The organism is Nocardia sp. NPDC004582 (assembly GCF_053602115.1).
This window is the reverse complement of sequence record NZ_JBSGCY010000006.1, coordinates 53,947-110,110: the sequence shown is the minus strand read 5'-3', so window position 1 is coordinate 110,110 and position 56,164 is coordinate 53,947. Positions and strand designations below refer to the sequence as shown.

The following is a 56,164-nucleotide window of genomic DNA, read 5'->3' as shown; positions in this document are numbered from 1 at the left end:
CGCGTTGGCCACGGTCACCGCGGTCCTGTTCGTAACCTTCCTCGACACGACCGTCGTCAGCGTCGCGCTGGCCGACATCCGCTCAGACCTGAGCACCGATGTCCAGCTGCTGCAATGGGTCGTCAACGCCTACACGCTGGTGTTCGCGAGCCTGATGCTGGCCGCCGGATCGCTCGGCGACCGCTGGGGCCGCAAACGGGTGATGGTGATCGGACTGGTGATCTTCGGTGCCGGATCGGTGATTTCGGCACTGGCCACGAGCGTGCCCGTGCTGATCTTCGGGCGCGCCGTCATGGGGCTGGGGGCGGCCGCGTCCGAGCCGGGCACCTTGTCGGTACTGCGGCAGGTGTTCCCCGAGGCCCGGACCCGCGCCAAGGCGCTGGGGGTGTGGGCGGCGGTGTCCGGGCTGGCGCTGGCCGCGGGGCCGGTGCTGGGCGGGGCGCTGGTGGGGGCGTGGGGATGGCGGTCGATCTTCTGGTTCAACCTGATCATCGGCGTCGTGGTGCTGGCGGCGGCGCTGCGCTACGTACCCGAGAGCGCGGATCCACAACCGGGGCAGCCGGATTGGCTCGGCTCGCTGCTCGGCGCGATCTTCCTGAGCGCGGTGATCTTCGCGGCGATCACGGGCGAGGACCGGGGGTATGACGCGCCGTCGGTGATCGCGTTGTTCGCGGTGGGGGCGATCGCGTTCGTGGCGTTCCTGATCGTCGAGACGCGAGTCCGCAACCCGGTCTTCGATTTCCGGTATCTGCGGCTGCCGCCGGTGCGGAGCGCGCTGGTGGTCGCGTTCGCGGTCTACTTCGGGGTCTTCTCGATCTTCTTCTTCACCGCGCTGTATCTGCAGGTGATGATCCACTATTCGGCCGGGCGCACGGCGGCGGTGTTCGCGCCGATGGCGGTCGCCATCGTGGGCGGATCGCTGGCGGCGGGGTTCTGGGTGGCGCGCAGCGGGGCGCGGATGCCGATGATCGCAGGGTGCGTCGTGGGGGCGGGCGGCATTCTGCTGACCCGGCATTCGCTGGACGGCACGGTCGAATTCACGCCGCTGGCGATCACGCTGGCGGTCGCCGGGCTCGGGTTCGGAATCGCGGTGGTGCCCTTGACCTCAGCTGTCCTGACCGGAGTGCCCGCCGAGCATTCGGGCATGGCCGCGGCGGCCACCAACACCATGCGGCAGGTCGGGGCGGCGGTCGGGGTCGCGGTGCTCGGGTCCCTGGTCAACGGGTTCCTCACCGCCGATCTGCGCACTCGTATGACCGAGTTGGGTCTGCCGGACAACCTGCAACCGATCGCCATCGACGCCGTCGAGCGCGGGCGTATCCCAGCCGGTGTCGACCTGGCCACGGCGCTGAAATACGCCCCGCATGTGAACGAGGTGCTACAGACGGCGACCGTCGCCTTCCATCACGGACTCGATGTGGCGCTGCTGGTTTCGGCCGTCATGATCCTGGCCGCGGCGGGTTTCGTCGCCGTCAGCCGGTTCGGCCCGGTGCGAAAATAACTGGCGCGAGACAGCTTCCGCCGGGCAGCATGTCTCGCATGTTCCCGCAGTCCATCGCCGCATACCCCGCAGTCGCGGGCGCGACGGCTGCGCTCCACCTCCCTGCGCTTGTCCTGGTGGCATCCGCATTCGACGGCGCACGACGCTGACCTTCTCCGGGACGTCCCGGGACCTCGGACGGGGAAGGTCGGCTCGCTGCTGAGGTCCCCCTCGAACATCCCGGATGGAGAATTCATCATGGCCAAGCAGGCCTATGTCCGAACCAAGCCGCACCTGAACATCGGCACCATGGGTCACGTCGACCACGGCAAGACCACGCTGACCGCCGCCATCACCAAGGTGCTGGCCGAGCGCGGCGGTACCGCTTTCGTCCCGTTCGATCGGATCGACCGGGCGCCGGAGGAGATCGAGCGCGGCATCACCATCAATATCGCCCACGTCGAATACGAGACGGCGACACGGCATTACGCGCACGTGGACATGCCGGGGCACGCCGACTTCGTGAAGAACATGATCACCGGCGCGGCCCAGCTCGACGGGGCCATCCTGGTGGTGTCGGCGGACGACGGCGTGATGCCGCAGACCGCCGAGCACGTGCTGCTGGCGCGGCAGGTGGGCGTCGAGCACATCGTGGTCGCGCTCAACAAGTCCGATGTCGCCGACGGCGAGCTGCTCGAGCTCATCGAGCTGGAGGTGCGAGAGCTGTTGTCCGCCAACGGCTACGACGGCGACGGCGTCCCCGTGGTGCCGGTGTCCGGGCTGCGGGCGCTCGAGGGCGACGAGCACTGGTCGAACCAGCTGGTCCGGCTGCTCGACGCCGTCGACGAGTTCGTGCCCATGCCGGAGCGCTACCTCGACGCGCCGTTCCTCATGCCGGTGGAGAACGTGCTCACCATCACCGGCCGCGGCACCGTGGTGACGGGGGCGGTGGAGCGCGGCGTGGTCCGGATGGGCGACAAGGTCGCGGTGCTCGGCTACGGCGGCGCGATCGAGGCCGTGGTCACCGGCGTCGAGACCTTCGGCCGCACCATGGAATCGGCCGAGGCCGGCGACAATGTCGCGCTGCTGCTGCGCGGTGTGCAACGCGGTCAGGTGGCGCGCGGTCAGGTGGTCGCGGCGGTGGGCAGCATCGCCGTGCACACCGGTTTCACCGCGCGCGTCCGGCTGCTGACCGCCGCGCAGGGTGGTCGGCGCACGCCCATCGCCAGCGGCTACCGCCCGCAGTTCTTCGTCCGTACGGGCGATGTCTCCGGGCAGGTGACGCTGCCGGAAGGGCGTGCCATGCCGGGTGACACCGTCGAACTGGCGGTGACCCTCGACCGCGCGGTTCCGCTGGAACCGGGTCTGGGATTCGCCGTGCGCGAAGGCAACCTGACGGTCGCCGCGGGCACGGTACTCACGGTCGACGGGTAGGCGTCGGATGCGAGTGGTCGAGGACGGATCGAATCCGTCCTCGACCACCCCGATTGGCCGGGATTCTCTGGTCCCGCGCGGCGATCGTCCACAACCATGGGTCCATGGAACGAGGGCACTACGGTGACGATCATCTGGCATTCGCCGAGCTGGCGAGGGGATTCGTGCGCAAGGAGGTCGCGCCGCACTACCTGGGATGGGAAGCGGCCGGGATCGTGCCGCGGTCGGTGTTCGCGCGGGCCGGCGACCTGGGACTGCTCGGATTCGCGGTGCCGCAGAGCTACGGCGGGCTGGGCGTCGCGGACTTCCGGTTCAACCAGATCCTCATCGAGGAGTTCATGGAGGCCGACTGCGCGGGAGTGGGACTGAACTTCGCCCTGCACAATGACATCTGCACGCCGTACCTGGTGGATCTGACGACCGAGGAACAGCGGGAGCGGTGGCTGCCGGGGTTCGTGGCGGGGACCCGGATCGCGGCCATCGGCATGACCGAGCCGGGAGCGGGCTCCGATGTCGCCGGAATCCGCACGGCGGCAGTCGATATGGGCGACCACTTCGTGGTGAACGGCGCGAAGACGTTCATCACCAACGGTATCAACGCGGATCTGGTGATCACCGCCGTGCGGACCTCCGCCGAACGGCACGCCGGGGTGACCGTGATGGTGCTCGAGCGCGGCATGGAGGGCTTCGAACGCGGCCGCAACCTCGACAAACTCGGGCTGCATTCGCAGGACACGGCCGAACTCGGCTTCACCGACGTGCGGGTGCCCAAGGAGAACGTGCTCGGGGAGGTGGGCCGGGGATTCACCTATCTGATGCGGAACCTGCCCCAGGAACGGATGCAGATCGCCGTCGCCTGCCTGGCCCGGGCCCGGGTCGCCCTACGGACGACCATCGAATACGTCGGGGAGCGTGAGGCTTTCGGGCAGCCGATCGGGGCGTTCCAGAACACCAAGTTCACCCTCGCCGACGTGGCCACCGAGGTGTCGGTCGCGGAAGCGTTCATCGACAAGTGTGTTGTGGAGTTGAACGCGGGGCGGTTGACGCCCGCCGATGCCGCGAAGGCCAAGCTGTGGGCTTCGGAGATGGAGTTTCGGTGCATCGACCGGTGTCAGCAGTTGTTCGGTGGTTACGGGTATATGCGTGAATACCCGATCGCGCGGATGGCTGCGGACGCGCGGATCACTCGGGTGTACGGGGGGACTTCCGAGATCATGCGGGAGATTATCGGCCGGGATTTGCGGCTGACCGAACGGTCGTAATTGTATGGTGAGAATCTGAAAAGCGCTGCTATATATGGTAATTCGTGTCACGGGTGAAGGTGGGAATTGATAGAATAGGGGCATGAAATTGGGCGGGCCGATTCTCAGCGAGGACATCACGGTGGGCGATGCCACCGGTGTGGTGTTCGATGCTGTGGACGTTCTGCTCAATGACTCCCTGGATCCGATGGCGGATGAGGATCTCGTGGAATTGATGCGGGATTGGGAGACCACGCGCCGCCGGATGGCCGCCTTCGAGCACAAGCTGATTCGGGAGATCGAGATTCGGAACCTGCCGGAAAAGGCCGGGGCGAAAACGGTTTCGAAGTACCTCGAACAAACCCTGCGCCTCGGCCACGGCGACGCTTGTGCGCGGGTGCGGGCCGCGGAACAGCTCGGGGTGCGCCAGTCCGGCGGTGAGGTGTTGGAGCCTCGGCTGCCCTGGACCGCCGCCTACCAGCAGATGGGCATGGTGTCGGCGGACTCCGCGCGGCGGATCGCGCAGATCATGGACCGCATCCCCGCCGAAACCGCCGTCGAGGACCGCGAACTCGCCGAATTCCAGTTGGCGGGCTTCGCCGCACAGTCCACGCCGGACGACCTGCCGAAGATCGGCGACCGGATCCTCGGCTACCTCGACCCGGATGGCCGGTTCACCCGCGAGGTCGACCGGCAGCGTCGCCGTGGCGTGACGCTCGGGAAGCAGGGCGTCGACGGGATGTCGGTGATCACCGCGCAGGTGACGCCCGCGCTGCGCGCCGTGCTGGACCCGATCTTCGCCAGCTTGGCGCGGCCGGGCATGTGCCATGCCGATGATGCCGAAAGCCCCTGGACCACCGAAGGACTCGACGACGAAGCCCTCGCGGGGTTGGAGCGCGCAGCACGCCGCGATCCCCGCACGGCCGCGCAGCGCAACCACGACGCGTTGCTGGCGTTCCTGCGCCCCGAAATGGGCCCGGAGAACACCGGTCAGCACCGCGGGCTGCCCGTGTCCACGATCATCACCATGTCGCTCGCGGAGGTCGAAGCCGCCGCCGGTGTCGCCACCACCGCTTCTGGTGGGACCGTGCCGCTGGAAGAAGCGTTGCAGCTGGCGCAGAAGTCCAAGCCGTTCCTGACGATCTTCGACCACGCCGGACGCCCCCTGCACCTGGGCCGGTCCAAGCGCCTCGCCAACTCCGCACAGCGGATGGCCTTGATCGCCACCGAGCGCGGCTGCACCCGCCCCGGCTGTTCTGCTCCGGCCACTCTGACCCAGGTGCACCACGTCACCGAATGGAACAAGGGCGGCAAGACGGACATCGAAAACCTGACTTTGGCCTGCGACGCGTGCCACGCGCTCATCCATGACGGGCCGGGCGGCTGGAAAACCATTGCCATGCCAGAAGATTCCGAGTACGCGGGCCGTACCGGGTGGATAGCGCCAGCGCATATCGACCCGAGCCGAACTCCGCAGGTCAACGACCGCCACCACGCGGGTGAACTGATGGCCGCGTCGCTGGCGCGACTGCGCGATCGCACCCGCCCACCGGTCAAATGGTGGTCACGCCCCTAAAACGAGTCCGAGCCTCACCGAAGGTGGGGTACTTCGGGCTGCCTGCGTCACGAATGCTCGTGCCACAAGCGCGTTCGCAAACCTACAGAGAGTGTGGCCGCCTCGCCTGCCCTACCGGACTGGGGCTGACGCCAAGCCACGAGCCGTCACCCGCCGATCCCAGCCCACGGACTGCACGCATCACCCTCTACAGAAAACGCCTATCCCGTCGTCTTCCCCGGGACGACGCGCGGCCGAGCCTGAGTGGGGCTGGTAGGTGAGCGGGCCTCGCAAGCTCGGCCACCCTCTCTCTTCTCCAGGCGTCTTTTGTCCTTTGGTCTCTTATCTTTGGGTCTTTGGCTTCTTTGGGTCTTTGATTTCTCTATCGTTTGAGCCCTTGAGCCGCCGCAATCACACGCTCCATGACACCCCGCGGCAGCACCCGGCGAATCGCGAACATCAATGGCGCGTTACTACCCACCGCATAGAGGGGCTTAGGCCGGTCCGAGCTGGCCGCCGCCACAATGGTTTCCGCCACCTGAGTCGGCGAAATGCCCTTGCTCATCTGCGCATCGAGACGAGCCATGAACTTGGTGAAGTCCGCAGTGTGCGGCGACCCTTCGTCGATGTACTTGGTCCGGCGCTCACTCAGCCCGGTATCGATCTGCCCGGGCTCGACGGTAGTGATCCAGACTCCGAACGGAGACTCCTCGAACCGAGCCGCGGTAGCGAACCCCCGCAAAGCAGCCTTGGTCGCCACATAGGACGACCGATACGGCATCGGGAAGCTGCCGAGCATGGAACCCACCATGACGATCCGCCCGTAGCCACGCTCACGCATGCCCGGCAGCACCGCCTGAGTCAACGCCACGGCCCCGAAAACATTGAGCTGGAACAGTCTTTCGATCGCCTCGCGCGGCAGATCGGACAACGGCCCCGCCTGACTCTCCCCGGCATTGTTGATCAACACATCGATCGCCCCGAGCTCGGCGGTGAACCGTTCGATCGACTCCAGATCGGTGATGTCGAGCGCGCGGTACTCGACTCCGGGCGCGCGGTCGGCCTCGGCGAGGTTGTCAGGGTTGCGGCTGGTGCCGATCACCTTGTGCCCGCGGGCCGCGAAGGCCGCGGCGGTGGCTTTGCCGATGCCGGAGGACGCGCCGGTGACGACCACGGTGCGGGTCGATGAGCTGCTCATACCGTGCACGTTATCGGGTGTGCCGGCAGCGTGCCTGGCGGCGTTCGGACGCGCATTCGCCGGTAACTGATCGGATGCCGAGCCAGAGGCCGACGCCGAACGCGGGGACCGCGAGCATGGGAACTAGCAGGATCGCGGTGGAACTCATGGGGCAGACCTCGATTGCTGGTCGTCGTCCGAACCGGTTGTGGATGAATCGCACCGGCGCATCGGCTGTTACGTGACGAATCGCGTTCCGCGCGTCGCGCGCATCACCGCTGCTCGATCGAAAATGTCGGATGCGCCACACCGGGCGGTCTCTCGTTGATATGTTTCGCCAACCCGATGGGGAACAGACATTTGGGTCGGGAGTAGTCGAAGAGGACAAAGCGCACATGCTCGACTGGGATCTAGCCAGGCACACGTCCGGCGTGCACATTCTGACCCGGCTCGCCAACGAACGAGGGATGCCGATGGGGGAGTGCCTCGCCGGGGTCGATCTGGCGCCCGAAGCGGTGATGGATCACACCGCGGAAGTGACGGCGCGGCAAGAACTCGCGGTGGTGCGGAATCTGCTCGCGCGGTTCGGCCGGGAACCGGGGCTCGGCGTGGAGGCGGGGACGCGATATCCGGTATCGCTGTCGGGACCCTGGGGTCTGGCCCTGCTGGCCAGCCGGACCCTGCGGGACGCGATCGTGGTGGCGCCGGGATACGTCGAGCTGGTGTTCACGTTCGGGCAGGTGACCTTCGAGGAAGTGGACGGCGAGGGGCGTCTGCGGTTCGACGACCGCGACGTCCCGGACGACGTGCGCGCCTTCCTGGCCGAACGGGTGCTGACCGGAATCCAGATGATCGGCCGCGAGCTGTACTCGGTGAACGTCCCGGTCCGCCGCGTCAGTTTCCGGCACGCCGCACCCCTCGATACCAGCCGTTACCGGTCGGTTTTCGGGGTGGAGCCGCTCTTCGGAACCAGCGTCGACGAACTCGCCTTCGACTCCTCGTTCCTGGACGTGGTCCTACCGCAACCGACCGAACAGGCCCGCAGCACCTGCGAGCAGATGTGCCAGGAACTGCTCGCGCGCCGCTACGTCCGCTCCGGATTCGCGGCCGTGGTGCGCGGGGTGCTGATCCGCGATCCGGGCGTGATCCCCGATCAGTCGGCCGTGGCCGCCGGGCTGTTCGTCAGCCCGCGCACCCTGTCGCGGCGGCTCAACGAGGAGGGCACCTCGTTCCGTGCCCTGCTCGACGAAGTGCGCCAAACCCTTTCGGAGGAACTACTGGACCGCACCGACATGACCACCGAACAGGTGGCGGCGCGTCTGGGCTACGCCGAGGCCGCCTCCTTCATCCGCGCCTTCCGGCGCTGGCAGGGCTGCCCACCGCAGGAGTACCGCGCCCGCGGGCGCACCCCGGCACTCGTGTAGCCCTCACCCGTGCGCGGTCAGGAAGCTGCCCGCGTGCAGGGTGGTGCCGAAACCCGGTGCGAATTCACCGTATTCGTAGACGACGCGGCCACCGACCACGGTGGCCGCCACCGCCCGGTCATTGCGATTGACCATGCGCCGCAACCCCGTCGGCGAGCAGCTCACCGCGCCGCAGGGCGTCCCGGATATCGAGTGCGGCGCTGCCGGACCCGAACTCCTCGAACACCACCAGATCCACTCCGTCGGCGTACACCTCGAACGGCACGGCAGATGCTGCCACCGGAAGCGTGCTCCGCCAACGGTATTCGCGATCCACGCCGACGCCATGGCGGCCCGCGCGGTGGTGCGGTCGGCCTTGACGTCCATGCCCGCGATGAGGGTCGTCTTCAGCGGCGCGCGGAAGCGGCCCGCGCTCGGCGCGAAGTACTTGACCAGTTCGGCGCGGGTGGTCAGGTTCGGGGTGCTCTGATGCACCCGGCCGCGGCGCCGCAGCACGGCGTTGAGGGCCCGGTACTCGGTGTCATCGCAGCTCACCCCCGTCGATCGGTCCTGCTACATGGCGGATGTCGTACACGCTTATAAGCGCAGTATCCGCCCGCGGATGGTCACTGTGACGGGAACGGCGGTGGCCGGGCGCGGCTCGAGATCGAGTCCTCGCCCGGCCACCGCCGTCACTCGAACGACCAGAACTAGGCCTTGGTCACCTTCGGCGGGGTCCAGCTGCCGTCGGAGATGGCCTGCTCGGGCCAGTAGGTCCGCAGGATCATCTCGAAATCACCGGGCGGAGTGGGGAGCCAGTTGGCTTCCTTGTCCGCGCCCGGCGAGGTCTGCTGGAGGTAGAGGGTGATGCCGCCGTCCGGGTTGCGTACCAGGTTCGGCAGCATCGGCGAATTGATCAGGTAGCGGTTGATCGGATTCTCCACCAGCAGGATCTCCGGCAGCTTGTACATGGTCACCGACCAGAACGCCTTCACCGGCGGCAGTTTCCCGTCGGGGAAGGTGAGGGTGTAGTTGTTGGCGCCGTTGAGCTTCGCGCCGGTGGTGTCGTTGGTGAGCGGGAAGTACATGGCCTCGGCGCCCGGCAGACCCAGGATGCCCATGACCGCGCCGGCGAAGCGGTACAGGTAGTTCCCCTTCAGCTGTTCGGCGGACCCGAACAGCTGACCGGAGTTCACCTTGCCGGTCTCCAGCTCGTTTTTCTGGAAGGCATGCAGGTCCGACCAGGCGTCGGCCATGCCGTCCTGGAACGCCTTGCGGTCATCGGCACTGAGCTTCGCGGGATCGAAATCACCGTCCGGACCGATTCCGATCTTCGCGAATCGGTCGCGCAGTTCCCGCTCGTCGGGCTGGACCGGCGCGTACTTCAGCGTGAAGTTGAGGACCTTGAAGAAGTCGAGCGAGGTCTGCTCCTGCTCCGGCGTCAGCGGCGTGATGAAGTCGACCGCCGGCGCGGCGGCCGGGGCCGGCTTGTTCTCGAACGCCGACAGCGGCTTCACCTGGTACTCCGACTGGATCTTCTTGACGTTGTCCAGATCGGCCGGATCGAACAACTGGGTGCGGTACAGCACCATCGAGAAGTCGGTCGCCGAGGTGATCACCTTGTCGACCCCGGCGGGTTTGTCGCCCTTCCAGCCGGGACCGGCGAGCAGGTAAGTGCCGCCGCCGTTCCCGGTGGTCCGGCTCCCGAGCAGGTCATAGACGTAGGTGTAGTTGTCGATGAACTGGACCGAGTAGTAGCGCTTCTCCTCGATCGGCGGCACGGTGAGCACCAGCGGCTCGGTCCGCAGGTCCGCGACCAGGAACGAGTACGGCGTGTCCGAATTGGGCGTTTGCACGGCCGTGTCCGCCGGGGTGAAAACCCGGGCGATACTGTGCAGTTCGTTCCAGCCACCCATGTATTGGCTGCTGTTCTTGTCCACCACATACGAATTCTCGATGCGGTACATGTCGACCATCGGAAAGCCGTATGTGTAGGCTTCCTTGGCGATCTTGCGGACCTCGTCCGAACCGGTGGAGCTGTCGTTCGACTTGGTTCCGCAACCCGCGGCCACCGCGGTGACCGCCGCGACGAGACAAACGGCTGAGACCTTCCAGAACCTCATTCGCTCTCCCACATGTCATGACTCCGTTTCGCCGGAGACGATTCCGGCATTTGGAGACAGTACCGATCGGAAAGACCGGGGAGTCGAACATTTATGGGCGTGGCGAGGCGACCACTCTAGGGTGTCGGTGCGATACAGAACGGTTCACAGGATGCCGGGGCATTCGGCACGGTGCTGGTGGGCTCGTCGAAATAGGCGAGGCTCACCAACATTGCGACAATGATTCCGAAAATCAGAACCGCCGCGGAAGCGATCGCCACCCACGCCCAATTGAGTCTCGGGAATGTGATGACCGGGGTCCCGTCATCGGCCACGACGAACAGCACCGCGGCGCTCGCCGGGGACCGGCGCAGCTGCATCAAAACACTGTTACGCCACCAGTTTCCGACCATGGCAGCACACGACCTTCGCAGAATTTTCGGTGTGATATTGCCGTGAGTACAGCAACCACCAGGCTACGCCCAAAATGTCTTGATAGCCATAGGCTATTTCTCGAAATACGTGGTGGTGGCCGAGTAGTTTCGCGGTGGTCTCCGTTCGGTTACCGAACGAGGATGAAAACCGTTGTCACAACCATTGATCCGGGAGAGCCATGAACACCGACGCACGACGACCCCGAGGGCTGGGCAAACGGGCTTGGCTCACAACGCAATTCGTCCGCCGGATCCTGCGCGCCCTGGCCTGGTCGCGCTTCGTCCACGTCACGGTGCTCGGCCGCGACCGGGTGCCCGCGCATGGTCCGGTGATCATCGCGAGCAATCACATCTCCCTGCTCGACGCGGTCTTCCTGTGGGGCGCGCTGCGGCGGCGCGCGGTGGCCATCGCCATGGCCGAGCTGTGGACCTGGCCCGTTGTCGGACAGCTGGTGCGGCTGCTGGGCCACATTCCGGTGATCCGCCGCGACCCCGACTCCGGGCGCACCGCGGTGGGCCGCGCGGCGCAGGTACTGCGCTTCGGCGGCGTGCTCATCATCTACCCGGAGGGCCGCCTGGTCCCGGCCGGCGAGCGCGAACCGTACAAACCGGGCGTCGCGACGCTGGCCATGGCGACCGGTGTCCCGATCCTCCCGGTCGCCACCACGGGCACCGACGGCGTGCTACCCATGCGCCGGGGCGGCACGGGCCGCCGATTCAACCGCCACCATCCAGTTACCATCCATTTCGGAACACCCATCGACCCTGCGGAATTCGACGATCCGGAGAAACTCCTGGAGGTTCTGCGGCACGAAATCGAGGGCCTGCGCGGCTGAGAACCGGTGCGCTCAGGCCGTTTCCGGCACGATCGCGTCGGCTTCGATTTCGACCAGCAACGCGGGATCGATCAGGCTGCTCACTTCGACCATTGTCGCCGCCGGGCGGATCGTCGCGAAGACTTCGCCGTGCGCCTTGCCGACCTCTTCCCAGCGCGAGATATCGGTGACGAAGATTCGGGTGCGCACGACGTTCTCGGGTGTCGCGCCGACTTCGGCCAGCGCGGCCACAATTCGGCGCAAGGCTTCACGAGTCTGCTCGGCGATATCGTTACCGCCCACCGCGCCTCCGTCCGGGCCGACCGCCGTGGTCCCCGCCACCGATATCCAGGGGCCGACCCGGACCGCGCGCGAATAACCGACGATCGGCTCCCACCGCGCGCCGGAGGAAACATACTGTCGCTGCGTCATGCGCCCCATTGTGCATTGATGAGCGTCGGAAGTTGTTGCCGCCGTAACTTGCCCGCCGTGGTGCGCGGCAGTTCCGGGACGAAGACGATATCGCGCGGCACCTTGTACCCGGCCAGCGTCGTCTTGATGTGCCGTTGCAGGGTGCGGGCGTTCACCCGGGCGCCGGGCTCGAGTACGACGGCCGCGACCAGCCGCTGCCCGAAGTCGTCGTCGGGCACCCCGACCGCGCCCGCGTCCGCCACCGCCGGATGGGCCAGCAGCGCCTCCTCGACCTCCTGCGGGAAGACGTTCTCACCGCCGGACACGACCATGTCGTCGGAGCGGCCGTCCACGAACAAGCGGCCCTCGGCATCGAAATGCCCGAGATCGCCGGAGTCCATGTGCTTTCCGACCATCTCCTTGGTCCGGCCGTCGCTGTAGCCGTGGAACATGCCCGGGTTCTTGTTGACGATCCGGCCGGTGACGCCGGCGGGCAGCTCGCGGCCGTCGCGGTCGACGATGCGAATATCCACGATCCCGGTCGGCGGGCGGCCGACGGTACCGGGCGCGGCCCGCAGATCGGCGGGCGTGGCGAAGGTTCCGGCGCCGGTCTCGGTGGAGGCGTAGCCGTTGAACAGCACCTCGCCGAACTCGTCCAGGCACGCGGTGGCCAGCCACGGCGGCAGCGGAGCGGCCCCGCACACCAGCATGCGCAGGCTCGACAGATCGTGGCCGCGGCGCACCTCGGGAGGCAACGCCATCACCCGGCCGAGCATGGTCGGGACCACGCAGACGATCTGCGCGCGGTGGCGCTCGATATCGGCGAGCAGGGTCGCGGCATCGAATCGCGCGTGCACCACCACGGTCGAACCGAGCAGGAACGCGCCCGCGGTGGCCAGGAACCCGTAGGTGTGATGCAGCGGCGGCGCGACCACCATCGGCTGGCCGAGCCGCGGGATCGGCGCGACCCGCGCGAGATCGCCCACGGCCAGCAGCATGCGCGGGCTCAGCGAACCCGCCGCCCCCGCGCCGACCGTACGCGGCGCGCCCTTGGGCACCCCGGTCGTCCCGCCCGTGAGCAGGATCAGCGCGCCTCCGGACGCGGGCTCGCGCACCGGCGGTCCACCCGCCGCCACCAATTCCGCCACCGTCGGCAGGCCAGCGGCCGCGCCCCGGACCACCACGCGCCGCCCGGCGTATCCGGACTTCTCGATCTCGTCGTGGAATTCGCCGTCGTAGAGCAGCAATTCGACGCGTTCGCGATCGAGCACCTCACCGATCTGCGGACCGGCGAAGCCATAATTCAAGGGCACCAGATCCGCCGAGAGCCGCGCGGCCGCGTACGCCGCCAGCACGAATCCGCGATGGTTGCGGCACAACACCCCGACCCGCTGCCCGCGCCCGATCCGCCAGCGTGCTCGCAGCGCCGCCGCCAGCGCCCGCACCTGCCGATCCAGCTCGGCCGCGGTGATCGGGCCGTCGTCATCGATCATGGCGGGCCGGTCCGGGAACCGCGCCGCGAACAGCGACAGCGCCGTGGCGAGCCCGACACCGTCGCGTAATGCCATGGCCAGTTGGGGAATCCGGGACAGCGGCAGCTGCTCGAGCACGCCGCCGGCCGGAATCCACCCGGCCACCGTGACCGCGTCGTCGAGCAGCTTCACCGCGCGCTCCAGGCGGCCGAGCGGCCCGGCCCAATCCACCGGGCGGTTGTTCCAGTTCCCGGCCTTCGCGTACCACGTCAGCATCCGTTGCGCCGCGGGGGAACTGTCCAGCGCGTAGGACAGCGGTGCGCTCACCCGCTCCCACCACGGCCGAATCGCCAAGGGGCGGTCCACGATCGCCCGGCACACCAGGCTCGCCGCCTCCTCGGTCGACATGCTCGGGGTGTAGCGGTAGATCCGGTAGGGGCCCAGCATCTCCGAGCGCACCAATTGCAGGTGCACCGTGGTGACGTCGATGCCGTCGGCCCGCAATTCCGGTGCGGCGCCGCGCATCCAGGAGTTGAACGCCGACTTGGAGGCGATATACGCGGTCCAGCCCACGCCGGGGCCGTGCACGCCGGCGGTGCTGATGTTCACGATATGGCCCTGCCCCCGGGCGCGCATGGACGGCAGCAGGCTCATGACCAGCCGCGCGGGGCCGAGGAAATTGATCCGCGCGGTGTCGTCGATATTGTCCCAGCGGTCCAGCGAATCGGAGAGCCAGCGGCGAATCGACTTGCCCGCGTTGTTGACGAACACGTCCACGCGCCCGTGTTCGGCGAGCACCCGCTCGATCAGCGCCGCACCGGCATCGGTGTCGGACAGATCGGCCGGATAGACGTGCACCCGGCCCGGGAAATCCGCTGTCTCGGTGCGCAACTCCTCGAGCCGGGCCGCCCGGCGGGCCACCGCGAGCACGGTCGCGCCATTGGCTGCCAGCCGCAGCGCGGTCGCGCGCCCGACGCCCGAGGACGCCCCGGTCACCAGGATCACCGAACCCGTGACCGCCGGCGCGAGCCGGCGGTCGCTGATGCCGTATCCGGCCGCGCCGAGCGCGATCCGGACCGATTTCGGCAGTTCGATCATGGGCTCGGGATCCTCGGAAGCGGAACGGTCAGGCGGGCAGACGGTCGAAGGCGTAGTCCGAGAACGGGAATCGACGATGCGCCCGGCGCGCCGAGAAGAACCCGGTGGGCCGGATGTAGGTCGAGTCGCCCTGCGAATTGCGGTAGTAGGTCGGGACGTGCGCGTTCAGTTCGGACAGGTAGTAGCGCATGGCCGCGCCGTGGCGGTAGATGCGGCGGTGATAGGCGTCGTGCGCGTCCTGGCGCACGACCGCACAGGTCGCGCCGCGCCGGCGCGCCTCGGCAATGGCGCGCACCGCGTGGGCCGCGGTCATCTCCACGAACGCGTGCCAGCCGCTGCCGGTCCAGGAATACGGGCCGACCAGGGTCCAGCGATTGGGCAGGCCGGGCAGCGCGACGCTCTCGTAGGCCTGCAGGCCGTGCTCGGTGAAGTATTTGCCCAGATCCAGGCCGTCGCGGCCCACCACCAGGCCGGGCGTGTAGGTCTCCGGATCGGAGAAGACGTGATAGCCGGTGGCCAGCACGATCATGTCGAACTCGCGCTCGACGCCGTCGGTGGTGCGCAGGCCCGCCGCGGTGAACCGTTCGATCGGTGTGGTCACCAGGTCGACATTGTCGCGGTTGAAGGCCAGCAGATAGCCGGTGTTGAGCGTCGGGCGTTTGGCGATCGGGCCGTAGTCCGGGGCCAGGCGTTCGCGAATCTCCGGGTCCCGCACCATGAGTCGCAACAGGCCGCGGTAGCCGCGGATGGCGGTGGCGTCGATGGCGCGCAGCGCGGGCCGGACCATGGGCAGCGGTGCGCTGGACATGGTCCGCAGCGCGGCGTCGACCGCCACCAGCGCCGCACCGTGCACCCCCGCCTGCACGCCCGGGACGCGCAGGGCCAGCCGGACCGCGCGCGGAATCCGCGGATTCGGTTTGGGCAGGCACCAGACCGGCGTGCGCTGGAAGACCGCGAGGCTGCCCACCTCGCCGGCGATGGCGGGGGTGATCTGCACCGAGCTCGCGCCGGTGCCGATGATCGCGACGCGCCGTCCGGTCAGGTCGTAGCCGTCGTCCCAGTCCGAGGGCCGCTGGATCCGGCCGCGGTAGTCGGCCAGTCCCGGAATCCCGGGATCCAGTTTGGGACTGATGAACGCGCCGACCGCGCTGATGACGAACCGCGCGGACAGCACGCCGCCGTCGGCGAGCCGCAGGGTCCAGCGGTGCCGGTCCTCGTCCCACTCCTCGGCGGCCACCTCGGTGCCGAACCGCACGTGCGGGTACAGCCCGAAGCGGCGGGCCACCGCCTGGTGATACCGTCGCACCTCCGCGCCCGAGGCGAACAGCCTGCTCCAGTCGGGGTTTCGCGCGAACGAGTACTGGTAGGCCACCGACGGGATGTCGACTTCCAGTCCCGGATAATGGTTTTCGTGCCAGCTGCCGCCGACCTCGTCGGCGCGCTCCAGGATCGCGAAGTCGCGCACCCCCGCCCGCGTCAGTTCGACCCCCGCGGCGATCCCGCCCGGGCCCGCACCGATCACCACCACCTCGTGATCCGGAGCCGAAAGCCGCGCTGCGCCCATCACTCCAGGGTAGTTCTGTCTGGGACAGTGATCAAGGGGTGGGTGCGCCGCCGCCGAAAGCCCCTTCGCGCGAGGGGGATCCGCAGGCGGGGCGGGTCACGGGTGACGGGTCGCGACCACCGCGAGATCGATGAGCCGATGCGCACGGGCCACCTCGGCGGGCGTGAAGGGTTCCCCGGTGCGCAGGAAGGTCATGGACGCGCGGTCGGGTCGCGCCTCGATCTCGAGCAGCGTGCCGCCGGGCGCGCGGGCCGGATCGGGATCCGGAAGATATTGCGCGCCCAGCAGTTCCGCGATGGCCAGCGGCAGCTCGCCCGGATCGGCGGCCACCCGCCCGGCCAGGCCCAGCGCCCGGGTCTGACCGTCGACCAGGGTCAGCGCCGACGCGGGCCAGATGCCGATCGCCACCCCGCCCGCCTTGGCGACCGCGTGGGTCAGGCGCTGCGGCAACACCTCCGCCGGGGTGGACACCACCAGTTCGTCGAGCACGCCGTTCTCCAGATGGTGCACGTGCATGGCGAGGATATTGGCCCGCCGGTCGGCGAGCTGCTTGGCCAGCAGCTCCAATCGGCCGGGCTTGTTGTCGAGACGCACGCGAATCCGCCAGAGCCGCTCGGCGCTGTCGAGGCGGTGCCGGTGCCGCAGTTCCGGGGCGTGCAGCCAGCGGCTCAGGTACCGCATCGCCCCCGGTTCGACCACCCAGATGACCAGGATGGTCGCGGTCACCGCCAGAATCGCCACCGTCGCCAGGTACGGCAGCTCGAGATGGATGACCAGGGCGTGCAGGGCCAGTTCGACCGGGAACACCGCGGCGAGCTTGGCCAGGGCCAGCCGGGTGCGGGTGGGATGGGGCAGGCGACCACAGACTTCGCATGCCAGTGCATGTATCTCGGTTTGCCTCATGTTCACCACGGTGCGCGACACAGGTTTCCGCGCTGTGGTGCGGTGTAAAGTCGACATGACAAGCTGCGGCGAAACCATTGCAGCAGCTCATGATTGGGTGAGTCCGGACACATCGGCGTTCGCGCTGTGTTGCGCGGCACAGTATTTGCCCCGGTGGCTACTTGGGTGGCAGCGTCTTGGCGTAGCCGACCCCGAGGCGCACCCACTCGTCGAGCGCGTCGTCATCGGTGACCGTCTCGGCGGTGACGCGTAGCCACCCGGTCATCTTCTTGCCGCCCATCTCCATCGGCTCGACCGCGCCCGCCCGCAGCAGGTCCCCGGCGGTGTCCGGATCGGCGCGCACCAGCAGTCCGCCCTTGCCACTGGCTGCGACCGCCATATTGCCGCCCACCAGAAACGCCAGGCCGCCGAACATCTTCTTCTCGACCACGTGGGCCACTTCGGGCCCGAGCGCGTCGCGGATCCGGTCGGCCAGCTCCTCGTCGTATGCCATGGCGACAGTGTGACCCCACCCACCGACAATCCGGGTGATCCGGCCGCTGACGACCCGCAGGCGGCGTGCGGGCCGAGCCGGAGAGACCGCTCCGGCAGGTGTGGAGTCGCGCTGGGGAGGTATCCCGCCGATGTGGAAGCCCCGCCTACGGTCGGAGTCGAAGAGGAGTTCCTCCTCGTGGATCCGCGCACCGGCGCGCCCGTCGGCAGGAACGCCGACGTCGCCCGGACCGCGGCGGACCTCGGCATGGACCTGCAACTGGAAATCATGCGCTGCCAGGTCGAGACCAGCACCCGCGTGCACACCAGCACCGGCGACCTGCTCCGGGAGCTGCGGGAGTTGCGCCGCGGCGCGGCCGCCTGCGCGGAGAAGAACGACGCGCTGTTGCTGGCCGCCGCGGTGCCGCCGACGGTCCCCGAGGAGCTCGCGATCACCAGCACCCCGCGCTACACCCGCATCGCCGAGCGATTCGGCCGGCTCGCCCGCGAACAGGGTCTGTGCGGCTGCCACGTGCACGTCGCCGTCCCCGACCGGATCGAGGCCCTGCGGGTGAGCAACTTCCTGCGACCCTGGCTGCCGGTGCTGCTGGCGCTGACCGCCAATTCCGCCATCTACCGCGGCTGCGAAACCGGCTATGCCAGTTGGCGCAATATCCTGTGGCGGCGCTGGCCCAGCGCCGGTCCACCCCCGTACTTCGGGTCGGTCGCGGAATACGACGCGGCGGTGGAATCCATGCTCGCGCTCGGGGTGATCCTGGACCGCAAGATGATCTACTGGGACGTCCGCCCCTCCTCCACGTTCCCGACGGTCGAGGTGCGAGTCAGCGACGTCCCCGCCACCGTCGAGGAATCCGCGCTGCTGGCGACCCTGGTCCGCGCCGCCGCCATGACCGCCCGCACCGCCGAACCCCGGCCCCCGGTCGCGGAAGCCGCACTGCGCGCGGCGTATTGGCGCGCCGCGCACGAAGGCCTGGACGGCACCGTGATCGATCCGGTCGACAGCCGCCCGATCCCGGTAGCCGAACTACTGGACCACCTCGTCGCCCTCGTCCGGCCCGCCCTCGAACAACTCGGCGACCTCCCCTTCGTCACCGACACGATCGCCGCGGTGCTGTCGCGGGGCAACGGAGCCCGGCGGCAGCTCAACGCCTTTCGCGCTCGCGGCGATCTCTCGGACGTGGTAGCCGAACTCGCGGACGCGACCCTGTACACGTGCCGATAGCTCCAGGGCTCACGGCAGCGGCTGGTCGTCGACGATCATGTCGTAGTTGACCTTGGTGCCTTCCACATTCGTGGTCTTGGCGGTGAAACCCCAGCGGGTGCCGTCGTTCTCGGTCACCACGCAGCGGATGGACGCACCCGTGGCCCCGCGTAGCAGGCCGTTGCAGGTGGAGGACTGCGGGGACATGCCGAACTTCTGGCGGTAGGTGTCGGCGATCGTGCCGGCGACATCGTCGGGGGCGACATAGGCGTCGGCGAAGGTCAGGTCGTAGTAGACGTCGCTGCCGTCGACCTTGGTGACCTTGGTGTCGATCACCCAGTTCTGGCCGTCGGCGGCGGTGGCGGTGCAGGTCTGGGTGGCGTCGACCTTGGCGGCCAGGCTCCCATCGCAGCTCACCGACTTCGCGTCCTCGTGCGACTTGTCCTTGTAGAAGCTCGAGGCCTTGGCCTGGACATCGCTCTTGCTCACGGAGGAGGAGCCGGTGGACACCGAACAGCCCACCGCGAGCAGGGGAATGGAGGTCAGCGCCAGAGCGGCTGTCAGTTTTCTCATGGACAACTTTAGGCGCGGATTCGCCCGGAAAATCCTGGGAACGCGAACCGATCCGCCGCATTGGGGGGCGGATTAGGGGCTCCGGCCGTGGTCCGGTCCGGTCTGCGCGGTGACCGGACCGGACCACGGCCGCGGGATCAGCCGACTCGGGCGCGCCACTCCTCCAGCTGCGGGAGTTCCGCGCCGATGGTGGTGGATTCGCCGTGGCCGGTGTGCACCAGGGTCTCCGGCGGCAGGGTCAGCAGCCGGTCCGCGATCGACTCCACGATGGTGCCGAAATCGGAGAACGACCGGCCCGTCGCACCCGGACCGCCGTGGAACAGCGTGTCACCGGTGAACACCGCACCCAGATCGGGGGAGTAGAAGCAGACCGAGCCCGGCGCGTGGCCCGGCGTGTGCAGCACGTGCAGCTCGGTGCCGCCGACCGCGATGATCTGCTTGTCCGCCAGCTCGCCGTCGGGGCTGACCTGCGGGTGGGTCTGCTGCCACAGCACCTGGTCCGCGGGGTGCATGAGGATCGGAGCGCCGGTGGCCCTGGCCAATTCGGGCGCGACCCGGACGTGGTCGTCGTGCGCGTGGGTGACCAGGATGGCCTGCACGGCGCGGGTGCCGATCACGTCGAGAATGGCCTCGACATTGTGCGGGGCGTCGATGACGACACACTCCAGATCGTCGCCCACCACCCACACATTGTTGTCGACGTCGAAGGTCTCGCCGTCGAGGGAGAAGGTGCCGACGGTCACCGCGTGGTCGATGTGCGCCATCAGAACACCACCACCGAGCGCAGCACGTCACCGTGATGCATCTTGGTGAACGCGGCCTCGACCTCGTCGAGCGCGATGGTCTCCGAGACGAACCCGTCCAGGTCCAGACGGCCCTGCTTGTAGAGCTCGATCAGGTACGGGAAGTCGCGTGAGGGCAGGCAGTCGCCGTACCACGAGGACTTCAAGGACCCACCGCGCGAGAAGAAGTCGATGAGCGGCATCTCCAGCGTCATATCCGGGGTCGGCACCCCGACCAGCACCACGGTGCCCGCCAGGTCGCGCGCGTAGAACGCCTGCTTCCAGGTCTCCGGGCGGCCCACGGCGTCGATCACGACATCCGCGCCGAAACCGTCGGTGAGTTCCTGAACCCGTTCCACCGCATCCTCTTTGGCGGCATTGACGGTGTGGGTGGCGCCGAAACCGGTGGCCCACTCCAGCTTCCGCTCGTCGAGGTCGACCGCGACGATGGTGGTCGCGCCCGCCAGCTTGGCGCCGGCGATGGCGGCATTGCCGACACCGCCGCAGCCGATGACCGCGACCGAATCACCGCGGCTCACCCCGCCGGTGTTGATGGCCGCGCCCAGGCCGGCCATGACGCCGCAGCCCAGCAGGCCCGCCGCGGCCGGGGACACGCTCGGATCCACCTTCGTGCACTGCCCGGCGTGCACCAGGGTCTTCTCGGCGAACGCGCCGATGCCCAGGGCCGGGGTGAGCGGGGTGCCGTCGGTCAGCGTCATCGGCTGGGCGGCATTGAAGGTGTCGAAACAGTACTGGGGCTTGCCCTTCCGGCACGCGCGGCACGAACCGCAGACCGCGCGCCAATTCAGGATGACGAAATCGCCGGGCTCCACATCGGTGACGCCCTCGCCCACCGATTCCACGATGCCGGCGGCTTCGTGCCCTAGCAGGAACGGGAATTCATCGTTGATACCGCCCTCACGGTAGTGCAGGTCGGTGTGGCAGACGCCGCACGCCTGCACCCGGACCACGGCCTCGCCGGGACCCGGGTCCGGGATGACGATCTCGGTGACTTCGACGGGCGCGTTCTTGGAGCGAGCGACAACGCCGCGCACAATTTGGGACAACGAAATTCCTTCCTGGCTAAACGCAATGCCTTCGACTATTGCATCCGGTTCCGCCCACGTCATCTATTACCCCGGGTCACGCACAATGAATCCCCTTGTGTCCGATCACGAGAACGGTGTCCTATCACAGCAGTGATCGCTCCGCGGCCTCGGCTATGGTCGCGGCGACGACTGTCAGGGCGGGTGAATCCAGCCGCCATTGCTGCCAGTACAGCGGCACGTCCACGAAAACCTTGTCGTCCAGCGGAACCAGGCCGTCCTCGGGACGAATCATCAGGTCGGGGATCATGCCCCACCCCAGTCCGGCGAGCACGGCGTCGTTGAACGCGGCCGAGGACGGAATGTAATGACGCGGTGGATCCACCGGCTTGCGAGTGTAGTGGCGCACCAGCCGGAACTGCAGATCGTCCTTGCGATCGAAGAGCACCACGGGCGCGTGTGCGAACGACTTCGCATTCGCGCCGTCGGGAAACCAGGTGCGGGCGAACTCGGGATGGGCCATCGGGCGATACCGCATGGCGCCCAATCGGCGCACCGTGCAGCCCTGGACGGGGGCGGCGGTGGAGGTGATGGCCGCCATCACCGTGCCGTCGCGCAGCAGGCGGGTGGTGTGCTCCTCGTCCTCGCGGTGGATCTCGAACGAGAGTCCGGCGGCGCCGGGCTGGAGCGCGTTGGCCCGGCCGAGCGCGGCCACCACCCAGGTGTGCAGTGAATCGGCGTTCACGGCGATGGGAATGACCACCGGGCGATCGGCGGGCTGATGCGCCTCGCCGAGTTCGCGGGCGGTGTCGCCGGTGAGCAACTGGATCTGCCGGGCCAGGCGCAGCACGGCCAGCCCGGATTCGGTGGGCTGCACCGGTTTGGTGCGTTGCACCAGGATGCGGCCCGCCGCGTCCTCGAGCGCCTTGATGCGCTGGCTGATTGCCGAGGGTGTGACACTGAGTTTGCGGGCGGCCGCGTCGAAGGTGCCCTCCGCGATCACGGCGTCGAGGGCGCGCAGTTGGTCGAGCTGCAGATCCACGGTAAGCGATTCTAATGGCACCTCAGAATCTTTAGCTGGCCTGGTGCTGGACGGTTGCCTACTTTCAGAAGGGTGAACGCATCATCGGCGGCCCTGGCGGCCATCTCGGGACTCGGCTTCGGACTCTCCCTCATCATGGCGATCGGGGCGCAGAACGCCTTCGTGCTGCGTCAGGGCATCCGCGGCGAACACGTCCTGCCGGTGGTCGCGGTGTGCATCGGCTCCGATGTGGTGCTCATGACGCTCGGCGTCGCGGGCTTCGGCGCGATCGTGAACTCCGTGCCGATGGTCATGACCGTCGCGAAGTACGCGGGCGCGGCGTTCCTGCTCGGCTACGCGGCGCTGGCCGCCAAGCGCGCGCTGTCCGCGTCGGCGCTGTCCGCCGGCGGCGGCGCCCCGATCGCGCTGGGCGCGGCCATCGCCACCTGCCTGGCCGTCACCTGGCTCAACCCGCACGCCTACCTGGACACGGTGGTGCTGCTGGGCTCCTTCGCCAATACCTACGCCACCCCGGACCGCTGGTTCCTGACCGCGGGAGCCATCGCGGGCAGTCTGATCTGGTTCCTGTCGCTGGGTTTCGGCGCGCGCCTGCTGGCCCCGGTCTTCGCGAAGCCCAAGGCGTGGCGGGTGCTGGACTCGCTGATCGCGCTCGTGATGACCGGGCTCGCCGTCGGTTTGCTGGTGAGCTGAGCGCGGTCAGTACACCTGCTTCCACACCCCGATCGGACTGTTGGTGTTGTCGGCGGGCAGGCAGTACACGGCGCGGCCGCTCGAGGACTGGGCGATGCCGTCCTTCTTGAGATTGCAGACCTGGCCGGGCTCGTGCTTGCCGCTGGTCAGGGTGCCGGGGCTGTCCCACACGTACGACGGGGTCGAGCCGCCGCCGGGGCGGCGGGTGCAGACCAGCTGGCTGCCGCCGCTGGTGTAGCCGAAGCTGCCCGCTTCGCCCACGTTGCACGGGGATCCGAGCGCGGGCCGGGTGATGGGCAGCCAGTGCGGGCTCGCGCCGCCGGTCGCGTCGCAGGTCAGGACGGTGCCGTCGGAGGTGGTGGCGGTCGAGCCGACCTGCTCGCAGGGCATCTGGATGCCGATCACCGGACTGACGCTGGTGGTGGTCGTCGTCGTGGTCGTGGTCGAGCTCGTGGTCGTGGTCGTGGTCCGCTCGGGCGCGGTCGTGACGTCGACCTCCTGGGCCGCGGTGGTCGTGGTGGGCCGTGCCGAGGTCGTGACCAGGATCCGTGTCGGGGCCGGGTCTTTCGTGGCGTTCGGTGCGGCGTCCCAGCCGCTGTTCCCGGAGACGAGCAGAATCACGATGGCCACCAGGGACACCGCGATGGTCGCGGTCAGCCCGATGATCGCGTACCGCGTGGCGGGCGAGCCGCCCAGCAGGCCCGCGAGGCCGCCGGGGCGGCCACCGGGGGGCTGATCGGCGTCGTCGGACACGGCCTCGAAGACCATGGTTTCCTGGGTCCACAGCTCGTCGTGCGGATCATAGCCGGGTGGTATCGAATTGCCGTTCATCCCAATAACTCTCGCTCGGTGGTCCCGCTGTTCTCACCGGGCAAACAAAGAAGTTATACGGGGATGCCGCCGGGCGGTAGCCGGAGTTTCCGCGGCGGGGTTCGGTCAGCGGCGAATGTCGGCCAGCCGGACCGGTCTGCCCTGGTGCCGGGACAGTTCGCAGGCCTCGGCGATGTAGAACGCCTCCAGGGCGTCCGCGGGCGGGCACGGGTTGGGCAGCTGCCCGTCGACCACGCCGACGAAGGTGGCGAGCTCCTCGGCGTAGGCGCCGTGGAAGCGGTCCATGAAGCCCGGGTAGACCGGCAGCGCCGTGGGCGGGTGGCCGGGTTCCACCGAACGCAGCGGGGCGCGCTCGTCGAGGCCGACGATGGCGTTGCCGGTCGAGCCGAGCACCTCCAGCCGCACGTCGTAGCCCGCGCCGTTGTAGCGGCTCAGCGAGACGGTGGCCAGGCAGCCGTCGTCGAGGCGCAGCACCACCGCCGCGGTGTCGACATCGCCGGACGCGGCGAAGAACGACTCCCCGCGATTCGCGCCGGTGGCATAGACCTCCACCACCTCGCGCCCGCTGACCCAGCGGATGATGTCGAAATCGTGGACGCCGCAATCGCGGAACAGCCCGCCCGAGCGCGGAATGTAGTCCGCGGGCGGGGGCGCGGGGTCCAGGGTGGTGGCCCGCAGGGTGTGGATCCAGCCCAGATCCCCGGCCGCGATGGCGGCGCGGGCGGCGCGGTAGCCGGCGTCGAAGCGCCGCTGGAAGCCGATCTGGACCGGGACCTCGGAACGCTCGAGGTGCTCGACCACCCGCAGTGTGCCCAGAATGTCGGCGGCGATGGGCTTTTCGCAGAAGACCGGGATATCGCGGTCGACGGCGGCGGTGATCAGGGCCGGATGCGAGTCGGTGGCCGTGGCGACGACCAGGCCGTCGATCCCGGCCTCGAACAGCGCGTCGATATCGGACGCGTACTCCAGGCCGAGTTTGTCGGCGGTGCTGCGGGCGCGCTCGGCGTCGGCGTCGGTGACGATGACCCGGGCCACGCCCGGCAGCGTCGCGAGGGTCTCGGCATGGGAGGTTCCGATGCGGCCGGTGCCGGCGAGGCCCACGGTGATCGGGGACATGGCGGAGCTCCTGTCAGTCGCGGTGCGGATCAGTCTCGGGGTGGTGCGGTGGTCGAGCGGATGACCAGGGACGGCTCGAGGCGCTGGCGCAGCGGGTCGGTGCGGCCCTCGCGCAGGCGTTCGGTCAGCGCCGCGACGGCCAGCCGCCCGATGCGGTTGCGCGGCTGGTCGATGGTGGTGAGCGCGACGTGCCGCAGCGCCGCGAGCGAGGTGTTGTCGTAGCCGACGATCGAGACATCGTCGGGTACCCGCAGACCCGCCGCCTCCAGCGCGGCGGCCGCGCCCACGGCGTTGAAATCGTTGCCGCACACCAGGGCAGTGGGAAAGGTACTGGGGGAGAAGATGTTCAGCAGTTTGCGGACCGCGGCCGCGCCGGCCGCGTCGGTGTGCTCGCTCGGGATCACCATGGGTTCGAGGCCGTAGCGGGCCATGGCGGCGGTGTAGCCCTTGCGACGCGGCGGGGCCGCGAAGGCCGCCCCGCCGTCGAGGTGCACGATGCGCCGATGTCCCAGTGCCACCAGGTGATCCACGGCCAGCCCGGCGCCGAGTTCGCCGTCGTCGTTGACGGTGTCGACCGCGCTGCTGGTCGAGGTGCGTGAGACCAGCACCACCGGGCAGCGCGCTGCGGCGTCGCGAATGGCGGCGGCGGGCAATACCGGTGACAGCAGGATGACCCCGCCCGGGCGGAAGGCCAGCAGGCTCTCCAGGGCGGCGCGCTCGCGGGGCGCGCTGCGGCGGCCGGTATTGAGGATGAGCTCGAGCCCGTCCTCCTGCGCGGCCTGGTCCATGCCCTCGACCACGTCGGCGAAGAAGGGATTGCGCAGGTCCGAAACCATGACCCCGACGAGGTTGGAGGTACGGCTGGCCAGCGAGCGGGCCATGGCGTGCGGTTGGTAGCCGAGCTCGGCCGCGGCCGCCAGCACCGCGTCGCGGCGGTGCGCGCTGACCTTGGGGGAGTTGCGCATGACCAGGGACACCAGGGCCCGGGAGACGCCGGCGCGGGCGGCGACATCCTCCATGGTGGGTCGGGTCATGCGACGCACGCTACCTCGTGGCCGCGTACCGGGGCAATGGAGCGCTCTAATCGGACTTTTCAGTCACCGTCCGGTGTGGTGATTCCCCCTGCAAGGCAGTGTTTTCCGAGCTCGATCGCTACTTTTGGGCGCATGTCGGGACCTTGACACCCGAGTGAGCCGGGTTACATTGTTGGAGCGCTCCAATAGCGAGCCTCTTGATGGCCAACGACGGGTCTGGGAAGTGCCGATGACCGAACCGCTCCATCCCTTGCGTCCATTACGAATCGCCGCCGCGCCGATCTCCTGGGGCGTCTGCGAGGTCCCCGGCTGGGGCCATGTCCTCGATCCGGACACCGTCCTGGCGCAGATGTCGGGCCTCGGCCTGTCCGCCACCGAATTCGGGCCGCCCGGATACCTGCCCGAGGATCCGCTCGAACTACGGAAGACCCTGCGCGACTACGGTATTGCGCCGATCGGCGGCTTCCTCGCCCTCACCCTGCATCGCGAACCGAGCCGTGCGCTGGACGTCGCGCGCACCGCCGCCGCACGGTTCGCGGCCGCCGGAGCCGAGGTGCTGGTGCTGGCCGCGGCGACCGGGGAACACGGCTACGACGCCCGCACACCCCTCGGCGATCGCGAATGGCGCACCCTGCTCGAGACCGCGGCCACCGCCGGGGACATCGTCGCCGAACACGGCCTGCGCCCGGTGCTGCACCCGCATGTGGGCACACACGTCGAGACGGCCGCCGAGGTGGAACGCTTCCTCGCCGACTCCGATCTGGACCTCTGCCTCGACACCGGGCACCTGCTCATCGGTGGCACCGACCCGGTCGAGCTGGCCCGTCGCCACCCCGATCGCATCGGGCATATTCACCTCAAGGACGTCCGCGCGGCGCTGGCCGCCGAAGTACGCGGCGGCACAGTCGAATACAGCGAGGCCGTGCGGCGCGGGCTCTATGTTCCGCTCGGCGCGGGCGATGTCGATATCGCCGCCCTGGTCCGCGCGGCGCACGCCGGCGGCTATCGCGGCTGGTACGTGATCGAGCAGGACACCGCGCTGCGTCCCGGCGAGACCGCAGAGGTCCCGACCGCGGCCGCCCGGGAAAGTCTGCGACACCTGGCCGAGATCGCCGCCGGTCTCGCCTCGGCTCGGATCTAGTGGGGAGGTGACGACGACGATGTCCGCATTCTCCCGTCCGCGCCGCCCCCGCCGGCCGCGTCTGGTGCCGTGGCTGGCCGCGGCGGCCGTGCTCGCCGCCTGTAGCGGCCCCGGCTCGGACGCCACCGGTCCCGGCGCGGCTCCCGTCACGGTCGGCACCGTGCGATCGGTGGCGGTGGTGACGCACGGCTCGCCCGGCGACGCCTTCTGGAACGTGGTGAAGAACGGCGCGGAGGCCGCCGGGAAGGATCTCGGCATCCGGGTCGAGTACAACTCGGCGGGCGATCCGACCCAGCAGGCCAAGCTCATCGACAATGCCGTCGCGCAGGGCGTCGACGGGCTGGTGGTGTCCATGGCCAATCCGGACGCGCTGCGGCCCTCGGTGGAGAAGGCGGTGGCCGCGGGCATCCCCGTGGTGACCATCAACTCCGGGGAGGCCGAGAGCACGCGGTTCGGGGCCATCGGCCATGTCGGTCAGAGCGAGCGTCAGGCCGGTGAGGCCGCGGGCAAGCGGCTGGCCGACGCCGGAAAACACAAGATGCTGTGCGTGATTCACGAGGCGGGCAATGTCGGGGCCAATGAGCGATGCGCGGGCGCGATCCAGGGCTTCGGGTCGGCCACCACATTGCAGGTCGACATCAACAATCCGACCGATGTGCAGTCGCGGATCAAGGGCGCGCTCGAAGCCGACCGCTCCATCGACGCGGTCCTGACGCTGAATTCGCAGATCGCCGCCCGCGCGGTGGACGCGGTGAAGGAGTCCTCGGCGGCCACCACGGTGGCCACGTTCGACCTGAATTCCGATGTGGTGAACGCGATCCGGGCCGGAAACCTGCTGTTCGCGGTGGATCAGCAGCAGTACGAGCAGGGCTATCTGCCCGTGGTCATGCTGAAGCTGTACAAGTCGAACCTCAATACCGTGGGCGGCGGGCATCCGGTGCAGACCGGCCCGGCGTTCGTGGACAAGACCACAGTCGATGCCGTCGCCGCGCTGGTCGGCCAGGGCACACGGTGAACGGGCCGGGAGACGCCGAGATGACGACGACGACAACGACATCCGAGACCACGGTGACCGCGGTGGCCCCGCCCGACCGGTTCGCGATCCTCAACCGGCTGGTGGCCCGCCCCGAGGTGGGCGCGCTGCTGGGCGCGGTGGCGGTCTTCGTGTTCTTCACCATCATCACCACCAAATTCCTCAAACCCCTGGGCGTTTCGACGTGGCTGGACGACGCCTCCACGCTCGGGATCATGGCCGTGGCGGTGGCGCTGCTCATGATCGGCGGAGAGTTCGACCTGTCCACCGGCGTGATGACCGCCTCCACCGCGCTGATCACCGGCCTGCTCGCGGTGCACGCGGGCTGGAACGTGTGGTTCGCGCTGGCGGTGTCGCTGGTGTTCGCCCTCGCGGTGGGGGCACTCAACGGCTGGGTGGTGATGCGCACCGGGCTGCCGAGCTTCATCGTCACGCTGGGCACCTTCCTGGCGCTGCAGGGCCTGAACCTCGGGGTGACCCGCTGGGCCACCGGCACCGTGCAGGTGTCGGGGGTGCGGTCGGCGGACGGATATCAGTCCGCCGGATGGGTGTTCGCCTCCACCACCACGATCGGCGGCGCCAGTATCCAGGCGTCGGTGGTGTGGTGGATCGCGGTGACCGCGGTCGCGGCGATCGTGCTGGCGCGCACCCGGTTCGGGAACTGGATCTTCGCGGTCGGCGGCTCACTGCCCACCGCCCGCGCGGTCGGCGTGCCCGCAACCCGCACCAAGATCCTGCTGTTCATGACCACCGCGTTCGCGGGCTGGATCGTGGGCGCGTGCAACCTGCTGCGGTTCGCCAGTGTGCAGGCCAATCAGGGGGTGGGACTGGAGTTCCAGTACATCATCGCCGCGGTGATCGGGGGCTGCCTGCTCACCGGTGGTTTCGGCTCGGTGGTGGGTGCGGCGGTGGGCGCGCTCATCTTCGGCATGGCGCGGCAGGGCATCGTGCTGGCGGGCTGGAACAGCGACTGGTTCATGTTGTTCCTCGGCGCGTTGCTGTTCTCGGCGGTGCTGGTCAACAACGCATTCAAGAAGCGAGCCGAAAGGGTACGCCGATGACCGTGCCATTGATCGAAACCGTCGGCATCGGAAAGAGTTACGGCGGCGTGGTCGCGCTGCGGGATGTGTCGACGGTGGTGAACGCGGGCGAGGTCACCTGTGTGCTGGGCGACAACGGCGCGGGCAAGTCGACGCTGATCAAGATCCTGGCGGGCGTGCACCAGCACGACCGCGGGGAATTGCGGATCGAGGGCCGTGAGCTGCGATTGTCCTCGCCCCGTGCGGCTTTGGACCTCGGTATCGCCACCGTGTACCAGGATCTGGCGGTCGTGCCGCTGATGAGCGTGTGGCGCAATTTCGTCCTCGGTTCCGAACCGGTCAAGCGTTACGGCCCGTTCGAGCTGCTGGACCGCAAACGCGCGCAGGACATCGCCCGGACAGGGCTGGCGGACATGGGGATCGATATTCCCGACCTGGAACAGCCGGTGGGCACGCTCTCCGGCGGCCAGCGGCAGTGCGTGGCCATCGCCCGCGCGGTGCACTACGGGGCCAAGGTGCTGATCCTCGACGAGCCGACCGCGGCGCTGGGCGTGAAACAGGCCGGGGTGGTGCTGCGGTACGTGGTGCAGGCCCGCGACCGCGGGCTGGGGGTCGTGCTGATCACCCACAACCCGCATCACGCCTACCCGGTCGGGGATCGGTTCCTGCTGCTCAAACGCGGGTCCGTGCTGGGCGGCTACGAGAAGGCGCAGATCGATCTCACCGAGCTGACCCGGTTGATGGCGGGCGGCGCGGAACTCGAGGCGCTGCAACACGAATTGGAGCGGGTGGTGCCGTGACCGGACTGGAGGCCCTGACGATCGGCCGGGTCGGCGTCGACCTGTATCCCGAGCAGAGCGGGGTGCCGCTCGCCCAGGTGCGGACCTTCGCCAAGTTCCTCGGCGGCACCGCCACCAATGTCGCGGTGGCCGCGGCCCGGCTGGGGCGGCGGACCGCGGTGCTGACCAAGGTCGGGCCGGACGGGTTCGGCGACTTCGTGCGCGACGCGCTCGAAGGGTTCGGGGTCTCGTCCCGGTATGTCGGGACGGCCGCGGGGCTTCAGACGCCGGTGGTGTTCTGCGAACTGAACCCGCCCGCGGACCCGCCCCTGCTGTTCTATCGGTCGCCCATCGCGCCCGACCTCACCCTCACCGAGGACGAGATTCCCTGGGACGTCGTGGATTCCGTGCCACTGCTGTGGGTGACCGGCACCGGCGTCAGCGCCGAACCCGGCCGCGCCACCCAGCGCGCGATCCTGGAACGCCGGGACCGGCGCGGGCACACCGTGCTCGACCTCGACTATCGGCCCATGTTCTGGCCCGACGTGGACACCGCGCGCGCCGAGATCGGCTGGATGGTCGATCACGTGAACGTGGTGGTGGGCAATCGGACCGAGGTGCAGGTGGCGGTCGGCACCGCCGATCCCGACGCGGCCGCCGACCGGCTGCTGGCGCGCGGGGTGCGCCTGGCCGTGGTGAAGCGCGGCGCCGAGGGCGTGCTCATCGCCACCGAATCCGAGCGCTGGACGGTGCCGCCGTGCCCGGTGCGGGTGTTGTGTGGGCTCGGCGCCGGCGACGGGTTCGGGGGAGCGCTGATCCACGGACTGCTCTCCGGCTGGGACCCGCACCGGGTCGCCGCCTACGCCAATGCCGCCGGCGCGCTGGTGGCGTCCCGGCTGGCCTGCGCCGACGCCATGCCGACCGCCGCCGAGATCGAGGAGATGCTGTGCACCTGACCGACGCGCGCTGGTACGACCTGTTGCGCACCCGCGCCACCGAACCCGAGGCCATCCGCCGCGCCTACGCCGACCGGCGGCGCCGCCCGAACCTGCTGTCGGGCACCGGGACCCTGTTCCTGGTCGCCGCAGACCATCCCGCCCGGGGAGCGCTGGGCGTCGGCGCGGACCGCACCGCCATGGCCGACCGCCGCACCCTGCTGGAACGCCTGCTGATCGCGCTGGCCGACCCGGCGGTGGACGGGGTGCTCGGTTCGCCCGACATCGTGGAGGAGCTGCTGCTGCTCGACGCCGTCCACGACAAGATCGTCATCGGGTCGATGAACCGGGGCGGGCTCGCCGGAGCGGACTGGGAGATCGACGACCGATTCACCGGGTACGACGCCGAATCCCTGGTGAAGTTCCGCCTCGACGGCGGGAAAATGCTTTTGCGCCTGGTGGATTCGGACCCCGGCACGGTCCCGACGTTGGAGGCCTGCGCCCGCGCGGTGTCGGAGCTGGCCGAGCACGGGCTCATGGCCATGGTGGAACCGCTGCCCTACGCCCGCGACCACAGCGGCGCGCTGGCCATGCACAAGGATTCGGCGTCATTGCAACGGGCGATCACGGTCGCCTCCGGACTCGGGGTCACCTCCGCCTACACCTGGCTGAAAATTCCCGCACCCGACGATGTCTCGGTGCTCGACGCCACCACCTTGCCCGTCCTGGTACTCGGTGGCGCGCCCTCGGATGATCCCGAATCCGACCTCGCCGCCTGGGCGGCGGCCCTGCGTCACGACGTCGCGCGTGGTCTGGTCGTCGGCCGCAGCCTGCTCTATCCGCCCGACGGAGACGTTGCGGGCGCGGTACGGGCGGCGGCGCGCGTGCTGGAGGCGGCGCGGTGAAGCGACTGCACCGGCGGGCCGGATCCCTTGCCGACGCCGGTGATCCCGTAGCGCTGACTCCCGGGGACGCGGGGTGGTCCTACGCCGGGCTGCGGGTGTTGCGGCTGGCGGCAGGGGCGCGACGGCTGATCTCCACGGGGGACTTCGAGGCGTTCGTGCTGCCCCTGGCCGGGGCCTGCACGGTGCGGGTGGACGGGATGACCTTCGAACTCGCCGGGCGGGATTCGGTGTTCACGCGGGTGACCGATTTCGCGTATGTGCCGCGCGATGCCGAGGTAGAGCTGTCCACGGTGGCGGGACTGGAGGTCGCGTTGCCGATGGCGCGCTGCGGTCGGCGGCTGGAGCCGAAATACGGTCCAGCCGAGCAGGTTCCGGTCGAGGTGCGCGGGGCTGGTCATGCCACGCGGCAGGTCACCAACTTCGGGACGCCCGGCGTGTGGGATCACGCCGACAAGCTCAACGCCTGCGAGCTCATCACCCCGGACGGGAACTGGTCCTCGTATCCGCCGCACAAGCACGACGAAGCCTCCGAATGCGAGGTCGTCAATGAGGAGATCTACTACTTCCGCATCGCGGGGCGCGACGGAATCACCACGAGCCCTGAAGGTTTCGGCTTCCACCGCACCTACACCCCCGACGGCGCGCTCGACGAGAACGTGGCCGTCCGCGACGGTGACGTCTTCCTCGTGCCACACGGCTATCACGGTCCCTGCGTCGCCGCGCCCGGCTACCCCATGTACTACCTGAACGTGCTGGCCGGTCCCGCGCCCGAGCGGTCCATGGCCTTCTGCGACGATCCCGCGCACGCCTGGGTGCGGGCGGGCTGGGCGTCGGAGGCGGCGGACCCGCGGTGCCCGGTCACCTCCCACGAAGGACGGCTCCGATGAAGCTCACCACCGCACAGGCGCTGGTGGCCTGGCTCGTCGCCCAGCGCTCGGAAACCCTCGAAGGCGTCGAAGTGCCGTTGTTCCCCGCGGCTTTCGGCATCTTCGGGCACGGCAATGTGCTCGGTCTGGGCACCGCGCTGGCCGAGCATCGCGAGGCGCTGCCGTTGTGGCGCGGGCACACCGAGGAGGGGATGGCGCTGGCGGCGGTGGGGCTGGCCAAGGCCACCCAGCGGCGGCAGGTCGGGGTCGCGACCTCCTCGATCGGGCCGGGCGCGCTGAACATGGTGACGGCCGCCGGTGTGGCGCACGCGAACCGGCTGCCGGTGCTGCTGCTGCCCGGCGACACCTTCGTCAGCCGCGCCCCCGATCCGGTGCTGCAGCAGGTGGAGCATTTCGGTGATCCGACCGTCACCGTGAACGACGCGTTTCGGCCGGTGAGTCGCTACTTCGACCGCATCACTCGGCCCGAGCAGTTGATCGCGACGCTGCCGCAGGTGGCGCGGGTGCTCACCGATCCCGCCGACACCGGGCCGGTGGTGCTGGCCCTGCCGCAGGACGTGCAGGCCGAGACCTACGACTTCCCCGACGCGCTGTTCGAGCCGGTGGTGCACCATGTTCCGCGGCCGCGTCCCGATCGGCGCGCGGTCACCGCGGCCGCGCGCGTGCTGCGGGAGGCGCGCCGCCCGCTGCTGGTGCTCGGCGGCGGGGTCCGGTATTCGGGAGCGGGCGGTCAGGCGTTGGAATTCGCTGAGCGGCACGGGATTCCGGTGACCGAGACCACCGCCGGGCGGACGCTGGTGCCGCATGATCATCCGCTGTTCGCCGGTCCGCTCGGGATCACCGGCGCGGCGTCGGCGAATACGCTGGCCGCGGCGGCGGACGTGGTGCTGGCCGTGGGCACGCGCCTGCAGGACTTCACCACCGCGTCGTGGACGGTGTTCGCGCCGGAAGTTCGTCTCGTGCACATCAATACGGCGCGGTTCGACGCGGTCAAGCACGGGGCGCTGGCGGTCGTCGGGGACGCCGACGCGACGCTGCGCGATCTCGGACCTGAACTGGGGGAGTGGTCCGCCGATCCCGACTGGACCGCGCGCGCCGCGGCGGTCCGGTCGGACTGGGACGCCCATATCGACAAACTGCGCGCGCCCACGCCCGGGACGCCCAGCTACGCGCAGATCGTCGGCGTGGTGAACGAGCTCAGCGATGCATCGGACTATGTCCTGACCGCCTCCGGCGGCCTGCCCGGCGAACTCGTCGGCGGCTGGCGCGCGACCGGTGGGGTGCCGACGATGGACGTCGAATACGGGTTCTCGTGCATGGGATACGAGCTCGCCGGGGCGTGGGGTGCGACGCTGGCGCGCACCGCCGCCGAAGGCCTGGTCACGACTCTGCTCGGGGACGGCTCCTACCTGATGCTCAACTCCGAACTGTTCTCCGCCGCCTTCGCCGGGCACCCGTTCGTCGCGGTGGTGTGCGACAACGACGGATATGCGGTGATCGCCCGCTTACAGGAGGGCCAGGGCGGCACCGCGTTCAACAACTTCTACGCCGACTGCCGCACCCATCACGCCACCCCGCCGCGCGTGGACTTCGCCGCACACGCGCGTGCGCTGGGCTGTTCGGTGTTCACCGCCGTCGAGCTCGGCGACTTCCGCGACGCCTATGCCGCCGCCCGGGCCGCCGCCCGGACGGAGTCCCGGCCGGCGGTCGTCGTGGTCCGCACCCAGCCGTCCGCGTGGACCGAGGCGGGTGCGTGGTGGGAAGTCGGAGTGCCGCAGCACCTCTCGGGCCGTGCCGAGTACGACCGCGTCAAACCGGGCCAGCTGCGCTACACGCATCCGGCCTGATCGCGGGCGCGACGCGCCGGTCCTACGAAATCCGGGCATACCGGCGGACGCCCGACCCGCGCGCGCGATTTATGGCAGACTCGGCGCAAACACGCGGTCGGTCGATGGGCGATCAACGGTTGTATTGATCGAGGCAGTACGGGGTACGGGAGTTTGAAGGTCGCAATGGATCTCAGCGCCATCGAGCGGCAAGTGGCCGCGGATCGCGGGGCAGCACGGGATCGGACGCTCGAGACGGAGCTGGCCCTGGCCACGTCGCTGTGCGAGCTGGCCCGGGCGCTGATGGCGACCAAGACCGATCCGGATTCGCGGGACCGGTCCGCGTCGGCGCTGGAACCCGCGCAGGAGGCGGTGCTGCTCCGGCTGCGCTGGCTGACCTCCGGACACGTGACCGCCCCGTTCGCGGCCGAGGTGACCGAGGCGCTGCGCCTGTTCGAGCAGGCCGCCCGCACCATCGGGCATCGTGAGCTGGCCACCTCCACCATCCGCAACGCCTGTCAGGCGTATCGGCATGTGGCGCAGACCTATCCCCTCGCCGCGGGCGCGTCGGCCGACGCGCTGTCCAAGTGCAGCGTGTGGCTGTGCCGACTCGATCCCAAGGCCGCCGTCGCGGCGGGTGAGGACGCGGTCCGTATCCGAGCGGGCCTCTTCGCCGCCGATCCCGACCAGGCCAATCGCTATCTGGCGACATTGAACACCCTGCTGCGCACGCTCATGGTGGGCCGCCAGCGCAAGCAGGCCCTGGCCATGTACCGCGAGTGCTACGCCAAGGTCACCTCGGCGGCGATGACGCAGCGGTTGCGCGAAATCCGGGTCGAGGACATCGGATTCACCGGCAAGACCGTCACCGCCCTGCGCAAACTCGAATGCGCCACCCTCGAACGCGCGGGTTATCTGACCCAGCAGCAGATCCTCTACCAGACGGCCGGTGACCTGGCGACCATCGAGGAGATCAACTGGCAGCTGGCCCTGGTCGGCCTCAAGCCGATCGCCGCCGGCGCCCTGCCCGATCAGCCCTCCAAGCCGGTCGAGATCAGCACCGCCTTCGGCGCCCTCGGCGTCCGCTGCTCCTCCCGCAACGCCGTCACCCTGGTCCGCGCCGCCATCCTGGCCGCCTACACCGCCGACGGCGCCGAACCGGTCCAGAGCTCCGCCTATCTGGGCGTCGACAAGAAGCACTGGAGCACACCCGAACCCGAACCCAATCGTGCCGAACGCCTCGGCGAGGACGTCGTCCTCATCGAAAAGGTCTCCGAGCACTGGGTTTCGGTCAAAAGCCTGAATTGGGAGGTGGCCCCCGTGGGCCGTCACCCTCTCGCCCTGCGCCTGTCCCAGGAATGGCCGGTCGTCAGCGTCACCACCACCGAGCAAATGTCGTACGAGTTGTGCTGGTACGAGGGCGGCGCCGCCACCCAATACGCCTGCCTGGGCCTCCCCGCCGCCCAGATCCCGTTGGAGAAGCCCTTGGCCCCTTTGGACTTCAAGGCCCTCTCCGACTACGGCGCCGACTACGCCTCCGAAACCCAGGTCCGCTCCGCCTTCGGCAACACCACCATGTTCACCAAACTCACCTGCCTCCCCGGCAGCGGCATCCGCCAAGCCGCCGAAGCCGGCCCCCTCTCCGCCCACGGCCCGAACACCCTGTACTTCCGCGCCGCCGAATCGTGAACGATCCCAACGCCTACGAGATCGCCGTCGACACCGGCCGTATCGATATCGACCGAGTCCACCACTGGCTGTCCACCGACGCCTACTGGGCACTGGGCCGCGAACGCGACATCGTCGAGCGCGCGATCCGCGGCTCGATCAATATCGGCGCCTACGACCGCCACGGCGACCAGGTCGCCTACGCCCGCATCGTCACCGACCTGGCCACCTTCGCCTGGCTCTGCGACGTCTACGTCTCCCGCGACCACCGCGCCACCGGCCTCGGCCGAGCCCTCGTCACCACAGCCCGCGACCACCTCGCCCCCTACAAACTCAAACGCATGATCCTCGCAACCCACGACGCCCACGGCCTCTACAGCCAACTCGGCTTCACCCGGCTCCCGAATCCAGAGCATTGGATGGTCCTTGCCGCCGAAGGCTGATCGAGGCCGTCCCTACGACCTGATCGGTCCGACCCGAGCCGCGGCGGGTCAGAACGACTCGTTCCACTTGCTGTACCAGCGATTTCTCGCAGGCCGGAACTCCGCAGAGCTGGCGGCATGCAAGCGGGTGACAAGATCCTCGCAGTACCACTGCCAGCGATCTGGATCCGGCGCGCTCGCCCGTCTGGCCCGCTCGGCTGCGACGAGTGGCTCCAGTTTCGACCACATCAGCAGGACAGTGCCGCCCAGATATCCCCGAAGAGGCTCGAAGCTGACGATGTCGTGGTACACGAGTAATCCGAGGTTGTCATAGAACCACAGCAGGTCTCGTACCTGCTGTGCACGTTCAGCGGGTAGCGCGTCGAGGCCGTCGGTTTCGGTGTCATAGTGATACGAGAAGTGCAGCGATAGACAGCACCAACGCGGCTATTTGCATGGCCCGCTCGATTCGGGACGCCGGACCGGCCCCCTGCCGGAATCTCAAATCTTATCTACGGTAGGCCAGTTCGGTGGGCGAACGAGGCGTGCACTCTGCTGGAGCGAAGTGTCTGTCGTGGTTGTCGACTGAAGGAGGGCACGCGGCACTGGATAGACTTGGCCGTGCCGCTCACCTTTCCTTCGCATGCGCTCGCAGTCATTCCGTTGAAGATCCGGTGGCCTCGTCGTCTGGATGGGGTCGCGTTGGTGGTCGGCTCTGCGGTTCCCGACGCCTCCTATCCGGTGGCCGGGTTCTTTTCGATGGCGGAGACGCACACACTGCCCGCGTTGTTGTGGTGGTGTCTGCCGGTGGGGCTCGTCGCGACGTGGGTGATTCGTTGGGGCGCACCGGAGATCGCCGCGCATCTGCCGCGACTCGGGGCGTTCGATCTGCCGGCCTACGGTGTGCTCGGTGCTGTTCGATATCGGTGGTATGTCACGGGATACTCGATCCTGATCGGTGCGATCACCCATATTTTCTGGGACGGGTTCACTCATGATCCGGCCGGCGGGCACGGGTGGGGAGTAGCCAGCTTTCCCGTGCTGTTGCAGCCAGGCCTGCTCGGCAGGCCGTGGTGGTACCTGCTGCAGCAGACATCGACCTTCGTCGGTGCGGCACTCGCGGTCGGGTTGTTCTACTACATCGGCCGCCGCGGACTGCTGCGGGCCTGGCACGGTGACCCACCGGCTACCCGGCGCGCACCGAAGCGGTTCTGGCCGGCGGCCGGACTCGTCGCCGCGGTCAGCTTGTCGCTGCTTCCACTGATGCCCTTGGCGTTTCAGCCGTTCGTGGTCGGAGTCCGGTTGCTCTGGGTCGCGGCGCTGTCGTTGCTGGCCGGCGCGGCGTCGGTGCGCCTGGCCGGTCCGGAATCCCGAAACGCCGACCTCGCCGACCCCGGTGCCGACAGCACAGACCTCGGCGTTCACGGTGTCGGAGACGACGCGCCGAGGCGCTGAGACCGCGAGGCTCGGTCATCGTGGCCGGCTCAGGCAGGCGGGGACAGGTCGCTCTCGCTGATGGAATACGTCAGAGCGGGGTACACGAAATCTGTTTCGGTGTTCTCGCGCCGCCGTAATCGGTAGAACTCGCGTCGCTGATCGTCGTCAGCTGACATGAGGCGTGCACCCCATGGGAGGTACGGGTGTCCGTCGCGAAAACGGAGGAAGGTCTTCGACGTTCGGAACGTCACGCCCAGCCATTCGTTCTCCGCTGCCCGGGCGGGCGCGTCGAGCACGATCTTGTGTGTGAGCCGACGATTCGAGGCGACGGAGAACGCGACCACACCGTTGTGGGCGAGAGGAATCTCGGACCTGTCTCCGGACAGCTTCGATTCGACGATCAACTTCCGTGGCGGGACCGCTTCGGGGCGTCGGTAGCAGGAGAAGACGGCGATGAACGATTCGTCGGCCAGATCCAGGGCTTGATCCGAATGACTACCCATGGTGGCGTACGCGTTCGTGTAGGTCTCGATGAGAGCGTTGTTGAAGGCGACCGAGAACCCGGCTCGGGTCTGAATCCGTTGTGCGAGGCGGTCGTGCACCGTCCGGAAGTGCTGCGTCGGGTTGGCGTAGCGAGTCGTGGTGCGGACCAGAGGCACGCGGCCCGCCTCATCGGTCTTGGTGAGGATGGCGCCTCGCCGACCTCTTCCCACGTCTTCCCAGTGGGCCGACGCGGAGAGCGGCGTGAACAGGTCCTCCTCGAACGGCAAAGTGTACGAAAGGATCTCGTCAGCGATCCTAGGCTCGGGGGGCAACGTAGTCTCCCGTGTTCATGCTGAAGAGAAAACGGTCACCATAGTCGATGAAGGACGACGACCTGTTCTCCTCGGCGTACAGCCCGCGCAGCTGGTCCATACCCTCCGGGGTGGGCGGCTCCAGCTTCACCAGCTCCCCGTCGGCGTCGAGGAATGTCTGCCCGTTCTTGTGCACGGCTTCGGTATTCGAGCACCGCACCACGTACCCCAGGCGAGTCGGCAGCAACGCGGCATCCAACGCGGAGGGCCGAATCTCATGGGTGTACAGGCGGTTCGTGGACAGCGGCATGAAGAATGCGGAGCCGGGATAGAGCGTCAGGTCGAACTGCGGCGGGAGTGTGCCGTGCTCGCGTGTTTCGACCGAATCCTTGAGGCGGAAGCGGAGACTGGTCAGCCCGCTGGCCTTCTTCACGCCGTAATCGAAGACGTCGTCGGCCAGCGGCCGGAGCTTGCCCAGCCCGTCGTAGAACGTGCAGAAGGCCATGATCCCGTTGACGGGCATGTCCTTGGTCTTGTCGGCGTGGGCCGAGATCTTGGCCTTGGACTGCTTGCGCTCCGCGGTGGCGTGAGTGTTGTGATAGATCTGGGCGAGAACGTGATTCAGCGGCGCCTGGTCTCGAAAGATGGTGGCGGCCTCGCGATTCAGGGCCTCGACGATGCTCGTGTCGGTCGCGCGGAAATTCTCGGTCGGCCCCGAAAGGTTCGTGGAACAGCGGAGCAGCCGGAAACGCAGTTCGTCGCCGGTACGAGTGACGGGCGTCAAGTAGATTCCGCTGCGGTGGGCCGTCCCGGGCTTGGTGGACTCGGTCAGCGATTGAAACTCGTGCTCTGCGCGGATCCGTCCGAAGTGGTCGTCGCCGAGGTCGAAGAAGCGGCGGTAGTACACGCCGACGCCATGCACGCGGACCGGGACCCGGCCGAGGTCGATGAGGCTCCACGGTTCGTCCTCGTCCGCACGGTAACCGTCCGCCAGCTCCCGGATGACGAACACCCGGGCAGCCGCCCGCAGCTGCCGGTGGCTGATCGCTGACAGATCACCACACAGGTAGACGGTCTTCTGCGCGAGGTCGTGTGAACCGGAAGCAAGGTCCTCCGGTGTGGCCGTGGACCCGAAGAAGTCCCTGACCGAGTCGTTGTCCTGCAATGCCGCAGGTGCGACCAGTACGTTGTGCGTGTCTTCTATGCCGGCCTCTGTTGGGTACATCAAGCGGCACCCCACGGCTCTTCGACACGACTGCCCATCCGAGTCACCTATCGAACCTAACCGCATCGCGTACGCACAGGAAATGCCCGTGTGGCTGGGCGATGGGATCACTTGGCCAGGGCCCGGGACAGGGCTTCGAGTGCGGGGCCGAAACCGTGGTCGGAGGGGGTGCCGTAGCCGATGACCAGACCGTCGCGGTGCGGCATGGCGGCGTTCGGGTGGCGGTAGCGGCGCAGGCCGTCGAGCGCCAGGCCGAGGCGGCGCGCGGAGTGAAGGGTGGAATCTTCTGTGCCGTCGGGTAATTCGAGCACCGCGTGCAGTCCGGCGGCGATCCCGCTGACCCGGATGTGCGGAGCCCGCTGCGCCAGGGTGCGGACCAGGAGATCGCGGCGGCGGCGGTAGGTGCGGCGGGTGCGGCGCAGGTGGCGGTCGTACGCGCCGCAGGACAGGAAATCGGCGAGGGTGAGCTGGGTGACCACGCCGGCCCACATCTCGCGGGATCCCTTGGCGGACAGGACATCGTCGATCAGGGAGTCGGGCAGCACCATCCAGCCCAGTCGCAGCGCGGGGGACAAGCTCTTGCTGACCGAGCCCAGGTAGACGATCCGGTCGGGGTCGAGGCCCTGCAGCGCGCCGACCGGCTGACGGTCGTAGCGGAACTCGCCGTCGTAGTCGTCCTCGAGGAGCACCGCACCGGATGCGCGTATCCAGTCCAGCACGCTCGCGCGGCGGCGCGGATGCAGCGGGCCGCCGGTGGGGTACTGGTGTGCCGGGGTCAGTAGCACTGCCCGGGCGTCGGTGCCCGCGAGCTCGTCCACCACGGCGCCGTGGTGATCGACCGCGACCGGAATCGAGTCGATCCCCTTGCCGCGCAGGATGTCTCGATAGAAGTCCAGCCCGTAGGCCTCGACGGCCATCGGCCCGACCAGCACATCGCACAGCAGCTCCAGTCCGTGCGCGAACCCGGAACAGATGATGATCCGCTCGGGTTCGGCTCGCACACCCCGCGCGCGGCTCAGATACTCGGCCACCGCACGCCGCAATTCGACCCGCCCACGTGGATCTCCCACCCCGAAGGCGTCATTGGGCGCGGCTGCCAGTGACCGGCGGGTCGAGGCCACCCAGTCGGCGCGCGGAAACGCCGCCGCATTGGGTGAACTCGGCTGCAAGTCGTGCAGCACCCGGTGCTGGGCGCGCCGTGCCGCCGCTGCGCGATCGACCTCGGCCGGCGTCGCGCGATCGGCCACCCGCGTTCCGGAGCCTTGCCGCGCTGTCAGCCAGCCCTCTTCCGCCAGCTCCGCGTACGCGGCCGCCACGGTGTTGCGCGCAATGTGCAGGTCCGCCGCCAGTGTGCGATACGGCGGCAGCCGGGTTCCGGGAGCCAATCGGCCGGACCGGATCGCGTCCCGCAGCGCCGACATGAGCTGGGCCCGTGGATTTCCGGCGCCCGCCAGCTCCAGATGCAGATCGGCGCCGGCAGACTCGCTCTGGGAATTGGCCCAAGTATCTGCCATGGAAATGCACCATAGCAGTGGGTCTTTCCGGCCGTACGGTCGTGGCGGGTAGGTCGCACGCAACTCGTCTGGCATCGGAAAGGTTTCACCCATGTCCGCTTCGGTCACCACTACCGCCCCCACACGCCCGCCGGTCAGGGGCTGGCCGGCCGTCCTGGCGGTGGCGCTCGGCATCTTCGCGCTCATGACCTCCGAGCTGCTGCCGGTCGGGCTGCTCACCCCGGTCGGTTCCACGCTGCACGTCTCCGAGGGCGTCGCCGGGCTGATGGTCACCGTCCCCGGCCTGGTCGCGGCCCTGTCCGCGCCGATCGTCACCGTGCTCACCGGGCGCGTGGACCGTCGCATCGTGCTCACGGTCCTCATCGCCGTGATGGGCGCGGCCAACCTGGCCTCCGGTCTCGCAACGAGTTTCACGGTCGTGCTCGTCGCCCGATTCCTCATCGGGATCGCCGTCGGTGGGTTCTGGTCCATCGCGGGCGGTATCGCGGTGCGTCTGGTGCCCGAGCATCAGGTGGCTCGCGCCACCGCGGTCATCTTCGGCGGCGTCGAAATCGCCTCGGTGCTGGGTGTTCCCGCCGGCACCTTGCTCGGCGACCTGAGCGGCTGGCGCACCGCCTTCGCCGCGGTCGGCGTGCTCGGCCTGACCTCGGTCGTGTGCATGGTGTTCCTGATGCCCAGCCTGCCCGCCGAGCAGTCGATCCAGTTGCGGGACCTACCGGTCGTGTTCAAATCCAATGCGGCCCTGCGTCTCGCGCTGCTGCTGACCTTCCTGGTCATCACCGGCCATTTCCTGGCCTACACCTTCGTGCGCCCGATCCTGCACGAGCACGGTGTCGACGATCGCGCGACAGGGGCGCTGCTGCTGGTGTTCGGCATCGCCGGCATCGTGGGCAACTTCCTCGCGGGCGCTCTGGTCGCGAAGAGTCTGCGGCGCACCACGTTCGGCATCGGGGTGCTGATGGCCGCGGCCATCGCCGCGCTCGCGCTCGCCAACACGAATATTGTCGGCGCCGGGGCGATCCTGATGCTGTGGGGCCTCGGCTACGGCGCCGTCCCCGTCACTTTCCAAACCCGCATCCTGCGCGCCGCCCCCGACACCACCGAAGCGGCATCGTCGCTGTTCGTCTCGGTCTTCAACTTCTCGATCGCCCTCGGCGCGCTGGCCGGTGGCCTCGCGGTCGACCATCTGGGCCCGACCAGCGTCCTGTGGCTCGGCGCCGGTTCGGTCCTGGCCGCCCTGCTGATCCTCGGCACCCGGGACCGAACTTCCCGGCCGGCTTCCCCGGCGGCGGTGGGCGAATCCGACGGTGGTTCGATCGGGGTATGAGCGACAGCAGGGAACCCACAGTCGTGTCCGCCGAGCGTGATGTCGCCGCCGGGGCGGCGCGCATCTTCGAATTGATCGCGGATCCCGCCCAGCAGCCCCGCTGGGACGGGAACGAGAATCTCGCGCAGGCGCGACCCGGGCAACGGGTGCGGTCGATCGGAGACGTCTTCGAGATGACCCTCACCAACGGAGCGGTCCGCCAGAACCAGATCGTCGAATTCGAAGAAGCGCGCCGAATCGCCTGGCTCCCCGCGGAACCCGGCGCGCAGCCACCCGGCCACCTGTGGCGCTGGGAACTGGAGCCATTGGACGACAACCGAACCCGCGTCCGCCACACCTACGACTGGACCGATCTGACCGATGAGAAGCGTCTGGTCCGGGCCCGCGCCACCACCTCCCAGATGCTGCGGGGATCGGTCGATCGGCTCGCGGCGCTGGCCGAGGAGCAGTGATCGGGGCGCGGGCGATGACCGCGTGACCGTTCGCCAGACGACTTGCCGGTCAGTGCGTGCCGGCGGTCGCGGTGCCGGTGAGGAATTCGCCCGCGACCGGGGCGAGGAGCCCGATGTTCGGGTTGTGGCTCAGCTTGGGCACCTCCCGGTGGATCGCATTGGGCAGCACGGCCGCGATCGCCGCCGCGCCGGTGCGCAGCAGGGCGCCGCTCTTCGACCCGGAGATGACCAGAGTCGGTGCGGTGACGCCGCTCCAGTCCGCGGCGTCGAGCGCCGTCCCGCGCATGTACGGCCCCATCACGGCCCAGTCGTGCGCGGTCGACGGTGCGGTGGCGAGCATGCTCTTCCACATCGGGGTGAATCGCATGATCGCGGTGAACAAGCGCGGCATACCCATGGCCTCGGTCATGTAGAACTTGACGGTTTCGGCCCGCCGGTCGGCGGCGATCAGCTCGTGCAACCGGCCCTGCAGATCCGGTGAGGGCACGAAGTTCTCGGTGTCGACGACGAACGGCGGCTCGAACGCGACCACCCGGTCGACCCCCGGCACCCGCGCCGCGGCCCGCAGCGCGAGCCCGGCCCCCGACGACCACCCGAACAGCGCCGCCGACCCGCCGGCCGCCTCGACCAGCGCGGCGATGTCGTCGATCTCGTTCTCGACGTTGTATACGCCGGGCGTATCGGTGCTGTCGCCACGCCCGCGCCGGTCGTAGTTGATGACCGTCAGACCGTACGTTTCGGCAAGCTGCTCAGCCAGTTTCACCATCTTCGAGAACTTCCGCTCACCGAACGCGCCACCGATCAGGATCACCGTCCCAGCATCCCCACCGGCGTAGCGGTCGAAGGCCAACTCGATTCCCGCGGGCGTGGTGATGGTCTCCATGGCTGAGGCCCCTCTCGTCTCGTCGATACGCGATCCAGTCTCGCGTCTCCGGTGATGTGGACGTCGCACCGCGTCAAAATTCATCGCCGAACGCAACCCGGCCCATCTCGCCCTCCCGCCGAGTGGCACATGGTGGAGGTGAAACTGGGCAAATCCCCGCCAGGATGTGCCACTCGGCGGCGAGATTCGGTTGGGGGGTGGGTCAGGCGCAGGGTTGGGTGCCGGCGGGGGCTAGCTGGAGCCAGATGTCGCCGGCGTAGCCGGGGAGGGTGACGCGGTCGCTGAGGATGGGGGGTTGGGCGCCGGTGTCGTATCGGCCGGAGAGGTGGTGGTAGCCGGTGGTGGTGGGGGTCCATTTCATGGTGACGGAGTTGCCGGTGATCGGCGTGGTGGCGGTGGCCTTCGCGTTGTCCTCGAACCACGCGTTGCGGGTGGTGGGTCCCGAGCTGAGGCTTTGCAGGATGGCGGAGCCCGAGGAGGTGGCCAGGGAGGCGGGGATGGTCGACAGGGTGACGGTGAGGGTGCAGCCGACCTCGGGGGTGCCGTGGACCGTCGTGCAGGCGGTGTCGCAGGCCTGGGGGTCGGTGCTGCCGGCGCCGCTGACCTGGATGGTGGCGGAGGCCAGGTTGGTGTACGGGGGAAGGGTCGGATCGCCGTTGCCGTACCCGTAGCCGAGCACGTGGGTGCCGGGGGTGAGGGGCGTCCACTGGTAGGTCATGGTGGAGGTGGTGCCCATGCAGGGCTGGCCCGCGATGCTCGACTTGCCTTTCCAGTCGGAGCGGACGGTGACGCCGTTGGAGGTGTCGGACAGGCCGGCGCTGACGCAGTCGGTGACGGGGATGACGACGGTGTAGGTCTGGCCGACCTGGAAGTTGCTGCCCTGCACGGTCATTCCGGTGCCGGTGAGGTCGGCGTGGGCGGCCGGTCCGGCGGCGAGCGCGGTCAGTGCGGAGGCGGTGGCGGTGATTCCGGCCGCGGCGAGGGTGCGGACTGGGGTACGCATGATGCGGTGGTTCTCGATTCGGCGACGCTGATGAGAGCGGGGATGATCATTTGCGAATAGCACTGTTCACCGACCGGCGGCGGGTCGCATGCCCCGGGTTTTCGGGGCCGCGATTCGGGCCCGAAAACCGGGCCGCGCGGGTTATGGATCGGGGGTCGTGGCTATGGTCCGGCCGCCGGCGTAGATTCTGGTGAACGCTGCTCAGCCCGTCTTCTTCGGCGAAGGGACCCGGTGATGAGTGTGTCTGCTCGATGGCGCGCAGGTACGGGGCTGATGGTCGCGCTCTGCCTGGTCGCCGGGGCGTGCGGGTCGGATCGGGACGCGGGCTCCGGCACGCCGGCTCCGCCATCGAAGGAAGCCGTACGGATCACCGACATCGTCCGCGCGAAACTGGGCGAGCTCGATCTCACCGCGGCGGTGTTCGGCGCCTGGCGCGACGGCAAGGAAGTGGTGGTCGGCGCGGTCGGCGACTCGCCGCTCGGTGTTCCGGCGACCGCCGATATGCAATTGCGGGTGGGGCAGCCGATGGAACCGATGCTGTCGACCGTGCTCTGGCGGTTGGACGGCAACGGCGTGCTGAAGATGGATGAGCCCATTGCTCGCTGGCTGCCGAATTTCCCGCGCGCCGAACGCATTACTCCCAGAATGCTCGCGAACAGCACCTCCGGAATCTCGGATTATGTCACCGATCCGGAATTCCTGAAACGATTCGGCGACAACCCATTTCATACCTGGACCGCCCAGGAGCTGTTCGATCTGGCCAATGCCCGCCCGCCGCTGTTCGACCCGGGCGCGAGTTTCGCCTACGCCCACAGCGATCTGGTCGTGCTCGGTGAAGTCCTGCAGAAGGCGTCGGGAAAGCCCTTGGGCGAGCTGATATCCCAATATGTGCTGGACCCGCTCGGCATGAAGGAGAGCAAGGTGATGCTCACCGCCCGGATGGACGAGCCGATCCTGCACGGCTACACCGATGAACGAAAGATGTTCGAGGACGCCACTTTCTGGAATCCGACCGCGTTCCTGCACAGCGGCAATATGAATTCCACCGTCACCGAGGTCGGCCGCTGGGTTCGTGCCCTGGGTAAGGGAGAACTGCTCCCCGCGGACCGGTTTCAGCAGATGATGGCCCCGTCGACCGCCGGGCTCGGTCCGCTCACCGCCCAGAAGTACTTCGCTTTCGGCGTCCCGCACCTGGGTGATTGGCTGTTCATGAACCCGTCCTACGGCGGCTACAACGGAGTCGCCTTCTACGACACCGAGACCGCCACCACCGTCGTCGTCTACGCCACCCTGGGCGCCACCGCGGACGCCGGCAAGGACAACGCGATCCCCATCGGTACGGCCATCGCCACCCTCCTGGTCCCGGACCGCCCACCCCCGATTCCCTGATCGAACAGCGCAATTCCGAATAAAGGACATTCCTCCGCAATATTCGATTGTTTTGTTTTCCGTAACAAGTAGCGCCAGAATGCGATTTGCTCGAGGACAACACCAATTCAGGAGGTCGGAATGCTCTCTGCGAAGCGGCTTGCTGCCAGTGCCGTCGTGACCACCGCGGCCGCGGGCCTAGTGCTCGCCGGTGGTGGAACGGCTCAGGCCGACGATGTGCCGGTGTGGCAGGCGAATTGCCACCTGTACAACATTTTCAACACCGGTGGAATGTCCAATTGCGAGTTGCCGACCTGGCATCAGGTGAAGCTCACCTGTGTCGCCTGGCCCGTTCCCTTCACCTACTGGAAGTACGGGCCGATGCAGTACGGGCAGAACCAGTCGTGGGCCAGCTGCGACTCGTTCAACGCGTTGGTGGGCGTCGAGGTCGTCCAGGCCTACCCGTGACATGAGGAAAGCCCTCGGGAACACCGCGAGGCGTCCCCGAGGGCTTTCTCGTGAGCGGCAGCCGTCAGCGGCCGGTACGCAGCCGGTACTCGATCGCGTACCCGAGCTTGCCGGGCTTGGCGTCGGCGTACGGCTTGGAGATCTTGCCGAACTCGCCCTTGTCCTCGGGGCTGCCGCCGTTCCAGGCCGGAAGCACATCGAGCTGCGCGGCGGTCTTGCCCTCGGCCACCACGGCGTTCGGGCCGAGCGCGACCTGCGCCTGGGTGACGGTCTTCAGCGCGGCCAGGTAGGCCGCGAAGTCATTGCGATTCCAGTCGCCGCCGACCTTGTTGTCGCGCATCCACGCGCCCCAGTAGAACTCCTCGAAGGGCAGGGTGCCCTCGTGGAAGCCGATGTCGCGGGCGAAGTACATCATGGAGCGGTACTTGTCGTCGGCGAAGTTGGCCAGGCCCACCGACTTCGGCAGCGCGTTCTCCTTGATGGCGTTGCCGTTGACGTCCTTCAGCCACGTCCAGCCATTGGCCTTCATGGCGTCCCAGAACTTGCCGTCGGGCAGGGTGCTCAGGTTGCCGAGCACGCGCAGCCGCACGTGGGTGTCCGCGCCGCCGTCGGGGGTCTCGAAGAACGAGGTCAGCGTGTGGTGGCCGTCGGTGAGGTACAGCCGGCCCTGGGGGCCGATCACCACGGTCTTCATCGGCGCGATGGAGTCGGGGGTCTCCGAGCCGACCGCCACCTTGCAGGTGAACGAGGACGAATCCTTCAGCTGCGCACCCGGGTTCACGGTGGCGGCGGCGACCTGGCCGTTGGCCTCGCACCAGTCGTCGAACTTCTTGTTCACCGCGTCCTTGCCGAGCGTGTAGCGGCCCAGCTTGTAGAACACCTCGTCGTAGCCCAGTGACGGCTGCGTGGGCAGCACATCACCGATGCGGACGTCGACCAGATCGTCGGTCTTGGCGCACAGGTACACCGCGCCGGGGGTGGACCGCTGGTCGTGGTCGCAGAAGGAGGGCCGCTCGCCCGGGTCTCCGGGAGCGGCGACCGCGACGGCACTGGTCAGAGCCATCAGCGCGCCCGCGAACGCGGCGACCAGACGGCCCCGCGTGACGGTGGTGTTCGACATCGAATCCTCGAATTCATGCAGTGATACAAGCCGCATTACCGTGACCAGCGTCGATGACCGGCCCGCGATGTCCCGACGGCCAGATGCTGTTGTCTCGGCCAACAATTGGTGAACGGGCGCGCCCCGGGTGTGCGGCCGCTGAGTCCGATAACAGTGATCCACATCACTCATGACCGCTACCCTGTTGTCACCCGGTTGCTCGCGCCGCGATCCAAGGGCCTGTGGCTGCGCGAAATGCCGTGGAGAGAAAGGCGTCTCGAACATGAGCAGCACACCGACCGCGGTGCCTCCGGCCGCGGAATTCCCCCCGCCGACGCTGGTCACCGGACTCTGGCGGCGCAAGCTCCCGCACTATCCGGAAACGCCCGCCCGGTCCTGGTACCTCTTCCTGGTCGTCGTGGTGTCCGTCGCGCTGTACTACCAGCTGTTCGTCTCGGGCGCGGTCGGCAACCAGCTGATCGCCGACTTCCACCTGACCTTCCGCTACTTCGTCGGAATCTTCATCATCGGCGCGGCTTTCGGCGCCGCGGCCTCGGTGGTGACCGGCGCCCTGGACCGCTGGGGCCGCGCCAATATCGTCGCCTACGGCACCGTCGTCACCTCGCTGCTGACCCTGTTCGCGCAGCCGCAGTGCACGACCAAGGAATCGTTCCTGGCCATCTACTGCGTCATCAGCATCGTCGAGGGCGCGGTGCTGGTGGCCACGCCGGCGCTGGTGCGCGACTTCTCCCCGCAGCTGGATCGCGCCTCGGCCATGGGCTTCTGGACCCTCGGTCCGGTGCTGGGCGCGCTGGTCACCACCGAGATCTCCACGCACACCCTGGACGCGCACCCGGACTGGCAGTATCACTACCGGCTCTCCGGCGTCATCTGCACGGTGATCTCCATCGTCGGGTTGATCGGCCTGCGCGAGCTCAGCCCCCGGCTGCGGGACCAGATCATGGTGTCGCTGCGGGACAAGGCGCTGATCGAGGCGCGGGCGCGCGGACTGGATGTCGATGCGCTGGAACGCAATCAGTGGAAGCAGATGATGCACCTCGACATCGTCGGCTCGGCGCTGGCCATCTCGATCTTCCTGGCGTTCTTCTACACGATCGTGTCGTTCCTGCCGGTCTATATGGCGACCAATTTCGGATTCACCGCCGCCCAGGCCAACGCGCTGGGCAACTGGTATTGGATCGCCAGCGCCTTCTCCCTGGTGATCACCGGCATCGTGTCGGACAAGCTGAAGGTCCGCAAACCGTTCATGGTGTTCGGCGCGATCATCAGCATCATCGGGACCTTCGTATTCCTCAGCTACACCGACAAACCCGGTACCGACTACTACACCTTCGCGATCGTCATGAGCTTCACCGCGGTCGGCAGCGGCATCGCCTACTCCACCTGGATGGCGAGCTTCACCGAGACCGTGGAGAAGCGGAACCCGGCGGCCACCGCGGTCGGGCTCGCGGTCTGGGGCGGCGTACTGCGCACGGTGGTGACGTTCGTGCTGCTGGGGCTGCTGCTGGTGGTCACCGCGGCGGGCACGCTGGTCAACTACGGGCCGCGGCTGCAGACCATCAACGCCAAGTACCACGACGAGATCGCGACCATCCAAACGGTGGGCGCGGACACTCTCACGGCTCTCGGCAAGGATCCCAACGACATCGGAGCACAGGTCGCGGCGCTGGTGAAGCTGACCGGGGACTCCCCGGCCGACATCAAGACCACCGTCGAGCTCAACGCCAAGTACCCCGAGGAACTGGCCACCCTGCAGGCCATCGATCAGAAGGTGCTGGTCAAACTCCTGACCGACCCGAACGACAAGGCGGCCCAGGCCACCGCGGTCGGGCAGGTCGCCCAGAAGTTCTCGATCCCGCCGGATCAGGCCGGAGCCCGGATCGCCGCGGCCGGGAAGGTACCCGTCGACCAGCTGGCGGTGGCCTCCCAGACCGGCCCGGCCCTGACCGCCGCCAGCGCGAAACTCAAGGCCGTGAGCGCGATCCCCGCCGACGACCTGGCCTACCTGTCCGAGCACGGCAAGGAAGTCCAGCAGGCGCAGCAGGATTCACCGAAGCAGTGGAAGACCTGGTGGTGGATCTGCCTGATCGCCCAGATCTGCTTCATCCCGTTCGTGTTCATCATGGCCGGGCACTGGAGCCCGAAGAAGGCCGCGGAGGAGGCCGCCGAACACGACGAGGCCGTCCAGCGCGAGCTGGCGACACTGCCGCAGTGAGAGGTCGGCCGGCACCGCCGCAGTGAGGCCTCAGCCGGGGAGCAGCGTGGTGTCGCGCACCGCTCCCCGGTCCGCCGAGGTGGCCAGCAGCGCATAGGTTTTGAGCGCCGGGGAGACCTGCCGGTCGCGGTGCCGCGGCCGGTAGCCGCCGTTCGCCTCCAATTCCGCGCGCCGCCTGGCCAACTCGGCGTCGGGCACGTCCATGGTGAGCGTCCGGGACGGGATGTCGATGGTGATCGAGTCGCCGTCGCGCACCAGCGCCAGCGGTCCGCCCGCCGCGGCCTCGGGGGAGATGTGCCCGATCGAGCAGCCGGAGGAACCGCCCGAGAAGCGGCCGTCGGTGATCAGCGCGCATTCCCCGGCCAGGCCCAGGCCCTTCAGATACGAGGTCGGATACAGCATCTCCTGCATGCCCGGCCCGCCGCTGGGACCCTCGTAGCGGATGACGAGCACATCGCCGGACGTGATCCGGCCCGAGAGGATCGCCTCGACGGCGTCTTCCTGTGACTCCACCACCAGGGCCGGTCCGGTGAAGGTGTGCATGTGCGCGGCCACGCCCGCGGACTTCACCACCGCGCCGCCGGGGGACAGGTTGCCGCGCAACACCGCCAGCCCGCCGTCGCGGGAGAAGGCGTGTGCCACATCGTGAATGCACCCCTGGGCCGCGTCCACGTCGAGGGAATGCCACCGCTCGGACTGGGAGAACGCGGTGGCGGACCGCTGGCCGCCCGGGGCGGCGTGGAACAGGTCGAGCGCCGCCGCGGAGGGCCGGCCCCCGCGCACATCCCAGTCGCCGAGCCACGCGTCGAGTGAATCCGCGTGCACCGCACGCACATCGCGGTGCAGCAGCCCCGCCCGGTCGAGCTCGCCCAGCAGCGCGGGGATGCCGCCCGCGCGGTGCACGTCCTCCATCAGGTACTCGCCGTTGGGAGCGACTTTGCACAGGCACGGCACCCGCAGCGACATCTTCTCGATATCGGTGAGCGTGTAGTCCAGCCCCGCCTCGTGCGCGGCCGCCAGCAGGTGCAGGACGGTGTTGGTGGATCCGCCCATGGCCAGGTCCAGGGCCATGGCGTTGTCGAAGGCGTCGCGGGAGGCGATGTTCCGGGGCAGGACGCCCGCGTCGTCCGCGTCGTAGTAGCGGCGGGTCAGCTCCATCACCGTGCGCCCGGCGTCGCGGTACAGCTCGGCGCGGGCGGTGTGGGTGGCCAGGGTGGTGCCGTTGCCGGGCAGGGCCAGGCCCAGCGCCTCGGTCAGGCAGTTCATCGAATTGGCGGTGAACATGCCCGCGCAGGAGCCGCAGGTGGGGCAGGCGTTCTCCTCGATGAGCGCGAGATCGGCGTCGGAGACATCCGGGGAGACCGCGTCGGCCATGGTGGTGATGAGGTCCAGGCGGCTGCGCACGGTGCCGTCGACCAGCACCGCGCTGCCGCCCTCCATGGGTCCGCCGGAGACGAACACCGTCGGGATGTTCAGCCGCAGCGTGGCCATCAGCATGCCCGGGGTGATCTTGTCGCAGTTGGAGATGCACACCAGCGCGTCGGCGCAGTGCGCGTTCACCATGTACTCGATCGAATCCGCGATCAGGTCCCGCGACGGCAGCGAGTACAGCATTCCGCTGTGCCCCATGGCGATTCCGTCGTCCACGGCGATGGTGTTGAACTCGCGCGGGATGCCGCCCGCGGCCCGCACCGCCTCGGACACCATCCGCCCGACCGGCTGCAGGTGGGTGTGACCGGGCACGAATTCGGTGAAGCTGTTCGCGATCGCGACCACCGGCTTGCGGCCGATATCGGCCGATGGGACCCCGCTGGCCCGCATGAGCGCGCGGGCCCCCGCCATGTTCCGACCGTGTGTGACCGTGCGTGAGCGCAACTCGGGCACGACGCCACCTCCTGCTCCACCTCGACCATTCGCAACCAAACGGTTGCAACTGAATGGTTGGAGTTTGCCACAGCCGCGAGCCCAACCGCAACCGTGCGGTTGGAGATGGTTGGATGGACCCCATGGCGTGGGATACCGAGAGAACCAGACGACTGCTGCTCGAGGCGGCCGTCCACGAGTTCGCCGAACGCGGACCCGACGGCGCCCGGGTCAATGCCATCGCGACCCGCGCGGGCATCAACAAGGAACGCATCTACCAGTACTTCGGCGACAAACGCGGCCTGTTCGAAGCGGTCCTCACCGACCAGCTCGAACAGCTCGCCGCCGCCAGCCCGCTCACCGCCGACAAGGCGGGGGACCTGGCCGAGTACGCCGGGCACGTCTTCGACTTCCACCGCACCCATCCCCAGTTCCTGCGCCTCATGTACTGGGAAGGGCTACAACCGCAGGAGGGCCGCCTGCCCGCTGAATCGGCGCGCGCCTCGCACTACGCGGAGAAGGTGGCCGCGCTGGCCGCCGCCCAGCGAGACGGGACCCTCCCCGACGAGGTCGCCCCCGGTTACCTGCTGTACGCGGTCGCGGCCCTCGCCGCCTGGTGGTTCGCGGCCCCGCAGGTGGTCCGCATGATCCTGGGTCCGGACACCGACGACCCGGACGCACTGCGGGCAGCCCTGGTCAGCCTGGTGCGACGGCTCGAGGTGCGGAACTAGCTCAGCGCCATGCTTCGGTCCGGTGCGAGCGCGTCCGCGAGGGCGCTCAGGACCGGGGCGCAGCCGGTGTCGAGGGTCAGGGCCGCGAGGTCGTCGGCGCGGGTGCGGCCGCGATTGAGGATGATGACCGGGCGGCCGGACTTGGCGGTGCGGCGGGCGAAGCGCAGGCCCGACATGACCGTCAGCGAGGAGCCGACGACCAGCAGGGCGTCGGCGTCGTCGACCAGTTCGAACGAGGCGGTGACGCGGGGCTTGGGGACGGACTCGCCGAAGTAGACGATGTCGGGTTTGAGGAGTCCACCGCAGGTCAGGCAGTCGACCATGCGGAAGGACGCGGTGTCGGCCACCACCGCGTCGGCGTCGGGGGCGACCTCGAGGCCGTCGAGCGGAACCGATTCGGCGAAGCCGGGATTGGCGGCCTCGAGGCGGTCGGCCAGAGTCATGCGGGAGGTCAGGGCCTCGCAGGACAGGCAGCGGACGCGGGCGTAGACGCCGTGCAGATCGATCACCCGGCGATGGCCCGCCTTGGTGTGCAGCAGGTCCACGTTCTGGGTGAGCAGCCCGGTCACCACGCCCGCGCGTTCCAGCCGGGCCAGCGCGTGATGCGACGGGTTCGGCCGGGCCGCGTCCATACGCCGCCAGCCGACATGATTGCGGGCCCAATACCGTTGGCGGAACACCGGATCGCCGACGAACTGCTGATAGGTCATCGGCGTGCGAGGCGGCGCCCCGGGGCTGCGGTAGTCGGGGATGCCGCTGTCGGTGGAGATGCCCGCGCCGGTCAGCACCGCGACGCGGCGGCCGGAGACCAGCTCCAGCAGTCGCTCGATCTGCTGCGGGGAACCGGGATCGGGCATGCGGCCAGCCTACGACCCGCCCGCGCTGTGCCGCCGGTCACGTCGTGTCACACCCGCGGACGCCGTCTCGTCATCAAGGCAGGACGCCACCACAGCGGCGGCGCGAGACGAAGGAGATGGTCATCATGGCGAAGACGGTTCTGGTCACCGGCGGCACGGGCACCCTGGGCAGCCTGGTCACTCCGCTGCTGCGGCAGGCCGGGCTGGAGGTGCGGGTGCTCAGCCGCGGCGCGCACGAGGCGACCGACGGCATCGAGTTCGTGGCCGGCGACCTGGAGACCGGCGCGGGTATCGCCGAGGCGGTCGCGGGCGTGGACACCGTGCTGCACCTGGCGGGCACCACCAAGGGCGACGGCGACAAGACCCGCGTCCTGGTCGACGCCATCAATGCCGCCGGGGCGTTCCCGCACCTGGTCTTCATCTCGGTGGTGGGCGCGGAGCGGGTCCCGGTGGAGAGCGCGATCGACCGGCAGGTGATGGGCTATATGGCCTCCAAGCGCGACGCCGAACTGGTGGTGGAGAACTCGGGTCTGCCGTGGACCACGCTGCGCGCCACCCAGTTCCACGACCTGCTGTTCACCATGGTGTCGGCCATGGGCAAGATGCCGGTGGTGCCCGCCTTCGACTTCCGCTTCCAGCCCATCGAAACCGGTGAGGTGGCAGCGCGATTGGTGGAACTGGTGCAGGGTGAGCCCGCCGGGCTGGTCGAGGAGATCGGCGGCCCGCGCATCTACACCATGAAGGAACTCGAGCGCAGCTACCTGGCGGCCACCGGCCGTCGCCGCCCGGTGTTCACCGTGAAGGCCCCCGGCAAGGCGGCCCGGGTGTACGCGACGGGCGCGAACCTCACCCCCGAGCACGCCGTGGGGCAGCGCACCTGGGAGGACTTCCTGGCCGCCAAGCTGGCCACCGCGTGAGGGACGCGAAAACCGGTGTCAGCGTGGTCCGTTGGTGTTGAGATACACCACCGGACCGGCGCCGAACCGGCCGTGCGCGTTCATGTCCAGCAGCGCCGCCATGGCCTTGGCGGTGTAGACCGGTTCCAGGGTCATGTGCTCCCGATCGGCCGAGAGTGCCTGCGCGGTAGCGGCTTCCGGCATCGGATAGCCGTAGCCCGGGCCCAGATACTCGGTGACGACATCCAGATTGCCTGCTGGGGAGACGTTCTCGGGAATTCGCGCCCCGCGCGAGCGCAGCAGCTTCGCGCAGCGCCCGGCCAGCGCGGTCAGCGTCGGCTCGTCCAGTCGCAGCGTGTCGTTGACGACCACGCCCACCACGTGGGTCTTCAGCCCGGCCAGCCGCAACCCCAGCGACAGTCCCGCCGCCGTCCCGCCGGATCCGACCGGGATCACGATGTGACTCGGCTCCGGCAGTTCCCCGGCCCGCACCTGCTCGGCCAATTCCAGTGCCGCCTCGACGTATCCGAGCGCGCCCACCGCCGAGGACCCGCCCGCCGGCAGGAAGTACGGCGGCCGGAATCCGGTGAAACCCCGGGCCAGCAGATACGGCGCGCTCAGGATGGTCCTGGCCTTGGAATGGGTGAAGTGCAGCTCCGCCCCCGAGGACCGCAGCCGCGCCAACTGGGCGCGCACATGGTCGTCCTCGGGCTGATCAATCAGTGCCAGAACGGTTTTCAGCCCGTGCTCGCGTCCGTAGAGCGCGGTGGCCAGCCCCCAGTTGGTGCCCAGCCCGCCCACCGTGACGATGGTGGTCCGGCGCTGGCGCAGCGCGTCGGGCAGCAGCCATTCCAGTTTGCGCACCTTGTTGCCGCCCCAGCCGCCGTCACCGAACACGCTGTCGTCCTTGAGCCAGATCTCCGCGCCGCCGGAGCATGCGGTGCCCAGGGAGTCGAGTCGTCGCACCGGTGTCGGGGCCGCGCCGAGTTTCAGGTGCGGCAGGGTCGCCTCGAGTTCGGGATGGAGGCGGTACAGGTGCGGCATCACCACTCCAACTTATCGATTGTCCAGTTACCCGGCGAGTGTGGCGGGCAGCACAGGGACGGCCTGTCCCGGCTGCTAACTTCTGAAAAGCTATTAGATACGGCAAGGAGAATTCATGCCTGGTGTAACCGATCGCGTCATCATCGTCACCGGAGCCGGTGGCGGCCTGGGCCGCGAGTACGCGCTGCTGCTGGCCCGCGAGGGCGCGCGGGTCGTGGTCAACGACCTCGGCGGCGCGCGCGACGGCTCGGGATCCGGGCACAATATGGCCGACGCCGTGGTCGAGGAGATCCGCGCGGCCGGCGGCACCGCGGTCGCCAACTACGACAGCGTCGCCACCGAAGAAGGCGCGAAGGCGCTGGTGCAGACCGCGATCGACACCTTCGGCGCGGTGCACGGCGTGGTCAACAACGCGGGCATCCTGCGCGACATGAG

53 protein-coding genes (2 of these 53 running past the window's edge) are annotated in these 56,164 nt (G+C 68.7%); 27 read left to right on the top strand and 26 right to left on the bottom strand.

Translation table 11 applies throughout. The features are described 5' to 3' along the window. From ACWELJ_RS03700 to ACWELJ_RS03685, 4 genes are all read left to right on the top strand, one after another. Positions 1–1,501, top strand: partial view of an MFS transporter gene (locus tag ACWELJ_RS03700; RefSeq protein WP_452364628.1) — the 3' portion only. 44 nt of this gene lie to the left of the window's left edge; the window shows 1,501 of its 1,545 coding nt (coding positions 45–1,545); its start codon lies beyond the left edge, outside the window; it ends in the stop codon at positions 1,499–1,501. A gap of 237 nt (positions 1,502–1,738) precedes the next feature. Then, positions 1,739–2,914: an elongation factor Tu gene (tuf, locus tag ACWELJ_RS03695; RefSeq protein ID WP_452364627.1), complete on the top strand. Its 1,176-nt coding sequence runs from the start codon at positions 1,739–1,741 to the stop codon at positions 2,912–2,914. Positions 2,915–3,018: 104 nt separating this feature from the next. Further along, positions 3,019–4,176: an acyl-CoA dehydrogenase family protein gene (locus ACWELJ_RS03690; protein ID WP_452364626.1), complete on the top strand. Its 1,158-nt coding sequence runs from the start codon at positions 3,019–3,021 to the stop codon at positions 4,174–4,176. An 82-nt stretch (positions 4,177–4,258) separates the two neighbouring features. Then, positions 4,259–5,731, top strand: coding sequence for a DUF222 domain-containing protein (locus tag ACWELJ_RS03685; protein ID WP_452364625.1), 1,473 nt, complete (start codon positions 4,259–4,261; stop codon positions 5,729–5,731). Positions 5,732–6,092: 361 nt separating this feature from the next. Here the strand turns inward: ACWELJ_RS03685 and ACWELJ_RS03680 are convergent, their stop codons facing one another. Next, on the bottom strand, positions 6,093–6,908 hold the full coding sequence (locus ACWELJ_RS03680) for an SDR family oxidoreductase (RefSeq protein ID WP_452364624.1): 816 nt from the start codon (positions 6,906–6,908) through the stop codon (positions 6,093–6,095). Positions 6,909–7,318: 410 nt separating this feature from the next. Here ACWELJ_RS03680 and ACWELJ_RS03675 point away from each other — a divergent pair, with 410 nt between their 5' ends. Next, complete coding sequence (locus tag ACWELJ_RS03675; protein ID WP_452364623.1) at positions 7,319–8,311, top strand: AraC family transcriptional regulator; 993 nt, start codon at positions 7,319–7,321, stop codon at positions 8,309–8,311. Positions 8,312–8,314: 3 nt separating this feature from the next. Here the strand turns inward: ACWELJ_RS03675 and ACWELJ_RS03670 are convergent, their stop codons facing one another. The 3 genes from ACWELJ_RS03670 to ACWELJ_RS03660 all read right to left on the bottom strand — a co-directional run bounded on the left by ACWELJ_RS03670 (position 8,315) and on the right by ACWELJ_RS03660 (position 10,772). Then, the gene (locus tag ACWELJ_RS03670) at positions 8,315–8,845 is read right to left on the bottom strand and encodes a hypothetical protein (protein ID WP_452364622.1); all 531 of its coding nucleotides are present in this window, start codon (positions 8,843–8,845) and stop codon (positions 8,315–8,317) included. Positions 8,846–9,000: 155 nt separating this feature from the next. After that, entirely contained in the window at positions 9,001–10,413 is a 1,413-nt protein-coding gene (locus ACWELJ_RS03665; RefSeq protein ID WP_452364621.1) for a DUF1254 domain-containing protein, read from the bottom strand. A 116-nt stretch (positions 10,414–10,529) separates the two neighbouring features. Then, positions 10,530–10,772, bottom strand: a complete 243-nt coding sequence (locus ACWELJ_RS03660) for a hypothetical protein (RefSeq protein ID WP_452364620.1) — start codon at positions 10,770–10,772, stop codon at positions 10,530–10,532. 233 nt (positions 10,773–11,005) lie between these two features. Between ACWELJ_RS03660 and ACWELJ_RS03655 the strand changes: the two genes are divergently transcribed. After that, positions 11,006–11,662, top strand: a complete 657-nt coding sequence (locus ACWELJ_RS03655; RefSeq protein ID WP_452364619.1) for a lysophospholipid acyltransferase family protein — start codon at positions 11,006–11,008, stop codon at positions 11,660–11,662. Positions 11,663–11,674: 12 nt separating this feature from the next. Here ACWELJ_RS03655 and ACWELJ_RS03650 read toward each other — a convergent pair whose 3' ends face one another. From ACWELJ_RS03650 to ACWELJ_RS03630, 5 genes are all read right to left on the bottom strand, one after another. Beyond that, positions 11,675–12,082, bottom strand: a complete 408-nt coding sequence (locus tag ACWELJ_RS03650) for a RidA family protein (RefSeq protein WP_452364618.1) — start codon at positions 12,080–12,082, stop codon at positions 11,675–11,677. Then, a complete protein-coding gene (locus ACWELJ_RS03645; protein WP_452364617.1) occupies positions 12,070–14,622 on the bottom strand; it encodes an SDR family NAD(P)-dependent oxidoreductase in 2,553 nt (850 codons plus the stop codon). The genes ACWELJ_RS03650 and ACWELJ_RS03645 overlap by 13 nt, the downstream gene beginning before the upstream one ends. Before the next feature lie 28 nt (positions 14,623–14,650). Then, positions 14,651–16,186, bottom strand: a complete 1,536-nt coding sequence (locus ACWELJ_RS03640) for a flavin-containing monooxygenase (RefSeq protein WP_452364616.1) — start codon at positions 16,184–16,186, stop codon at positions 14,651–14,653. Positions 16,187–16,282: 96 nt separating this feature from the next. After that, positions 16,283–17,089: an amino acid-binding protein gene (locus ACWELJ_RS03635; protein ID WP_452364615.1), complete on the bottom strand. Its 807-nt coding sequence runs from the start codon at positions 17,087–17,089 to the stop codon at positions 16,283–16,285. 157 nt (positions 17,090–17,246) lie between these two features. Next, positions 17,247–17,582 carry a TfoX/Sxy family protein gene (locus ACWELJ_RS03630; protein ID WP_357084480.1) on the bottom strand — a complete coding sequence of 112 codons (336 nt, stop codon included), beginning with the start codon at positions 17,580–17,582 and terminating at the stop codon, positions 17,247–17,249. A 132-nt stretch (positions 17,583–17,714) separates the two neighbouring features. Between ACWELJ_RS03630 and ACWELJ_RS03625 the strand changes: the two genes are divergently transcribed. Then, entirely contained in the window at positions 17,715–18,803 is a 1,089-nt protein-coding gene (locus tag ACWELJ_RS03625) for a carboxylate-amine ligase (protein WP_452364614.1), read from the top strand. A 9-nt stretch (positions 18,804–18,812) separates the two neighbouring features. Here the strand turns inward: ACWELJ_RS03625 and ACWELJ_RS03620 are convergent, their stop codons facing one another. From ACWELJ_RS03620 to ACWELJ_RS03605, 4 genes are all read right to left on the bottom strand, one after another. Beyond that, complete coding sequence (locus tag ACWELJ_RS03620) at positions 18,813–19,355, bottom strand: DUF4333 domain-containing protein (RefSeq protein ID WP_452364613.1); 543 nt, start codon at positions 19,353–19,355, stop codon at positions 18,813–18,815. A 137-nt stretch (positions 19,356–19,492) separates the two neighbouring features. Continuing rightward, positions 19,493–20,119, bottom strand: a complete 627-nt coding sequence (locus tag ACWELJ_RS03615; RefSeq protein ID WP_452364612.1) for an MBL fold metallo-hydrolase — start codon at positions 20,117–20,119, stop codon at positions 19,493–19,495. Next, positions 20,119–21,204, bottom strand: coding sequence for an S-(hydroxymethyl)mycothiol dehydrogenase (locus ACWELJ_RS03610; protein WP_213554889.1), 1,086 nt, complete (start codon positions 21,202–21,204; stop codon positions 20,119–20,121). Before ACWELJ_RS03610 ends, ACWELJ_RS03615 begins: the two co-directional genes overlap by 1 nt. 124 nt (positions 21,205–21,328) lie before the next feature. Then, positions 21,329–22,225, bottom strand: a complete 897-nt coding sequence (locus tag ACWELJ_RS03605) for a LysR family transcriptional regulator ArgP (RefSeq protein WP_452364611.1) — start codon at positions 22,223–22,225, stop codon at positions 21,329–21,331. A 135-nt stretch (positions 22,226–22,360) separates the two neighbouring features. Here ACWELJ_RS03605 and ACWELJ_RS03600 point away from each other — a divergent pair, with 135 nt between their 5' ends. Continuing rightward, entirely contained in the window at positions 22,361–22,915 is a 555-nt protein-coding gene (locus tag ACWELJ_RS03600) for a LysE/ArgO family amino acid transporter (RefSeq protein ID WP_452364634.1), read from the top strand. A gap of 6 nt (positions 22,916–22,921) precedes the next feature. On the opposite strand, the gene ACWELJ_RS03595 is transcribed toward ACWELJ_RS03600, so the two are convergent. The 3 genes from ACWELJ_RS03595 to ACWELJ_RS03585 form a co-directional block, all read right to left on the bottom strand. Continuing rightward, a complete protein-coding gene (locus ACWELJ_RS03595) occupies positions 22,922–23,746 on the bottom strand; it encodes a hypothetical protein (RefSeq protein WP_452364610.1) in 825 nt (274 codons plus the stop codon). A 105-nt stretch (positions 23,747–23,851) separates the two neighbouring features. Next, positions 23,852–24,862, bottom strand: a complete 1,011-nt coding sequence (locus ACWELJ_RS03590) for a Gfo/Idh/MocA family protein (RefSeq protein ID WP_452364609.1) — start codon at positions 24,860–24,862, stop codon at positions 23,852–23,854. Positions 24,863–24,891: 29 nt separating this feature from the next. Then, complete coding sequence (locus tag ACWELJ_RS03585) at positions 24,892–25,896, bottom strand: LacI family DNA-binding transcriptional regulator (RefSeq protein WP_452364608.1); 1,005 nt, start codon at positions 25,894–25,896, stop codon at positions 24,892–24,894. Positions 25,897–26,125: 229 nt separating this feature from the next. Between ACWELJ_RS03585 and ACWELJ_RS03580 the strand changes: the two genes are divergently transcribed. The 10 genes from ACWELJ_RS03580 to ACWELJ_RS03535 all read left to right on the top strand — a co-directional run bounded on the left by ACWELJ_RS03580 (position 26,126) and on the right by ACWELJ_RS03535 (position 36,553). Beyond that, on the top strand, positions 26,126–27,037 hold the full coding sequence (locus ACWELJ_RS03580; protein ID WP_452364607.1) for a TIM barrel protein: 912 nt from the start codon (positions 26,126–26,128) through the stop codon (positions 27,035–27,037). 19 nt (positions 27,038–27,056) lie between these two features. Continuing rightward, positions 27,057–28,052 carry a sugar ABC transporter substrate-binding protein gene (locus tag ACWELJ_RS03575; RefSeq protein WP_452364606.1) on the top strand — a complete coding sequence of 332 codons (996 nt, stop codon included), beginning with the start codon at positions 27,057–27,059 and terminating at the stop codon, positions 28,050–28,052. A gap of 20 nt (positions 28,053–28,072) precedes the next feature. Continuing rightward, a complete protein-coding gene (locus tag ACWELJ_RS03570; protein ID WP_452364605.1) occupies positions 28,073–29,131 on the top strand; it encodes an ABC transporter permease in 1,059 nt (352 codons plus the stop codon). Further along, a complete protein-coding gene (locus tag ACWELJ_RS03565) occupies positions 29,128–29,910 on the top strand; it encodes an ATP-binding cassette domain-containing protein (protein ID WP_452364604.1) in 783 nt (260 codons plus the stop codon). The genes ACWELJ_RS03570 and ACWELJ_RS03565 overlap by 4 nt, the downstream gene beginning before the upstream one ends. Then, positions 29,907–30,845 (top strand): 5-dehydro-2-deoxygluconokinase, encoded by a 939-nt coding sequence (gene iolC, locus ACWELJ_RS03560; RefSeq protein WP_452364603.1) that lies wholly within the window; start codon positions 29,907–29,909, stop codon positions 30,843–30,845. Before ACWELJ_RS03565 ends, iolC begins: the two co-directional genes overlap by 4 nt. Continuing rightward, positions 30,836–31,729, top strand: coding sequence for a Cgl0159 family (beta/alpha)8-fold protein (locus ACWELJ_RS03555; RefSeq protein WP_452364602.1), 894 nt, complete (start codon positions 30,836–30,838; stop codon positions 31,727–31,729). Before iolC ends, ACWELJ_RS03555 begins: the two co-directional genes overlap by 10 nt. Next, a complete protein-coding gene (gene iolB, locus ACWELJ_RS03550; RefSeq protein ID WP_452364601.1) occupies positions 31,726–32,616 on the top strand; it encodes a 5-deoxy-glucuronate isomerase in 891 nt (296 codons plus the stop codon). The genes ACWELJ_RS03555 and iolB overlap by 4 nt, the downstream gene beginning before the upstream one ends. Continuing rightward, a complete protein-coding gene (gene iolD / locus ACWELJ_RS03545; RefSeq protein WP_452364600.1) occupies positions 32,613–34,463 on the top strand; it encodes a 3D-(3,5/4)-trihydroxycyclohexane-1,2-dione acylhydrolase (decyclizing) in 1,851 nt (616 codons plus the stop codon). The genes iolB and iolD overlap by 4 nt, the downstream gene beginning before the upstream one ends. Positions 34,464–34,628: 165 nt before the next feature. Continuing rightward, positions 34,629–36,131: a hypothetical protein gene (locus ACWELJ_RS03540; protein ID WP_452364599.1), complete on the top strand. Its 1,503-nt coding sequence runs from the start codon at positions 34,629–34,631 to the stop codon at positions 36,129–36,131. Then, a complete protein-coding gene (locus ACWELJ_RS03535) occupies positions 36,128–36,553 on the top strand; it encodes a GNAT family N-acetyltransferase (protein ID WP_452364598.1) in 426 nt (141 codons plus the stop codon). Before ACWELJ_RS03540 ends, ACWELJ_RS03535 begins: the two co-directional genes overlap by 4 nt. Before the next feature lie 48 nt (positions 36,554–36,601). On the opposite strand, the gene ACWELJ_RS03530 is transcribed toward ACWELJ_RS03535, so the two are convergent. Next, the gene (locus ACWELJ_RS03530) at positions 36,602–36,958 is read right to left on the bottom strand and encodes a DUF4760 domain-containing protein (RefSeq protein WP_452364633.1); all 357 of its coding nucleotides are present in this window, start codon (positions 36,956–36,958) and stop codon (positions 36,602–36,604) included. Between the two features lie 195 nt (positions 36,959–37,153). On the opposite strand from ACWELJ_RS03530, the gene ACWELJ_RS03525 reads away from it, so the two are divergent. Continuing rightward, complete coding sequence (locus ACWELJ_RS03525; protein WP_452364632.1) at positions 37,154–37,987, top strand: DUF4184 family protein; 834 nt, start codon at positions 37,154–37,156, stop codon at positions 37,985–37,987. Positions 37,988–38,016: 29 nt separating this feature from the next. Here the strand turns inward: ACWELJ_RS03525 and ACWELJ_RS03520 are convergent, their stop codons facing one another. The 3 genes from ACWELJ_RS03520 to pdxR form a co-directional block, all read right to left on the bottom strand. Then, positions 38,017–38,682, bottom strand: a complete 666-nt coding sequence (locus ACWELJ_RS03520) for a hypothetical protein (RefSeq protein ID WP_452364597.1) — start codon at positions 38,680–38,682, stop codon at positions 38,017–38,019. 85 nt (positions 38,683–38,767) lie between these two features. After that, positions 38,768–39,988, bottom strand: coding sequence for a hypothetical protein (locus ACWELJ_RS03515; protein WP_452364596.1), 1,221 nt, complete (start codon positions 39,986–39,988; stop codon positions 38,768–38,770). Positions 39,989–40,095: 107 nt separating this feature from the next. Further along, positions 40,096–41,502 carry a MocR-like pyridoxine biosynthesis transcription factor PdxR gene (gene pdxR / locus ACWELJ_RS03510; RefSeq protein ID WP_452364595.1) on the bottom strand — a complete coding sequence of 469 codons (1,407 nt, stop codon included), beginning with the start codon at positions 41,500–41,502 and terminating at the stop codon, positions 40,096–40,098. 91 nt (positions 41,503–41,593) lie between these two features. Between pdxR and ACWELJ_RS03505 the strand changes: the two genes are divergently transcribed. Continuing rightward, positions 41,594–42,829 carry an MFS transporter gene (locus ACWELJ_RS03505; RefSeq protein ID WP_452364594.1) on the top strand — a complete coding sequence of 412 codons (1,236 nt, stop codon included), beginning with the start codon at positions 41,594–41,596 and terminating at the stop codon, positions 42,827–42,829. Next, on the top strand, positions 42,826–43,281 hold the full coding sequence (locus ACWELJ_RS03500) for an SRPBCC family protein (RefSeq protein ID WP_452364593.1): 456 nt from the start codon (positions 42,826–42,828) through the stop codon (positions 43,279–43,281). The genes ACWELJ_RS03505 and ACWELJ_RS03500 overlap by 4 nt, the downstream gene beginning before the upstream one ends. A gap of 49 nt (positions 43,282–43,330) precedes the next feature. On the opposite strand, the gene ACWELJ_RS03495 is transcribed toward ACWELJ_RS03500, so the two are convergent. Together ACWELJ_RS03495 and ACWELJ_RS03490 are read right to left on the bottom strand one after the other, a co-directional pair. Next, entirely contained in the window at positions 43,331–44,164 is an 834-nt protein-coding gene (locus ACWELJ_RS03495; protein WP_452364592.1) for an alpha/beta fold hydrolase, read from the bottom strand. Between the two features lie 202 nt (positions 44,165–44,366). Continuing rightward, positions 44,367–45,167, bottom strand: a complete 801-nt coding sequence (locus ACWELJ_RS03490) for a hypothetical protein (RefSeq protein ID WP_452364591.1) — start codon at positions 45,165–45,167, stop codon at positions 44,367–44,369. A 273-nt stretch (positions 45,168–45,440) separates the two neighbouring features. On the opposite strand from ACWELJ_RS03490, the gene ACWELJ_RS03485 reads away from it, so the two are divergent. Both ACWELJ_RS03485 and ACWELJ_RS03480 read left to right on the top strand, forming a co-directional pair. Next, positions 45,441–46,556 carry a serine hydrolase domain-containing protein gene (locus tag ACWELJ_RS03485; RefSeq protein ID WP_452364590.1) on the top strand — a complete coding sequence of 372 codons (1,116 nt, stop codon included), beginning with the start codon at positions 45,441–45,443 and terminating at the stop codon, positions 46,554–46,556. A 120-nt stretch (positions 46,557–46,676) separates the two neighbouring features. Beyond that, entirely contained in the window at positions 46,677–47,003 is a 327-nt protein-coding gene (locus ACWELJ_RS03480; protein WP_452364589.1) for a hypothetical protein, read from the top strand. 64 nt (positions 47,004–47,067) lie between these two features. Here the strand turns inward: ACWELJ_RS03480 and ACWELJ_RS03475 are convergent, their stop codons facing one another. Then, positions 47,068–48,123, bottom strand: a complete 1,056-nt coding sequence (locus ACWELJ_RS03475) for a ParB/Srx family N-terminal domain-containing protein (RefSeq protein WP_452364588.1) — start codon at positions 48,121–48,123, stop codon at positions 47,068–47,070. Positions 48,124–48,385: 262 nt separating this feature from the next. Here ACWELJ_RS03475 and ACWELJ_RS03470 point away from each other — a divergent pair, with 262 nt between their 5' ends. Further along, positions 48,386–50,338 carry an MFS transporter gene (locus ACWELJ_RS03470; protein ID WP_452364587.1) on the top strand — a complete coding sequence of 651 codons (1,953 nt, stop codon included), beginning with the start codon at positions 48,386–48,388 and terminating at the stop codon, positions 50,336–50,338. A 30-nt stretch (positions 50,339–50,368) separates the two neighbouring features. On the opposite strand, the gene ilvD is transcribed toward ACWELJ_RS03470, so the two are convergent. Then, positions 50,369–52,222 (bottom strand): dihydroxy-acid dehydratase, encoded by a 1,854-nt coding sequence (gene ilvD / locus ACWELJ_RS03465; RefSeq protein WP_452364586.1) that lies wholly within the window; start codon positions 52,220–52,222, stop codon positions 50,369–50,371. A gap of 113 nt (positions 52,223–52,335) precedes the next feature. On the opposite strand from ilvD, the gene ACWELJ_RS03460 reads away from it, so the two are divergent. Further along, positions 52,336–52,932, top strand: coding sequence for a TetR family transcriptional regulator (locus ACWELJ_RS03460; RefSeq protein ID WP_452364585.1), 597 nt, complete (start codon positions 52,336–52,338; stop codon positions 52,930–52,932). Here the strand turns inward: ACWELJ_RS03460 and ACWELJ_RS03455 are convergent. Then, positions 52,929–53,789 carry an NAD-dependent protein deacetylase gene (locus tag ACWELJ_RS03455; protein ID WP_452364584.1) on the bottom strand — a complete coding sequence of 287 codons (861 nt, stop codon included), beginning with the start codon at positions 53,787–53,789 and terminating at the stop codon, positions 52,929–52,931. The two genes, ACWELJ_RS03460 and ACWELJ_RS03455, sit on opposite strands and share 4 nt — an antisense overlap. 125 nt (positions 53,790–53,914) lie before the next feature. Between ACWELJ_RS03455 and ACWELJ_RS03450 the strand changes: the two genes are divergently transcribed. Continuing rightward, the gene (locus ACWELJ_RS03450) at positions 53,915–54,706 is read left to right on the top strand and encodes an SDR family oxidoreductase (RefSeq protein WP_452364583.1); all 792 of its coding nucleotides are present in this window, start codon (positions 53,915–53,917) and stop codon (positions 54,704–54,706) included. A gap of 18 nt (positions 54,707–54,724) precedes the next feature. On the opposite strand, the gene ACWELJ_RS03445 is transcribed toward ACWELJ_RS03450, so the two are convergent. Then, complete coding sequence (locus tag ACWELJ_RS03445; protein WP_452364582.1) at positions 54,725–55,729, bottom strand: 1-aminocyclopropane-1-carboxylate deaminase/D-cysteine desulfhydrase; 1,005 nt, start codon at positions 55,727–55,729, stop codon at positions 54,725–54,727. A 115-nt stretch (positions 55,730–55,844) separates the two neighbouring features. Here ACWELJ_RS03445 and ACWELJ_RS03440 point away from each other — a divergent pair, with 115 nt between their 5' ends. Continuing rightward, positions 55,845–56,164: the start of an SDR family oxidoreductase gene (locus tag ACWELJ_RS03440; protein ID WP_452364581.1), read on the top strand. 544 nt of this gene lie beyond the right edge of the window; the window shows 320 of its 864 coding nt (coding positions 1–320); its start codon is at positions 55,845–55,847; the stop codon falls past the right edge of the window.

Coding starts and splice junctions, on each gene's coding strand:
- tuf (WP_452364627.1), top strand. CDS start 1,739: ATGGCCAAGCAGGCCTATGTCCGAACCAAGCCGCACCTGAACATCGGC.
- ACWELJ_RS03690 (WP_452364626.1), top strand. CDS start 3,019: ATGGAACGAGGGCACTACGGTGACGATCATCTGGCATTCGCCGAGCTG.
- ACWELJ_RS03685 (WP_452364625.1), top strand. CDS start 4,259: ATGAAATTGGGCGGGCCGATTCTCAGCGAGGACATCACGGTGGGCGAT.
- ACWELJ_RS03680 (WP_452364624.1), bottom strand. CDS start 6,908: ATGAGCAGCTCATCGACCCGCACCGTGGTCGTCACCGGCGCGTCCTCC.
- ACWELJ_RS03665 (WP_452364621.1), bottom strand. CDS start 10,413: ATGAGGTTCTGGAAGGTCTCAGCCGTTTGTCTCGTCGCGGCGGTCACC.
- ACWELJ_RS03660 (WP_452364620.1), bottom strand. CDS start 10,772: ATGCAGCTGCGCCGGTCCCCGGCGAGCGCCGCGGTGCTGTTCGTCGTG.
- ACWELJ_RS03655 (WP_452364619.1), top strand. CDS start 11,006: ATGAACACCGACGCACGACGACCCCGAGGGCTGGGCAAACGGGCTTGG.
- ACWELJ_RS03650 (WP_452364618.1), bottom strand. CDS start 12,082: ATGGGGCGCATGACGCAGCGACAGTATGTTTCCTCCGGCGCGCGGTGG.
- ACWELJ_RS03645 (WP_452364617.1), bottom strand. CDS start 14,622: ATGATCGAACTGCCGAAATCGGTCCGGATCGCGCTCGGCGCGGCCGGA.
- ACWELJ_RS03640 (WP_452364616.1), bottom strand. CDS start 16,186: ATGGGCGCAGCGCGGCTTTCGGCTCCGGATCACGAGGTGGTGGTGATC.
- ACWELJ_RS03635 (WP_452364615.1), bottom strand. CDS start 17,089: ATGAGGCAAACCGAGATACATGCACTGGCATGCGAAGTCTGTGGTCGC.
- ACWELJ_RS03630 (WP_357084480.1), bottom strand. CDS start 17,582: ATGGCATACGACGAGGAGCTGGCCGACCGGATCCGCGACGCGCTCGGG.
- ACWELJ_RS03620 (WP_452364613.1), bottom strand. CDS start 19,355: ATGAGAAAACTGACAGCCGCTCTGGCGCTGACCTCCATTCCCCTGCTC.
- ACWELJ_RS03615 (WP_452364612.1), bottom strand. CDS start 20,119: ATGGCGCACATCGACCACGCGGTGACCGTCGGCACCTTCTCCCTCGAC.
- ACWELJ_RS03600 (WP_452364634.1), top strand. CDS start 22,361: ATGGCGATCGGGGCGCAGAACGCCTTCGTGCTGCGTCAGGGCATCCGC.
- ACWELJ_RS03595 (WP_452364610.1), bottom strand. CDS start 23,746: ATGAACGGCAATTCGATACCACCCGGCTATGATCCGCACGACGAGCTG.
- ACWELJ_RS03590 (WP_452364609.1), bottom strand. CDS start 24,862: ATGTCCCCGATCACCGTGGGCCTCGCCGGCACCGGCCGCATCGGAACC.
- ACWELJ_RS03585 (WP_452364608.1), bottom strand. CDS start 25,896: ATGACCCGACCCACCATGGAGGATGTCGCCGCCCGCGCCGGCGTCTCC.
- ACWELJ_RS03580 (WP_452364607.1), top strand. CDS start 26,126: ATGACCGAACCGCTCCATCCCTTGCGTCCATTACGAATCGCCGCCGCG.
- ACWELJ_RS03575 (WP_452364606.1), top strand. CDS start 27,057: ATGTCCGCATTCTCCCGTCCGCGCCGCCCCCGCCGGCCGCGTCTGGTG.
- ACWELJ_RS03570 (WP_452364605.1), top strand. CDS start 28,073: ATGACGACGACGACAACGACATCCGAGACCACGGTGACCGCGGTGGCC.
- ACWELJ_RS03565 (WP_452364604.1), top strand. CDS start 29,128: ATGACCGTGCCATTGATCGAAACCGTCGGCATCGGAAAGAGTTACGGC.
- iolD (WP_452364600.1), top strand. CDS start 32,613: ATGAAGCTCACCACCGCACAGGCGCTGGTGGCCTGGCTCGTCGCCCAG.
- ACWELJ_RS03540 (WP_452364599.1), top strand. CDS start 34,629: ATGGATCTCAGCGCCATCGAGCGGCAAGTGGCCGCGGATCGCGGGGCA.
- ACWELJ_RS03515 (WP_452364596.1), bottom strand. CDS start 39,988: ATGTACCCAACAGAGGCCGGCATAGAAGACACGCACAACGTACTGGTC.
- pdxR (WP_452364595.1), bottom strand. CDS start 41,502: ATGGCAGATACTTGGGCCAATTCCCAGAGCGAGTCTGCCGGCGCCGAT.
- ACWELJ_RS03505 (WP_452364594.1), top strand. CDS start 41,594: ATGTCCGCTTCGGTCACCACTACCGCCCCCACACGCCCGCCGGTCAGG.
- ACWELJ_RS03500 (WP_452364593.1), top strand. CDS start 42,826: ATGAGCGACAGCAGGGAACCCACAGTCGTGTCCGCCGAGCGTGATGTC.
- ACWELJ_RS03495 (WP_452364592.1), bottom strand. CDS start 44,164: ATGGAGACCATCACCACGCCCGCGGGAATCGAGTTGGCCTTCGACCGC.
- ACWELJ_RS03490 (WP_452364591.1), bottom strand. CDS start 45,167: ATGCGTACCCCAGTCCGCACCCTCGCCGCGGCCGGAATCACCGCCACC.
- ACWELJ_RS03485 (WP_452364590.1), top strand. CDS start 45,441: ATGGTCGCGCTCTGCCTGGTCGCCGGGGCGTGCGGGTCGGATCGGGAC.
- ACWELJ_RS03480 (WP_452364589.1), top strand. CDS start 46,677: ATGCTCTCTGCGAAGCGGCTTGCTGCCAGTGCCGTCGTGACCACCGCG.
- ACWELJ_RS03475 (WP_452364588.1), bottom strand. CDS start 48,123: ATGTCGAACACCACCGTCACGCGGGGCCGTCTGGTCGCCGCGTTCGCG.
- ACWELJ_RS03470 (WP_452364587.1), top strand. CDS start 48,386: ATGAGCAGCACACCGACCGCGGTGCCTCCGGCCGCGGAATTCCCCCCG.
- ACWELJ_RS03460 (WP_452364585.1), top strand. CDS start 52,336: ATGGACCCCATGGCGTGGGATACCGAGAGAACCAGACGACTGCTGCTC.
- ACWELJ_RS03455 (WP_452364584.1), bottom strand. CDS start 53,789: ATGCCCGATCCCGGTTCCCCGCAGCAGATCGAGCGACTGCTGGAGCTG.
- ACWELJ_RS03450 (WP_452364583.1), top strand. CDS start 53,915: ATGGCGAAGACGGTTCTGGTCACCGGCGGCACGGGCACCCTGGGCAGC.
- ACWELJ_RS03445 (WP_452364582.1), bottom strand. CDS start 55,729: ATGCCGCACCTGTACCGCCTCCATCCCGAACTCGAGGCGACCCTGCCG.